The organism is Bacteroides sp. AF25-38AC (genome assembly GCF_003602995.1).
GTDB lineage: Bacteria > Bacteroidota > Bacteroidia > Bacteroidales > Bacteroidaceae > Bacteroides > Bacteroides uniformis.
This window is the reverse complement of sequence record NZ_QTMD01000005.1, coordinates 1-57,507: the sequence shown is the minus strand read 5'-3', so window position 1 is coordinate 57,507 and position 57,507 is coordinate 1. Positions and strand designations below refer to the sequence as shown.

Sequence of the window (57,507 nt, the reverse complement as noted above, 5' to 3'; positions counted from 1 at the left end):
TATTCTCTTTGACAATGCAGTGTATATTGGTTTGGATTATGATTAGTTGCTAATAAGATTAAATTTCATATAAGACGAGAATTTAAAGACTCTGAATATCAATTTTCTAAACCTTATTCAATATATCGTTAATATTTAAATAGATTATTATGAGACAATATAAAGTATTAGTGATTTATATCATAGCTAATGGTCAATTAGAAAAGTCTTTTGAAGAAGAACTGGAGAAATATGGATTAGAACGTGTGGGAGAACAAGGTATATTCGCCCTCCCTTTAGAGGAATATCGGACAAAGGTACAGGCATTCAAAGCCTACCTGCGAACCTACGTGCGCAAGCATTTGGACAGTCAGGACACCGTACTGTTCGTTGAATCACGCATGAACGAGGAACGGACTCTGACAACCATGCTGCAAACCAATCTGATGAGTGAAGAAGAATAAAAAAACATAAGGATATGAGTGCACAATCGTATATCAAGTTCTGGACCGCCGAACCCTCGGAGCATGAGGAAGTGCAGGCATACGACCTGCTAGGCTACGAGTATGACTTCCGGAAAGAAACCACTTCTAACGGAAAGGTAACCGGAAAGACCTACGGCGGTAAAATACGGGTAAGCATTGCCGGATTTCCTACAGAGGAACTCTTGGAATGGATGTTCAATTCAAGAATCCTGAAGGACGGAGAGGTGATGAACACTTCCGGCCTGCCCGGTACTCCCAAAGAGATCATCCGTTTCAAGGGAGCAAAATGCCTTGAGTTCAACGTACATTCAACAACCAAAGAGAGCCGTATATCACTATTCATCCACTTCCGGGAAATGGAGACCGGCGATTCGTGTCACTTAAACTTATAATCATGAACTGGTTCACTTCATTGTTCAAAAACAAAAAATCCTCAATGCCGGATGACCGCTACGTGATGCGGCTGTCCGTCTGCCATGAGGCATACAGCATTGAAGAGTTCGACCTGCAATTCAAGCGGAATACAGACCGTGACGGATTGCCTGAAGGTGAGGCATACGGCGGATTCATTACCTGTACCCTTATCGGTATGCCGGGTGACGAGCTGTTGAGATGGGCCGCATACAGCCACTCCCATGAAGACGGCGAAATACGGATCTACCAGAAGGAGCAACCCGACCAACAAGCGGCATTTGCCTTGCGCTTTGTGGATGGGAACTGCATCCGTCTGCAACGCAAGGTTGACCGTATATCCAATTCCAGCAGCATCGTCCTTCTGTTTGCCGCAAGAACACTGAAGTTCATAGACGAAGAATTTGAAAACGAATGGCACTGACAAGTATGGAAACAAAGTTTTGCAAATTGCCCCTGGATTTTGAAGCCTTGCTCAGCGAGGATGTGGAAAACAGCCGTCTTGCATCCTGCTCGGAAATCGAGTCCATCGATCAGTTTATCGAACTGCTGATCAGTACGGCTCCCGGCGAACATGCCTTTGACAAGGAGTTCGGCTGTGAGATCTTTTTTCTCGACTTTGAAAGCATTGTTTCACACACCCGTTGGGAAGGACAATTCTCGGAATATATAACCAAGGCAATTACTCGGCACGAGAAGCGGCTTACGGGTGTAAATGTACGTGTCATCATTGATGACACCACCCGACAGGACAATGTATTTGACGCTCCCGCCGTAAAGAAACGTGTACAAGTATATGTATATGGAACCCTGGTACATACCGGAGAAAAACGGTGTTTCTATTATGTAATCTATTTAGGACCGATTTCAACCCGATGAAAGGATTATGAGTACAGAAAAATACAATAAAGAGCAAATCAGAAACCGTATGCTGAAATACGCTGCGGCTTTCTGGGGAATAAAAAAGGCGGAAAACTTCGACCCGGTTGTCAAGCTCCTGCTGGAAGCATTGTCCAACGAGATATATATGCTGGGAGAGGATTTTACCGCCATCGAGACAAGGCTGCTGGAAAAGACCGCCCGAATCCTTACTCCGGACATCCTTACCTCACCCTTTCCCGCACACGGCATCGTACACGCCTATCCCATAGAACCGTGTTACCTGATAACCCGGGAATCGGGCATGTATTACGAGAGCGACTCGCTTACCCGGAAGCTATCGACCGGAAGTGTATCGTTTTATCCCGCCTGCGATACCCTGCTGCACAAAGCCGACGTGAAATATATGGTCTGCGACGACCTTCTCTACCGGATAGCCCCTACCTTGGAGAAGACCATGATTGCCCGTGCAGAAACAAGGATGCCTCCGCGTACCGTCTGGTTAGGAATGGCGGTGGATGAATCCATTTCCGACCTTGAAGACTTTTCCTTCTATCTGGATTTTCCCAACCTTACGGAAAGCTATGAATATCTGCTCCTGCTCCCCTGTACGGAATGGTCCGTAGAAGGGAAAACAGTCGTGATGGAAGGGGGAATCCATGAAAAGACAACCATACAGAAAGAACCAACCCGTGCCTTTTTCCAAGACTATGACGTGATGTCCGTCATAGACAAGGAAGTCATGGATATTTACAGCAAACATTTTCTGAAGGTATCGCAGTCCTTTCCACTCGACGGTTCCTGCAGGAAAAACCTTCCGGACACCCTGCGGTCCTGTTTCAAAGAGGCCGTTCTGGAGAAGATGCAGGACAAGCTGGTATGGGTGAAAATACAGTTCCCCGCCCATTTCACAGCGGAAGTCCTTGAAGAACTTCATGCCGGCATCAACATCGTGCCTGTAGAGAACAAGACGCTTCACGAACAGACGACCACCCTTGAGGAAACTTTCAGGGTGATACCCTTGCGCACGGGCAGCTACGAATCCCTTCTGTCCGTACACAGCGTGAAGGACTCTGACGGAAAGAACTACCATGAACTCCTCTATCCCGCAAAGGATTCCACGGAAAGCTATGGAACCTACTCCATCCGCAAAGGAGGATGCGAGCGTTTCGACTCCCGTTCCGCCAAGGAGCTGCTCGGCTATCTGTCCGACCTGCTGGATGACGAGACCCATGCCTTCAATGCCGTATCAAGCATCAAGCTACAGGCACTTACCATCCAGATGGAGCAACTGATGGCGCAAATGAAACAGACAGCGGACAACATGAACGAGTTCAGGGAAACACCTTATTATCTTATGATTGACGAACTGTCCGGCAAGGGGCAGATTACCGTCAAATACTGGACAACCAACTGTGAGGTAGGAAACCGGATACAGGCAGGCGTAAACCTGTCCCCCAATGCCACCACTTACCTGGACCCGAAGACACTGGCTCTGGTCAGTACCACCTACGGTGGGAAACAAGCCCCCCAAAACAGAGAACGGATTGACATCTACAAATACGCCTTCATTTCGCACGGCCGTGTCCTGACACAGAACGACATAGCCAGTTTCTGCAAAAAAGAACTCGGCGAACTGCTGGTGCGGACAGAAATCCGGAACGGGGTGGAAATCAGCCCGATGCCGCACGAAGGACTGATCCGAACCAAAGAAGTCCATCTGATTCTTGGAACGAAACTGGATGAGCCTTCGCAGGAAAAACAGATAAAAGACAACCTGCGTACCAAACTCTCGGCCTGTTCGCCGGACACATTCAATTACCGGATATTCATAGAATACAATAAAGCATAAATACCATACTTATGAACCCAGTTACCCAACATCTCATTTCATCGTACCTGCTGATGCCGCTGCTGACCGTGATTTTCGGAATCGCAGCCTATTTTATCGCACGCAAGAACAAGCTGCTCAACAACAAAAAACTGATTGCGTATCTGCTGCTGTGCGGCATAATCCTTGCCCTGCCCGGCCTGTCCGGATTCATGGACTATAACTTCATGCCTTATGCCTACATCCTGCTGGTCATCCTGTACTGGACTGCCGGATATTACAACCGGCTCGTCCTTCGCAAAGTGTTCGCATCAAGCAAGGAAATGCCTTCTTTCGGCATCCAATGCCTGCTGACGGTTACGGTCATGCTTCTGGGAGCCGGACTCTTTTCCGTAGTGTTCAACCTCTGCAACGAACTCCAGTACGGCATCTGGGCCTCCACCTGCCTGCTGCCCTTTGCATTTCCACTCCTGTATTCCCAAACGGTGAACAGCTATTTCGACATACCCATTGAAATTTATAAAGTATGGAAATATTCGGAGGAATATGACTCGGATACCTTGTACATCAACCGTGAACGGAGCATCGTAATGGATGTGGACATATTCCGCAGGGTGGATGACCCCGCATCGGAACGCATAACCGGCAAGGCATCCGAGGATATCATCTTCGGGCAGTGGTTCCAGCGCATGATTGACGACTGCAACCTCAAATCACCGTCTTCGCCCATCGTATATAAGAATGAAGGAGGAGCCTATTACGAATGGGTATTCTATACCAAACCGTCCTTTTTCAAGAGACGGCGCTATATAGACCCCGACGTTACACTTGCCGGCAACAAGCTGAAAAGACACGATGTAATCATAGCCAAGCGTGTGGCAAACGAACTTATAAAGTATAACGAATATTAAATAGAAACATTATGATAGGAAAACAGAGCCAAAAGAAAAAATATCCGCTGGTAAACTGGGCGGACGGAATGCCTGTCAACAAAGGGCATTTCACCCAACAGGAAGACCACTTTACGGACCGGTTGTGCGAATACCAGTCATTTCATCTGAACCGCAATACCTACGGACTCCTGCCATTCAAGAAAGGAGAACCGGTTTCCGGCGATTTCAGCATTACGGAACTCGTTACAGGCACCTTGGAAGTCCGTCTGAAACGTTGCCACGCCCTTACTTCCGGAGGTTACCTGATAGATTATGATGCCGGTGAGGATGACGAACTCACCGCCAGTTTCCATATCCCTACAGAAGAGGAAGAAGAAAAGGACAAACGGTGGGATGTCATACTGATGGCAGACCCTTTCGAACATCTTCCTTCGGGTATTCCGAACGAGAAGGAAATCAGTCCACGCCAGCCCAATGCCTTACCCAAATATGCGTTGAGCGTGCTGCCGAGCGGACAGACCGACGGAAGCGAGCTGGGAAGACACTTTCTGCTGATCGGACGCCTGCGCAAGAACGGAAACCGCTGTGAAGTGGACGGAAACTTCATCCCGCCATGCACAAGCATGTCCAGCCATCCGGACCTGAAAGGCTACTATACCAAATTCGGGCAACTTGTGGATTCCATAGAAAAAGCCTCGTTTGACATCCTTGCCAAAGTGGAGAATGCAGAAAAACAGACCAGCCTGGCCACCAACATCGGTATGCTGTGCCGCCATGTCATGCTGTTCATATCCGATATCTACTTCTCCTTCCGCAACGAGGGGCAATACTATTCACCGCTACACTTCCTGAATGTATTCTCCACATTGGCTCACCGCCTGTATGTATGCCTGAGTTTCATGGACAAGGAAGACAAGGAGGACCTGCTGAAATACTTCAACGAATGGAACGGCATCACTCCCGGTGCCTACGAAGGCCTGCTGAGGGAAAACTGCGGGCTGCTGTACAACCACCACAATATCCGCCAACTGATGGTTACGGCGGAACGTTTCCTATACCTGTTCAATGACCTGTGGACAACCCTCAGCCGTCTGGAATATATCGGCAAGCACAAGGAAAACATCGTTGTCGCCGAACGCTCCAGACAACCGAAAGAATCGAGCGAGTCACGCTGGAACATACTGGACTAATCCCCTATAAGCGAACGGACATGACGGAAGAACAAGATAAAATAGTACGGTTTGACGAACATTCCCATTCATTCAACCTGCCGGATACCGACTTCAAGGCGGAAGTGGTGGCCAGCGGACTGAAAGAAGCCGGGTATGATGCAGAGCGTACCCTCATATTCAGACGGGGAGACATCCGGCGCGGATTCTCGAAAGACATCCATGACATCCACCCGGAATATTCCCATTATGACCTGACGGACTATCTGTATCTTTATGTGAACAGGAGAAGCCTTTATGACGAGCTGCCCGAAGGCATATTCCACAAGAACCTTTACCAGTCCGAGAAAATATCGAAGGAACAGGTGCTGGACGAAATCCGCATCCACCGTGAAGAGGAATTTTTCGCCCGCCGTTTCTTCAAGCCTTTCGAAATCTCCCTGGACCATATGTTGGTAGCCTTCCAGAACAAGGAACGCCGCATTGACGAGATGAACGTACATCCGGATTTCGTAAGCATCTTTTCCGGTCAATGGCCCGTACTGGAATTGCTGCCGACCCATCTGGCGGTCATGCTTGTCCATATGCTGGCCTATATGGAACAGATTACAGCGAGCCTTTCCAAAACCGGCGAGTGCATGACCATTCTGACCGGTGTGCCCGTGCATATCAAGAGAGGAGACAAATGCGTGGTGGAAGTGGATCCCTGCCTTATTCCCAAATTGGGGAGCTGCATTCTGGGAGACGACATGGTTCTGGGAAACAGTTTTGCCGACGGCACCTACCAGATGCTGGTGGAAATCGGTCCCCTGTCCGCCCGACGGATGGAAAGCTTCTTTCCCGGCGCCGCCGACAGTAAAATACTGAATGCGCTGACAGAACTGTTCCTCCCCTCGGACAAGGAGATACAGATCCGCTACATCATCCAGCAGGAAGATGCCCGGTTCAGGCTGGGAACCCCAACCGAACAAGGCGCCTATCTGGGTATCAGCACCTATTTATGAATATAAAACATCATCCTATATGAAACCGAAAAACAACACAGAAGTAAGGAAAGCCTATCTGAGATTCGCGGGCTATCTGACATGCTGCACCATCCTTGCGGTAAGCATCTTTGCCTGTTTCCTGAAAACCTCCGGCATAGAAGTAAAGCGAATCACGGAGCAGGCACTGGAATATGACCATATCTATGCCAAAGAGCTGTCCCTGTCGAACAGCATGGATTCCATCTACCAGTACATGAAACTGATGAACACTTCACCGCAAATAAACGACAAGCTCCTGCAAAGCGTTGTCAGTACGCGCAAGATGAACCTGCTCAAATATGTCCAAGGCATGGACACCAAAGATTGCAGGCTTTACAGGCAGCTGCTGGAAAACCTCAACATCTTCCTCGGGGTAAAAGACTCCATCCGTCTGCTGAATATCCAGGAAGAGATGGTGAAGAAAGACCTGATGCAGTGCATCCAAGACAACTGGAAAACAAGGCGTAACCTGAATGTGGGTTCCGGCGGCAACAAACAATAAAACGGAAAGCCATGGACAACAACAGAAAGACAATGAACAAACGGGAAATATTCATGGGACATGCCTATGTATTCCTGTTCTTTTTCCTGACAACCGTAGCGTGTTGTCTGGTAATTTTCATGTGGAACTCAGATTTCAAGATGTTTGAGCAGAAAGAGTTCGTAAAGATCAAGATGAACCGCATCAAGGATTTCCAGCAGGAACAAGCGGAAAGCCAGTTGCCGGTGGACTCCCTGTTCCGTAAAATAGAAACATTTGAACCGGGCGTTTACGCCCAGTATGAAGAAGACGACATCCATTATCTGATAAACAACCTGCGGAACACATACGAAAGGAACAGCTGGGACAAGCGATACAAGCTGTTCATGCACATTGCCGACTTTTATGCCATGTGGCTGTCCGACAGGAAACAGCTATGGAGTATCGGACAAAACATAAGTCTGTTCAAAGCCAATCTGGAGGAGTGCGAGATAGGCTTGCAGAAAAAGGAGGAAGACTTGCGCTCAGGAACTAAAAACAAATGACATGGGAAAAATTTATACCAGAAAGATTCTGTTCGTAATCGCAGCCATGCTGCTGTGCATCCTTGTCGCCATACTGATCCGGCTGTTCTTTTCCAGCCGCACCGTGCGTATGACACTGACCCCCATAGAGGTGGAAACCGGAGAAACGGTCCATTATGCCGACAGCACCCGCAACGCACGCTCCTGGCTTTGGGAATTCGGCAACGGAGACATATCACACGAACGGAGCGGAGAATACGTGTTCAAGAAACCGGGACGCTACCAAGTACGCCTTCAAGTGGACGGAGGACTGGAAAGGAAACAGATCATCACAGTACACAGGAGCCGGGATGATTACGGAAGCGACGAGCTTGTCAGGATGAAAGCACCGGCAACCGCCTTTCAAGGAGAAATCGTATCTTTCAAAGGATACGGTCCGTCGAAAGAATGGCGCTGGCAGTTCGGAGAATCCGGAATTGTCGATTCGCGGGAGCAGAACCCACTCTACGCCTATACAGAACCCGGCATATACGAGGTTCTGCTGACTACGGAGAATACCCAATATCCGGTCCGGCACACCATTGAAATCCTTCCCCAATATACGGAGAACGACTCGACAGACGTGCTTGTCATCATCGGCAATGACATCCGTGAACACTTGCAAGCCATCGTGGACGGCAAGCCGTTCAATACCCATTACAATTATATCCTGAAGAAATACCTTTGCGGAAATCCGGACATAGCGGTAACCGTCAACAACAGCAAGAAGAATGATTTCTATTCCTATTGCCAAGGACTGAAAATCATAGCACGCAGGAAAACCCTTATAGACGAGGTGTTCGTCGATATGGGAGACAACCTGAACAACGAATGTGTGATGCAGCTGATGGTAACACAGCACGAACGCTTTTCCGAACAAAAAAACAAATGAGGCATGAAAAAGAATTGCATATCGACACTCATAAAAGGAGGATGGATTTGCGGATGCATCATCTGTATGGCATCCTGCGGACCGGTACACCGTTTTATGCGGATAAAGAATGTACCCCGTGAATATATGCGGAACTATTCCATAGAAGGGGTAAAGGCTCCCTGCAGCCAGACACTGCCCAAACATACCCCGTGGATTGTCTTCGCCAATGAAGCAGGAACATCCTATCTGAGCCCAAGCGGAAAGAACGAGATGCAGTCTGTGAAATATATGGACGCATTTCTCGTCATCAAGCGAAAAGGAGACTGGCTCAGGCTGATACGATACGACCCCACCATTCTGAAGAACGGAAAACTGAAAGAATGGAAACAGGCAAAATACTGCGGATGGATCAACCAAAACAACCTGTTGCTGACCCGGAGCGGCTTTACCGACATTGTTACCGGATTCAAAAACAAACAGGTGGTCATGCTGAACGACAGCGTGGCATTGGCCACCCCAAAAACGTATTTTGCCAATGACTCCGTAAAACTGTTCAAAAATACAGACCTGACACAAGAGGCTGGCAAGATTCCATTTTACAGTGTCGTATATCCTTATCAAATATCGGAAGACAAAGGATGCACCCTCGTGGCAGACAAACCGCAGCTTGACGCAGACAGCATAGGGCATGCTGTCATCGGATGGATAGACGGACGCCTGCTGACCGCCCCCGAACAACAGCTCCATATAGACCTAACCTCGCTGCCGGACAGCACGCTCGTCTTTAAAGACAGGGAACGGAAAGACACCTTGCCGCTATCATCCAACGACCTGAAGCGGAAATTGCAACTTTCGGCCAGCCAGCCTGCTATCCGCTACAGCCCGGTACTGTCCTACCGGAACAATGACACGAGCTTCTGCTTCAGGACCCGGCTTCCGATGCCGGTCATCGACAAACGGGAAAGCTATGTGCTGAATGTCAACGGCAATCCAATCTATTACGGGATTTTCAAAAACAAGATAGAGAAGGACCTGCAAAAAATAAACCTCATGTTTGTCCTGGAAGGAAAAGAGAACACCATCCAACGGTTTCCAGCCGTGGTGAATGCCATCCAGGGACTGCAATCGCAACTGGTGAATGACGACAGCTTTTCTTTCAGGTTCGGTGCCGTGCTTACCTTCAATGAACCGGACAACCGGAAAGACCCCATCTGCAAACTGACTCCCGACTACATGGAGCTGCTTGATTTCCTTTCCGCCAAAGCACGTAATGCCGAGCAACTGAAGCCTACATACGGACGATTCGGCAGCTGGTCCGGCCTTCGGATCGGAGTGGAGCAATTCAACAAATGTCCGGATGAAACCAATATCCTGGTTGTCATCGGCGATAAAGGGTTCAACAGCGAGTGGGCAGACTCCACCTTGGTGAACAAGCTGGTAAAAAACAACTGCCGCATGATCGGCTTCCAGCTCTACGGAGGAGAACCGGACAACTTCAACAACTTCGTGCTGCAAATCGGAAACATGATAGACTGCTCGGCACCACGCGTCAGCCGGAAAAAACGGGAACTGATTGTATATCCCGAACAGATCAGAAATGAAAACGAATATGCGGAGGTGAACCATAACACCTATTGTTTGGACTTTCCAAACCGGAGCATGACACAGGGATGGCTGGTATTTCCGCAAAAGAACGAATCGCTGGAACTGGAAGGACTGACCACCGCCGTGGATTCCATGCTGATACAAGTGAAGTTTGACAATACCCTGCTGAGCAACAGCCTGGCAAGGGCATTCGACGAAGTGGGTACACACCGATATAGGACAGATTCGACAATGACAGCTTATTACCATATCCGCCAGTCGGGGGTACAACCCATGCTATCCGTACTTCCGGATACCGAACCTGCCTGGAGCCTGCCTGCACAGCCAATCGTACTGCCGGACTCGCTGTCCTCCACACTGGACTATTATCTGCTTGTCAACGAAGAGGAGTTCAAACGGTTGAGAAAGTATGTGGAAGCACCCTCCAAGCTGATCGTTGACTATAAATACGAAGCGGTCAAAAAGAAAAAGCAAGCGAAGGTGGATATCTGCGACTGTCCAGACGACTACCTACAGGCAGATGCCGAAGAATCTACCGTACGTGTAAAGACGGACAGCCTGAACGCACCGGAATATGCCTCAACCCGCCGTGCAAGGAGAAAACTGGTCAGACATTTCCTTTCAGAGCGCAACAGGGACAGATTTTGCAAGGTAGGGAGAAAGACTTTCCTGAGAATGCCCCTGTCAGAGGCCTTGCAAAGGTTTACCTCCTGCCCGACCGACTATCCTTTCTTTGAAGTTTACCGTGTCAAGGACTTGCGGAAAAAGAAAATGATTACGGATGCGGAGCTGGACATGCTGATTGAATATTTCAAGGAAAAGAAAAAACTGCTGGACGAAGCCGCCGGCAAGCCGTTCCAGTCCAACGGGCAGACATACTATTGGATCAGCCGTGACCTATTACCATAGTCATTCACCTGAAACTGTATTATCATGATTTATGAAACTATTCTGAAAATAAGAGGAATGGAGGTGCCGATACTCTATTATAACTATCGGTGCCACATCCGGCACTATGATGACCCGAATCTGAGAAAAATCATACAACTCCACATCCAAGTATGCGAGGAAATCGGCAATCGGGAGTGTCTGCCGGTCGAGGGAGACCTGATTACGCTTGCGTTTGAGTGCAAGGGTGAAGAACAGTTCTTCTATGACTGGCTGAACGAAGGAGCCATGCACAACGGGGAAATCCATTTTATCTACAACGAAGTGGAAATAGTGGATATTTTCCGGTTCTGGGACTGCTTCTGTGTGAAAATAGAGGAGTATATGAGTGTAGGAAACTCTCCGATGATGATGGTGCTGTATTTGTCACCGGGGATTATCAAAAGGAATAATCTGGAGGTTAGGGAGAAGGTGTGGAAAGTGTCGGATATTTCGCAGCAACCATTTATTTCGATTGCGCCTGAATCGAAAGAGGAAAAGCAAGCGGAAATAGTGGAGGTGTATTGGATGGATGCAGAGGGTACTCGTAGAATTGAAGAATTGCCTGAAAGTGGAATAGCAACCTTATGTGCTAAGGTTAAAAATGCGAATGCTGGTGAAACTGTAAAGTTTGAAATAGAGTATGATGATGGTTCAATTATAAAATTGTTAGGTAAAGTTAATTTGCAGGGCGAAGTTAAAATTGAAAATGTAAAGTTAAACCAAAAACAAGAATCTAAATGATAAAAGTTAAAGGTTGTTTAGCAGGCTCTACAAAATATTCCATATTAAGACCTGTGTCTATGGAAGCTTATTGGGCCGATCAAGAAAATGGAAAGTTTGATAGTTTATATTGGGGAACAAAAGTAAGACTTTATATAAGTAGAAAATTTTTATATGATGCTATGGTGAAAATATATCTTAAATCTGTTCCCGATGAAAAAATTATCATAAATGAGGATTCTATAGTTAATTTGATTCCTTCTTTTTTTCAGAGTGAGGTGAACTATTATGAATTTTATTTGGAAAAATATGAACATTATAACACTCTAATAAAGAATATGGGAAATGTAAGGCTTTGTTGTGAAGTATCAAGTACTTTAGGCTTCTATTTTAATGATTGCATTGCTTCTATAAAAATAGAGTCTCAATTTTGTGATCCTTTGGTTGAAATGCAAATTAGACGAAACAGGGCGAGTAATCTATTTGGTAAAGTTCGAAATAATTCAACGAAGAATCATCAAGGATTTGATTATTATGCAAATCAAGGGACAAATATAATTGCAGTTGCTAACAGTATAGTAGATAGAATTGTGGATTCTGAAAAAGGAGATTATGGAAAGCAATTAGTTTTAAAATTAGACCGTTGTAATTATTATGCATTTTACGCTCATTTGTCAGAAATTACAGTAAAAGTAGGGGATATAGTTCATAAAGGAGATATTATTGGTAAAACAGGCATTACCGGAAATGCAAAATCCATGAAAGGAGCTGATCAACATCTTCATTTTGAATGTAGAACTTCATCGAATTTGGGAATAGGCTTGATAGGAAGAATAAGTCCTAATAATGTTGTTTTAACTAAGTTTTATTCTCAAGATGAATCAAAACCAAATCAAAGCAATCTTGGTGTAAAAAAAATAGACAATAATGGAAATGTAACTTTAATGAATATACAATGGTAGTTATAATATTATGTTTTTTCTTTGTATTTGGCAATTGTTTTGTAGCAAATTCCGCCTCTGAAGAAGTCATTTGTGAAAAAAATGATACTCTTATTATTGAAACAGAGATGCAAGAATACCAAGAAGTTTATGAGCTATATTTTAAATCTATGAATAAATGTTTTCTAATTTTTAAATTAGAGACACAAGATGGTAGTAGCATTGAATTTGGGAAAAAGATTAGCGATGGAAAAAGAAAAATAGATTGTTTTGTTATATATAATGGATCTGCTGATGGAAATCAATTTTTATTATTTGATTATCAAAGTAAAATAGCATATATTACGGATATTATATTTGCTAATTTTTATCCAATAATAAGTTCAATGGATGAGAGCAAATTGCAAATTTTATTGGTTAATCATGATATAGAACAAATGAATGCCACTGATACTTTAAGAATAACAGATGAATATAAATATATTCCATATAATATAAAATACGGGGTTGTTAAATGCCCTTTACGTATTTTACAAAGGGTGAATATAAACTAAGGTAATATAATAACATGGTAGATAATATTTATTCAAAACATAGTCATTTTTCATTATTGCTATCTATTGTTTTGTCTATTGATTGTAACTATGATTACACAATGGACTATATGGAAAACGTAGCCCGGAACTTTACCAAAAAATATCCGAGCTACCTTATCCATAAGAAAAGCGAAGACAAGATAAAAGCCTTTCTGACCGACAGGGTGAAGGCTAAAGTAGAAACCTTTGTGAATGCAGAGGCAAAGAACGTGGCAGTAACCGAGGTGCGGGAAATAGCAGACCTGATAGCGGAATATGAAGGTGCAGAAAGTTCTTCATCTTTTGGATCCCATCCTACGGATTCCCCCTCTTTAGGAAACACCGGAGTGGAGCTTGCCATGAGTGTGGACACAGGCGTATCGGACATCCGTCCTGTCAATGTTGCCAAACCCACGGGGGCAATAGGAAAACCCAAGATAATGAAACGAAGTGTCATCCGTGTAACTATGGAACTGGAAGTGCAGATGGAAACCAAACAATACTTGCAATTCCTGCAACAGATTCCGGACCTGTTCAGCCTGCATGAATTTCCCAATTTGAGATGCCGCGTGATATGCAACCAGAAAAAGGCAACAATCAACGAAGAGCCTGCACCAGTTGAAGTGAAGGTTTTGGATGACAGAAAATACCAGCGGTGGTTTGTTGCCTTTACCCTGTTGATGATATGCTGCATGGGCGGAATCATAGCCCTGTTCTTTTCCATTCCGAACCTGTACAAACAGGACATCCACTTCCTGCGGAACGATACGATTCATCAGGAGTTTTCCATCTCCAACAGCCGTATTGACTTGAAAGATGTAAGCCTGACGAATCATGGCGGGAAAGACACACTTGTCATCAAGGATAAAAAGATAATCATAGCCAAATAAAAAGTAATGGAAAATTCAATTCAGATACAAGGGATAAGAAACATGCTATCCCATAGCGGATGCCCGGAAGACCTGCTGGAAAGTTACCTGCAATTCCTACAAACCGAAGGCCAACAGGTGCAGATTGTCAGAGGAGAAGTCTTTATGATGTTTGAAAAGGAAGCGCAATACCGCAAGAGAAGGAATGAAAAGATGAAAGGAACCGTAACTTTCTGCAAAAACACGAAGAACGATACAGAGGAATACAATACAGGAGTGTTCATTGGAATGGAATTTATCCAATGCTGCTTCAACCATGGGATTCCTGCACGGGTGCTGAATGTGCGAAGAGTACATGGGGAAATGACGGAGATTGTCGTGGAGTTCGGGAAGTAGATGAAAGGAATACCCCTATTGCAGAGCTCCGACCTGATAATATGTGGGGGAAATTGATGGGAAAATCCCCCACACACACTTCATCTTGATATTTAATGAGAGGAAGGATTACTCCTTCTTGGATGTTTTTTCATTATCCAACCCCAATCGCTTGCATAACTCCGGATCGTTTTTGATACGGTCCATCTCTTCGTTGATGATGGCCTGTGCGTCCGACTTGATCTGGTCGTAGTTACGCTGAATCTGCTGCATCATGATGTCATTACCGTCCTTGTCCTTGAATTCGTTGATGAAAGGGATTTTCCTGTAGGCCTTTTCTTCCGCACTGACCGCTGCATGGTCCACAACAATTTCGGCATGGAATATTTTCTGTTCTATCTTCTCGCCAAAATTATCCGCCACAGCCCCGACAAATGTACCTTGCGACAGATTGGCAATCTTGGATGCCGGGATAAGCGAGTCAAGCTGCGTGTTGATGGAAGTGGAAACATCTTGACGGTTGATGGAAACGGACTGACGCTGCTGGAGCACCTTGCCGAAGCGTTCAGAAAGTGTCTTTGCGGTTTCTCCGACCACCTGCCCGCTGAATATATTTCCTACCGTGTTCTGAATAACCTTGGACTCCTTTTCACCATAATCGCGGGTCAGCTGGCTGAAATCCTGAAAACCCAAAAGTACGCCCACCTTGTTGCTTCGTGCCGTTGCAATCAGATTGTCAAGCCCCCGGAAATAAATGGTGGGAAGCTCATCGATGATTACGGCACATTTGAGCTGTCTTTTCTTGTTGATAAGTTTGACAATACGGGAATTATATAGTCCGAGTGCAGCCGAATAGATGTTCTGCCTGTCCGGATTGTTGCCGACACAAAGTAATTTGGGTTCTTTCGGATTATTGATATCCAACGAAAAATCATTTCCTGTCATCACCCAGTATAGTTGTGGGGAAATCATACGCGTAAGGGGGATTTTTGCCGAAGCAATCTGGCCCTGGAGCTGATCCTGCGCCCCTCCTTTCCATGCATCCATGAAAGGAGAAAGGTAGTTTTCCAACTCCGGATAGGAAGTCAGGACGGTGAACAGGTCCGAGTAAGGCTTGTTCAGTAATTCCACCGCATGCGGGAACGTACAATAAATCCCGTTCTTGTAAATCTTCAAATACCAGATTATTGCAGCAAGCAGAATGATGGGGGATTCTACAAAAAAGTCACCCTGCTTTTCAATCCAGGTGCGATTGAGGTTGAGCATTATCGTATAGCTCGCCTCGTACGCATCGGAAATGTCCGTCATAAATTCCGGATTGATAGGATTGCATCGGTGAGACCTGCGCGGATCGTCGAAATTTATGACATAGAACCGGGGCTTGACCTCGTACTTGTCCATATTCTTCAACAAAGAATTATAGGCTATGGTGGACAGGTCATCAAACTTGTAATCGTAGATGTAAATCGCAAAGCCCTTGGCTATAAGCTGGCGTATGTAACTGTTGACTATCGCATAGGACTTGCCGCTACCCGGTGTTCCGATAACCATGCAGGCACGGAAAATATTGACAATATTGACAAATCCGTTATTCCAGCGTTTTTTATAATAGAATCTCGTCGGGAGATTTACCGAATACTCATTCTCCATCAGTCGGGTTTCCTGCATGAAACTCTCATTTTCCATATTGAACACATCTTCCATGAGGTTGTGCCTGTAAAGGCGGCTCATCCATAGCCCCGACATCAGCAGGGCGAGATAGCCTGCCGTAAGAGTAAAAATATAGAATGCGGTATTTGCCGCGTGTGGCAATGGCAGCTCAAGCAACCACCAGTTCAGAAAGAACAGTGCGCATCCTGCCACCAGCGCCGCATAAATTTTAGGCCAGGTTATCTTTTCACCTTTGACCCCGTGCGTACCCAGACAGGAAACTGCCAGCAGAAGCACTGCCAACAGTTTGCTCCAGAGAATACAGTTGAAAATCCCGGTCGTATTATTGAAATTCACCAGAATCCTGTCCATCACCGCAAGGTTCAAGTTCCACGCGGTGATACTCGGATAACAATACACATAGACGTGTACCACCAAAAGAAAAATACTCACGGCCCTGCCAAATTCCATGATCTTGGCAAGCGCCCTCAAATCGTCTTCTTGCTGCATAAGAATTGTATATAAATGGGTTGATACTTGTTTTGTCTAAATGCCACGTTTGCGTCCGGTCTTCTTCTTTTTCTTCATGCGGCGTGCAAAGGCTTCCTCCTCATAGTCACGCGGGTTGGTTTCCATCGAAAGAATGCCCGCCGCCAGTTCGAGCGTGCTGCCGGATTCGTGGCGGTGATGCTGCCGAAGTTCTGTAGCGGAATGTCCGCCCCGTTCCTTTTCGGGTATGTTTTCCAACCATTGGAAATAGTCGTTGAACACATTGGCGGAAAACTCCTTGCCCATGCGTGAACCGTTGAATACCTCCCGTCGGTTGTGGTCAATGAAGGTGACACCGTAGATACGTCCCCGCTCATTCTCACGGAACACCACATCAATATTTTTTTGCCCCAGCAGTTCCACAAACCGTTTCCGTGAATCCGCCTGCCGCAAGGCACGAACGATGTCCGCCTGTATGGAGGGTGCCCATTTCCCGTCCTTGAGGTCTTTCAGGTTCATCAGCATCCGCTTTTCCAACTGTTCATTTCCGAAGCGTTTCCCAAATCGGGAACTCTTGAACGGCGGGCTGACCACCTTGCCGGTATCATCCGTGACCGAATAGACAATACCGGTATATGGTATACCGTTGTATTCTCCCCTGACCTGTTTCGCCTCGATGTTGAGCGTGGAAAGCAGCGCATTGTATTCCCCGAAAGTCTGGAAACGGTAGCTTTCCAGTACGGCTTTAAGGGTGTTGCCTACCTGATGGCGGACATCCCCCAAGGAAGCGTCCACCTTTTTTAGTTCCGCTTTCGGATTCCGCCTTTCCGTGTCCGCCCCGTTGCGCAGGCCGAAATCCGTTTCCAGTTCCCGACAGGCGGTCATGGAACGGCGGTGCTCGTAGGCATCACTGATCTTTTTCCCCTGTCCGTCCACACAGACACTGACGATATGAATGTGGGCATTATGGGTATCGGCATGTTTGTAGGCTATGTACGGCTGATTCCCATAGCCCATCTTCTGCATATACCGTTCCGCCAACTCTACCAATTGCCCATCAGTCAGCCGGTCTTCCGGTGCCGGAGAAAGGGAGATATGCAGGACGGGCTTCTCCGTATTGCGGTTTGCCAGCAGGTAGTTCTCAAAAGAGAGCAATGCCAGACGTATGTCCTCACTGGGCAATCCCAATCTGTCGGAAATCATGCGGTTGCCCGAAAGAATCTCGGCGGTACCTGCCGTTACCTTGTCGTAGTTATAGGCAAGTGCTCCGTAAAGGCTTGTTCCGTGACTTATTTTTGCAACCATTTCCGCTCGTATTCCTGGGTTAGCACCATGACTTTTTTACAGACAAGCATCAGTTCGATGCTCAGTTTCTCCAACCTGTAAAGCAGTGCCATCGCACGTTTTTCCCCGAAATTGTTCTTCAAGGTCCGGACAACCTGATTGTAGTTGTTTCCGACGGCCTGAAACTGCCTGTGGAATTCGGTCAGTTTGATGTAGTAGTCCATTGTCGCCTTGTCGATTTTCACCACCTTTATCTGTCCCGAGAAGATGGATTTCTTAATGAACAGCGTGAGATCTCTCGCTCCGGATTCCGCCAACAGCTGTTCAAATTTTGTGTTCTCTTCGGCATTCAGGCGGAAACTGTATTTGCGGTCTGCCGGATTGCTTTTGGACTTCCTGCCTGTTCTTGTTCCAGTTTTTTTCTCCATGTACATGAGATTTTGGGTTTGTACTTCTTTCTCTTCCGGAATCCGCGACTTTGGAGCGGATTCTCCCGGCTTTTAGCCGGGCTAGTTGTTTTTGTCGGACAAAAGACTTTTTGTCGGACGAAAACACAACTTGCTCTGTTCGCTTGAACAGAGAATCCTCCTTCGTCGGATTGCTGTGCGACGTTCACGACGCACTGTGGTCCGACGAAGTCAGTTCTTTTCCATCGTCTGATTCCGATTTTGCAAAATTAGACAGTGATAACCGATTGGTAAACAGCGCTTGATATGACATTTGATGACATCTGACGACATCTGATGTCAGGTAGGGGAAATGTTGGTGGAAGTTTCAAAAATAGCCGCTACTTTTGGCACAGTGCATGAGGGCATACATTGAAACATTGTCCTGTAAGGGGTATTGCTTGCCTGCCACAGGTGGTGCATGATGTGAATGCGGCATCATCCATATATGTGCAATGCCATATATGCTGCACGACAATCCTGCATGACGGAATACATTGCATCCGTGCAATGCAGTATGGGATACATTGAACCCCATATTGCATGAATGCAATGCACCTTATATGGCAATGCCCATCGGCAACCGGTATTACACTGGTGCAATATGGTATGCAATGTATTCATGCAAACCGGCAAACAATGCGTCATTGCCATATACCAACGGATGCATTGCCGTGTGATGAAACAAAAAAATCCTGACAGATATAAAACAAATTATACACTCTAAATTCAAGCCTATGAAGAAAGAACCTTTATTTGTCGCTTTGAGCAACCAGAAAGGCGGTGTGGGAAAATCCACGTTCACGGTATTGCTCGCCAGTTACTTCCATTACCTGAAGGGGTATAACGTACTGGTGGTGGATTGTGATTATCCACAGCACAGCATCAGTACCATGCGGAACTGGGAAGTGGGAAACATTGAAAAGAACGTGCATCTGCAAAACCAGCTGGTGGAACAGTTCGGAGCAAGCGGCAGGAAAGCCTACAGCATCCTGAACTCCACTCCGGAAGAAGCCCGGGAAACGGCCGGACGCTTTCTTGAAAAGTCGGAGCTGGATTATGACCTTGTCCTTTTTGACCTTCCGGGCACCGTAAATGTGCCCGGTGTATTCCAGTCCGTAATCAATATGGATTATGTATTCACTCCCATCACGCAGGAAAGAATGGCAATGCGGAGCAGCATGTCTTTTGTCCTTGCCATCCGGGAATACATGCACCGGCATAAGGATGTACCCTTGCGTGGTATCCATATGTTCTGGAACCGGATGGACAAACGTGTTTCCAAAGACCTGTATAACGGCTATACTGAAATTTTCCGTTCGCTGAAATTGCCGGTACTGGAAACCGTCATTCCCAGTGCAGAACGTTACAAAAAAGACTCCGGAATGAAAGGGCCTCTGTTCCGCAGCACTTTGTTCCCTCCATCTTCCTCCGCAATGAAAGGAAGCAGTCTGGACCTGCTGGCAGCGGAAATAGAAACCATACTGAAACTTCAATAAAAACAATTATGACCACCAAAAGAAGAACGGATTACCAAGTGGACGAGGAGGCATTGAAACGCATGATGGCAGGAGATGTGACCGCTTTGGAAAGAACGGTTCCTCCGGAAGAGGAGCCGGAAACAAAAAGTCAGGCTGGACCTTGTCCGGAGAAACAGGAGAAGAAAAGCGGTTCTTCCAGACAGCAAATAAAAAAAACACCGGATGGAGCGGCTGATTCAGATGAATACCGGAGCCGGTTTCTGAAAGTGAAACTGTCGGGAGCAAGAAGGCAGACCTATATTAACGATACATTGTACAGGACTGTTGCCAAAGTATTGCCGGTCATTGCACCGGAAATGTCTGTCCCCATGTTTTTAGGGAGTGTACTGTCAGACCATCTGGAAAGGTATCAGCATATCATCAATGAAATATATAATCAAGAAGCAACTCAAAAGCCAATAGAATGGAAGAAATAGTTTATTTATCAATACGGTTCGGCTGTACCGCTTATCTGTTATATAAGGTATGGAAACAAAAAGAGAGAATAGGTAAAATCTGTGATCTGCTTTATACTCCCCGCAATCGGCCACAAGCAGAAAAAGACAACGGTGAACCGGGAAATGCACAGGATGTGATGGGAGCTACCCGCTTTGTCTATCTGGACGAGAATGCCGGGAAGACCGTCGCCCCTTACATGAGCCAGCAACTGGAAACCGGAAGTGATTTTATCGGAGCGGATAAGGATATTCCGGAAGATGAAGTGGAATGCAAACTGCCTTTGGAGGAGATGAGAATGCTGAAAGAAGAACAGGAGGAACTGGACAGCCGCTCTCCCGAAACGGAAGCCATTGCTCCGATGGTTACTCCTGCTGACCTGCTCAATGTAGGCGATGTGCTGCTTAACCTGAATGGTGCCGGCTCGGACGAGAACAAATCATACAGGGCGGCCATGACACTGCATTCCATCCGGGAAACGGACATGTTTGAACTGTTCTCCTCCCAGGTGGAGAACAAGAAGCTGATTGAGGAACTGATGGGGAAGTATGTGGATAAGGAGGGGAATGCGTTGCCTTTGAAAAGAGAGAGAAAAGAAAATCCAGTTGATTACGAATGGAGGCAGTTTCTTTAAAGTGAAGTAATAGAATAGTGGATACTTTAAAATCATCCCCACCATAGAAAAATATATCTGCGATGGGGATGAATAATACTGATTTTATTATTATGTCATTGACAAAAAGGACATTTTATTAAATTATCAGGAGAATCTGGATGTGTTATATTTAATAACTTGCCCCTATCTCCTCCAAAGTCATGATAATTCTTGCATTCTTTAATATATGCTTCTATAGGAGTATCTGCATAGCTGAATTTAAACCATTCATAACGATATTTTGCAGGATTTTTTTTGTTGTCTATTAACCCAAGCATTATTTTAGTGTGTAAGTTTGTGTCCGAACGTCCTACATATCTTACGATAAACACTCCCTTATCATTTAAATACCCAAATGCATAATTACCAATTCTTCCGAATTCTACATTAGCATTTATTTCATGCTCTGTTAAGAGGTAGGGTCCGACCATGTTTAGTGATGCCATAGTTTTACCATTTTAAACTTGTTCTTAATTTGTCCTTCACTTGTATTGGAGTGATTTTATTTTCCTGCTTATATCTTTCAAGTAACTTTTTCACTTCACTTGCAGAACAAATTCTTCTATTATTTACATTTTTTGCAAGTTCTGTTAAATGGTCCGCCAGATATCCGAGTCTCCAATAGTCTAAATCTATTAGATCTCGGTGTTTAGTCAAAATTTGACTATCCAGCCCTGCAGCAACACCCACTTGCTCATCAGATATTTTAATATCCATTTTATCTAAATCTTCTTCTTTCAAAAGAAAATAGCTTAGTTTACTTACTGAATCCCGATTTAAGGCTAATGCTACAATGGCATCGTTTATATCTTCCTGAGTATCGGCTTTCCAAACACTCAATTTGTTATCAGTAGTACGTAAGTCACCAATAGCATCACCACAGATATAATAGTCTTTTCGGTTGACAGCTTTTGAACCATCCCACTTACTTATTCCAGAAATCATTCGTATTAGCATGGTCGCAATTCTTCATTTAATTCTGATTCAATTTGTTTTGCATAGTCACAAAGCCAAGAAGAGTTAAATGATGGAGCAGTTTCTATGGCTATTAAACAATTTCGAGTTCTCCATTGCTCTATTACCATTAATGCCGCTTCTTGCGTTTTAGAGTGAGAATCGGATAACCCCGCTTTTACCATTGTTAATAACATATCTGTATCTTCCTTTTCTACAGTCATTCCTATAATACGTAATAGCCCTGCTAAAACATCAATATCTTTCTGGTTATTTGAATAAATAGAATGTAACCATAAATAAGTTACAAATCTATTCGTTTTAATATAACCTTCTACCTCTTTAATTATATCATTTTCTACACCATCCTCAAAATCTATATGTTGCAGTGTCCATACAAATGTTTGAGTCCGTTTAGATAATGATGAATGAAATTCTTCATTCATTCTATTTAAATCAGCGCTACTTGTAGAATCTTTAGACGTTCTGCGTATTATTTGACCGCTTGAAATATTATCACTGTTTGCGCTAGAAGCACATTTTTCATTTATCCTATCTTCGGCATCCTGTGCTATATATTGAGAAGAACCTATTGGCAATTTGTTTAGCCAAAACATATCAGGAAGTGCAGGACACTTTATATCAAATGATTTTAAAGCACCTTTGGATATGTCACTTAAATAGTTTTCCCAAAAATCTGTTGGATATTCAAGGGCAGACTGAAATTGTAATTGTGGCTCTGTAAATCTTTTAGTATAATCATATAGTGAGGTTACTTCCATATCTATATCTATTATTCTCCAATATACCACAACAAGAATTCAGAGCAAAATCCTGCTCCTTTTTGAAAGAAATCACTAGTTGCATTAGTGTCAAAAGAATACTCAGGATTTACAAACGTGTTAATATCAAAATCTACCATATTTACCTCTTGGATAGTATTTATACCGTTAACAACTACGATAGGAGTAGCTACATAAAACTTAGATAAATAATTTACAATGAACTGTTTCCCGTTAATTTCCTCATCAACGCGAAAGACTTGTGAAAAATCACAATTATCCACTTTCGATTCTTTGAATGTGTTCTTTGCGTAGATTTTATTGACAAAATTCTTAAATAAAGTAGTATCACCTTTATATTCAAGAGTGGGGGCAATGGCTAAACGGCTTGCTCTCATCCCTGTAATTTCCATAATTCTCTTAAATATCTGATTACAATTATTTGCAAGTGTAGATACTATATCTTGAGTATATTCAATATTTGTATTAATAATATAGTCTACTTTTTGTGCTTGAAACACTATTCGTATATTATCATCAGGAGAAGACAAAATCCAATCCCCAGGAGAGAGTAGCATACCTTTTATTACTTGTGGGGTATCAGAAATAACGGAAGGGATATAATTAGGCAACATCGTTTGTATGGCTGAAATAAATTCCCAATTAAACGTTATCTGTGGCATAAACACACTTCCACGTAATCCTCTTATGATAAAATTCTGTTTCATAATATTCTATATATCAAATCTATATTAGTAAATCACTACCTGCGTATATTTATAATATCGTATTATATTATACAAATATACTCTTTTCCCCCAATTTACCATTATGTAATATTCTTGAAGCCTATTTTTTTTGATTTTTTATATTTAATAAATCATTCTTTCCACGATGTTGTAAACGCACAAGTCATAAAATTTCATTTTGAATAAATTGAAAATTTCACAAATGTGCAACATATTTGGAAAAAGGAAAGACAACAAAAAATTGAAGGTAAAACTACCTGTTTTATAAATATTTTGACTAAGCTCTTTTTAGAATAATAATTAGGGAGTTAGAAAAACATGTGAATTCATTTAAATAGTGAACTGAAAAAAACTGAAATAGGTGAACTCATTAACGGCAAACACATATAGTTAGATAGTAATATAATTAACGCAAATAACATATATGGCAGTCTATCAATACATACCGTTGAATTGGTAAATAAGTAAACATATACATACAATGACGCAATGAGACATCTGATGACATTTGATGACATCTGATGACACATCTGAATCATAGCGCATTATCCCCATTTATCTTTGTTGTCGAATTCAAATTTATGTCTTACCCAAACGATTCGACAATGAAAAGAAGAATCCTTTTTTCTGTGATGTGTGCGGTCATCGCCGCAAACACCTTTGCGCAGGGCCAGGGCCTTGCGGGTATCAACGAGGCAACCAGCCTCATGACCTCGTATTTCGATCCCGCCACCAAACTATGCTATGCCATCGGTGCGGTGCTTGGTCTGGTAGGCGGTATCAAGACCTATGGCAAATTTTCCAGCGGAGACCCCGACACTTCGAAAACCGCCGCTAGCTGGTTCTTTGCCTGTATCTTTCTGATCGTAGCCGCCACCATCTTACGTTCCTTCTTCCTCTAAAGCCTATGGAATATCCGGTAAACAAAGGTGCCGGCAACCCCGTCGAGTTCAAAGGACTCAAGTCGCAATACCTGTTCGTCTTTGCCGGAGGGCTTGCGATGGTGCTCCTTATGGTAGTCTTTCTTTACCTGACGGGGGTGGACCAATGGATATGCTTATCCTTCGGAATCCTGTCCGGCAGCCTGTTGGTGTGGGTGATATTCCGTTTGAATGCCCGTTACGGTGAACACGGGCTGATGAAGCTGCTGGCTGAAAAACGACATCCACGCTATCTGATTCACCGCAAGAGAGTTTTCAGATTATTCACAAGAAGAAGAAAAAAACAACAATCATGAGAAATGTATTAAAGGCGGAAACGCTGGAACGCAGATTCCCCCTGCTGTCGGTAGAAAACGGCTGTATCGTGAGCAAGGATGCCGACCTGACCGTGGCTTTCGAAGTGGAACTGCCCGAACTGTACACGGTAACGGCGGACGAGTATGAGGCCATGCACTCCTCCTGGATCAAAGCCGTGAAGGTATTGCCGGAACATAGTGTCGTCTGCAAACAGGACTGGTTCGTCAAGGAAACCTACCGTCCGAAGACCGATGACGGAGAACAGAGCTTCCTGACACGCAGCTATGAGCTGCATTTCAATGAAAGACCTTACCTGAATCACAAATGCTACCTGTTCCTGACGAAGACAACCCGCGAACGCAGCCGCCGGAAGAGTGACTTCAATACCCTTTGCCGGGGATTCCTGTTGCCCAAAGAGATAACCGACAAGGATGCTGCCGCCCGCTTTCTTGAGGCGGTGGAACAGTTCGAGCGTATTATGAATGATTCCGGACATATAAGGCTTCGCCGTCTGGAAACAGACGAAATCACCGGTACGAAGGAACATCCCGGACTGGTGGAAAAATACTTTTCCCTCTCGCTGGAGGATGAGACCGCCGTATTGCAGGACATCTGCCTCAAGCCCGGCAGGATGCGCATCGGTGACAAACGCCTCTGCCTGCATACCCTTTCCGATACGGAAGACCTGCCCGGCAGACTTTCCACGGACATGCGCTACGAGAGGATGTCCACGGACCGCAGCGACTGCCGCCTCTCCTTTGCCGCACCCGTAGGACTGCTGCTGTCATGCAACCACATCTATTCACAATACGTGTTCATCGACGATGCACAGGAAATCCTGCAGATGATGGAGAAAAACTCGCGCAATATGCTCTCGTTGTCAAAATACAGCCGGAGCAATGCCGTTAACCAGGAGTGGACGGAGATGTATCTTGATGAGGCACATACCAAAGGAGTGCTTCCCGTCAGATGCCACTGCAACGTCATCGCCTGGGCGGAGGATGCGGAAGAGTTCCGCCGCATCAGGAACGACACGGGCAGCCAGCTGGCCATGATGGAATGCACGCCAAGGTATAACACCATTGACACACCGGTCATCTATTGGGCGGGAATCCCCGGAAATGCAGGCGACTTTCCATCCGAAGAATCCTTTTATACCTTCCTGGAACAGGCCGTATGCCTCTTTGCCGGAGAGACCAATTACAGGAGCTCGCCCAGTCCGTTCGGAATCCGGCTGGCAGACCGCCAGAACGGGATACCGGTGCATGTGGATATTTCCGACCTGCCCATGAAGCGAGGAATCATCACCAACAGAAACAAGTTCATCCTCGGGCCTTCGGGCAGCGGAAAATCCTTTTTCACCAACCACCTTGTCCGCCAATACTACGAACAGGGAGCGCATATCCTGCTGGTGGACACAGGAAACAGCTACCAGGGGTTGTGCAGGATGATCCATGACCGTACCAACGGGAAGGACGGGATTTACATCACGTATGAAGAGGACAATCCGATATCCTTCAACCCGTTCTACACCGAATCCGGAAAATTCGATGTGGAGAAGCGTGACAGTATCAATACACTGATACTGACCTTGTGGAAACGGGAAGACGAGTCGCCGAAACGTTCGGAGGAGGTCGCTCTTTCCGGAGCAGTGAACGCCTATATCCGAAAGATTTCGGAGAACCGGAACATCAGACCGGACTTCAACGGTTTCTATGAGTTTGTCGCCGATGACTACAGAAGAATGATTGAAGAGAAAAAGGTGCGTGAGAAGGATTTTGACATTGACGGTTTTTTGAACGTTCTGGAACCGTTCTACCGGGGCGGAGACTATGACTTCCTGCTGAACTCCGACAAGGAACTGGACCTGACAGGCAAACGGTTCATCGTATTCGAACTGGACAATATCAGCAGCAACAAAGTGCTTCTTCCGGTGGTGACACTGATCATTATGGAAACTTTCATCGCCAAGATGCGCAGGCTCAAAGGTATCCGTAAGATGATATTGATAGAGGAATGCTGGAAAGCCCTGATGTCCGCCAATATGAGTGAATACATCAAGTACCTTTTTAAGACCGTCAGAAAATATTTCGGTGAGGCTGTGGTGGTGACACAGGAGGTGGACGACATCATCAGCTCCCCGATAGTGAAAGAGGCCATCATCAACAACTCTGACTGCAAGATACTGCTTGACCAGCGGAAATACATGAACAAGTTCGAGCACATCCAGCGGCTGCTCGGTCTGACCGAGAAAGAGAAAGGGCAGATTCTTTCCATCAACCAGGCGAACCATCCCGGGCGCTTCTACCGGGAAGTATGGATAGGGCTTGGAGGAACCTGCTCGGCAGTATATGCCACGGAAGTGAGCGAGGAAGAATACTTCACGTTCACGACCGAGGAGTCGGAGAAACTGGAAGTACAACGGATTGCCGGAGGACCGGAGGGCAGTCTGGAAGGAGCCATCCGCCGTCTGGCGGAGAAAAAGCGAGAGGAACAGAAACAGGTATCAAACCCGAAATGAAAACGATTATGAGAAACAGACCCCTTATGAGGCTGGCGGTATGTCTGATAAGCATGGCCGCCATGATATTGCAGAGCTGTTCGGAAAGCGGTATCGACCGCGACAAGATCTGCGGAACGTGGACCAGCGTGGAAGGCAGACCTGACGTGCTGGTATACAAGGAAGGAGAATGCTATAAAGTGACGGTGTTTTCCCATAGCGGGAGAACCCGAAGGCTGAAGCCGCAGACTTACCTGCTGGTGGAAGAAAACGGAAACCTGTTTGTCAATACGGGCTACCGTGTCGATGTGTCCTACAATGAGGCAGCCGACGTGCTGACATTCTCACCGGGCGGAGACTATGTAAGGAAGGAGGAACGGGCATGAAGGCAAGAACGCTTCTGATCGGAACGGCATTTGTACTGGGCGTTACCGGAGCACGCGCCCAATGGGTGGTGACAGATCCCGGCAATCTGGCCCAAAGCATCATAAACATGTCGGACAATATCGCCCATACCTCAAAGACGGCAGTCAATACGGCAGAAAGCTTTGCCGAGACAGTAAAGATCTATGAGCAGGCCAAGAAATATTACGACCAGCTGAAATCGGTCAACAACCTGATACAGGATGCCCGCAAGGTGCGTGACATCATCCTGATGGTGGGCGACGTGTCCGACATCTATGTAACCAACTTCGGCAAGATGATGAACGATGAAAACTTCTCACCGCGCGAACTGGACGCCATCGCCTTCGGTTACACCCGCCTGCTGGAAGAGAGCAACGGCGTGTTGCAGGACCTGAAACAGGTTATCAATGTCAGTACCCTGTCCATGACCGACAAGGACCGTATGGACGTGGTGGACAACTGCTATTACGAGATGCGCCGTTACCGCAACCTTGTGAGCTATTATACGAACAAGAACATAGCCGTAAGCTACCTCAGGGCCAGAAAGAAGAACGACCTGGAACGTGTGATGCGGCTCTATGGGAATGAAACCTCCAAATACTGGTAGCCATGATGCCGTTGTCGATAGATTTTGCCAACCTGCACACCATACTGGCAACCCTGTATGACGAGATGCTTCCCCTTTGCGAGGACATGATGGACGTGGGCAAGGGACTTGCCGGACTGGGTGCGTTGTTCTACGTTGCCGTCCGTGTATGGCAGTCGATGGCACGTGCCGAACCGATAGATGTCTATCCCCTGCTGCGTCCCTTTGCCATAGGCATCTGCATCCTGCTCTTTCCCACGCTAGTGCTCGGCACGCTGAACAATATTCTCAGTCCCATCGTGCAGGGCACACACAAGATGCTCGAAGGGCAGACGATGGATATGGAACAGTACCGGAACCAAAAGGAGGAACTGGAAAAGGAGGCCATGCTCCGCAATCCCGAAACAGCATATCTGGTAAGTGACGAGGAGTTTGACCGTCAGCTGGATGAACTGGGCTGGTCAACCATAGATACCGCCTCCCGGCTGGGCATGTATGTGGAAGTCGGGATGTATAATCTGGAAAAGAAGATCCGGGACGCATTCCGCAGCCTGCTGGAGCTGATATTCGCAGCGGCATCGCTGCTGATAGACACCGTGAGGACTTTTTTCCTGGTCGTACTCTCGATACTGGGACCGGTAGCGTTCGCCTTCAGTGTATGGGACGGATTCCAGTCCACGCTCGGACAGTGGTTCACGAGATATATTTCCGTTTACCTGTGGCTTCCGGTCAGCGACCTGTTCAGCACCCTGCTTGCCAAGCTTCAGGTACTGATGCTTCAGAATGACATTCAGGAACTGCAGAACAATCCGGACTACTCGATAGACAACTCGAACAGTGTCTACATCATCTTTATGCTGATTGGGATTATCGGATACTTCACCGTGCCTACGGTAGCAGGCTGGATAGTGCAGGCAGGCGGTGCCGGAAACTTCAGCCGTAACCTGAACCGTACAGCCACCAAGACAGGTGGCCTTGCAGCCGGAGCAGGCGGTGCCGTATTGGGGAATATCGGAGGCAGGCTGAGGGGCAAATAAACCCTGCGGAGCCTCCTTCCCATGAGTCGGGCAACCCAAGATGACGGGTCCGGTGACTTGTCGGAACGGGATGTCCCGTCATACCGGAAATATTTATTCATTCAAACCAGACATCAAAAAAAATGGAATTCAAGTCATTGACAAACATTGAGAGCAGCTTCAAGCGCATCCGCCTGATGTTGGCGGTCTTTGCCTGCTGCTGTGCGCTCGTTACCGGATATGCGCTGTGGAGCTCATACCGCTTTGCCGAGAAGCAACGCGAGAAAATCTATGTGCTTGACGGGGGTAAATCGCTGATGATGGCCCTTTCGCAGGACCTCTCACAGAACAGGCCTGCCGAGGCGCGGGAACATGTAAGGCGCTTTCACGAACTGTTTTTCTCGCTCTCACCCCAGAAGGATGCCATCGAGCACAATATCAACCGTGCCCTGCAACTGGCAGACAAGAGTGCCTATCACTACTATGTGGATTTTGCCGAAAGAGGGTATTACAACCGCCTGATTTCAGGCAACATCAACCAGGTGGTGCATGTGGACAGCGTGGTGTGCGACTTTGCCGCCTACCCTTACAAGGTGCGGACATATGCCCGGCAGCTGATTATCCGTGAAAGCAACGTGACCGAGCGCAGCCTCGTAACTTCCTGCTCGCTTCAAAACACAGGACGTTCGGATGACAATCCCAACGGATTCATTATCGAGCAGTTTACCGTGCTGGAGAATAAGGACATAAGAAGTGCGGAACGATGAGGGGAAAACGCGGATTCTTCGGCCATGCGGACAGCCGGGTACGGCTGTTCTGCCGGCGGCTGACAGGAAAGCAGCGCATCCTTCTGGCAGGCACGGCCTCGTTCCTGCTTGCTGCCTCCTGCCTGTACTCGATTCTCTCCTGTGTATCCCGTTTCGGGGAGCCGGGCCAAAGACCGGCAATGGGACATATCCGTTCCGTCGTGTTCCGGCCGGAAAGAACAAGAAACATTCATTCAAACATCCATAAACATGAAAATGGACTTTCAGAAAATCAGGGAATGGCTCGGAGTGTCAAATGACAAGCCGCTGACTCCCGAAGAGAAGCGCCGGCGCGCAAAGTATATTGTCTATCCGTTTTTCTGCCTGCTGTGCATGGGGTTCCTCCTGCTGGTATTCAGCCCGTCGGAAAAGGAGAAGGCGGAAATGGAAAAAGGCAGGGGTTTCAACGTGGAGATGCCTTCACCGGAAGATTCGGAAATGGAGGGCAACAAGGTAAGCGCCTACGAGCAGGAAGCACTGGCAAAAAAGGAAAAATGGCGCAGGGGAACCTTCCAGGAAATGTCCGAACTGCTCAACAAGGACGGTCAGGATACTGCCGGTCTTACCGCAGGAAAAGCAAACATGGAACTTCCGCCGGAACCGGAAAAGGGGAAAGCCCCCGGCTCCATCCGTTCCTCTGCAGAAGCCTACCGGAATATGAACCGTTCGCTGGGCACTGTATATACCCGGAATGAAAATCAGCCAAACGCCGATCTGCTCCGCCGTATTGAGGATCTGGAAAAAGAAAGGAAGCCGGCGGAAGAACAGGCGGAAGGCCAGACCCTGGAAGAAAAGATGGCTCTGCTGGAAAAGTCCTACGAGCTGGCTGCCCGCTACAACGGGAAAGAGCTGGATGCTTCCTCTACGACCAATGCCCCAAACAGCCGGAAAGAACGGACGGCTGTCCGGCCTGTAAAACGGGTACAGAACCGGATGGTGTCATCACTGGCCCAGCCTGCAGGCAATGAAGACATTGCTTCCGGATATGCAGGCGAGAGAAATACCGGCTTCCACACCCCGGTAGGCAAAATGCCATCTTCCGGCAGGAATACCATCGCCGCCTGTGTGCATGGCACGCAGACCGTATCTGACGGACAGGCACTGCGTATCCGCCTGCTTGAGCCGATGGCAGTGGACGATCTCCTTATCCCAAAAGGTACGGTACTGGTCGGCGGCACACGTGTCGAGGGGGAACGGATGGGAATCCTGATCGAGACAGTGGAGTACAGGGGCACGCTGTTTCCGGTGGAACTCGAAGTGTATGACGCTGACGGGCAGCAGGGAATCCTTGTACCGAACTCGATGGAGTATGATGCCGCACGTGAGATTGCCGCCGGCATGGGCACCTCTATAGGAAGCAGCATCAATATCTCAACGGATGCCGGAGCGCAGATTGCCTCGGATGTGGGCAAGGGGGTGATACGGGGTGTGTCACAATATGTGGGCAAGAAGATGCGCACGGTGAAAATCACCCTGAAGGCCGGGCATCGGCTGTTGCTGCATTCTCCTGAAAAATGAAGGAGGAAAGGAAATCAACCATTTATTCACCAATCAACCAAGAAACACACATGAAGAAGATTCTGATGATGCTTGCCCTGATTGCGGGCACAGTGGCTGCATACGCGCAGCAGAGCAACGGGGATTATTATGAAGGACTGAGCCGCAAGATCGGATTCAGCCGGATGATTCCCCCGCACGGTCTGGAAATCACATATGACAAGACCGTACATATTATTTTTCCCTCTCCCGTGAGATATGTGGACCTGGGTTCGCCCAATCTGATAGCGGGCAAGGCGGACGGTGCGGAAAATGTGATCCGTGTGAAGGCAACCCGGAAACATTTCCGGAGCGAGACAAACATGAGCGTAATTACCGAAGACGGCAACTTCTATACATTCAACGTCAAGTATGCCGACGAGCCTTTGCTGCTGAATGTGGAAATGTGCGACTTCATCCATGACGGAGAGGCCGTGAACCGTCCGAACAATGCGATGGAAATCTACTTGCAGGAACTCGCCGGGGAGTCTCCCCGTCTGGTACGGCTGATCATGAAATCCGTGTATGAACAGAACAAACGCAAGGTCAAGCACATCGGCTGCAAACGGTTCGGAGTGCAATATCTGCTTAAAGGACTTTATGCGCACGGCGAACTGATCTATTTCCATACCGAAGTGAAGAACGCCACGAACGTGCCTTTCGACGTGGACTTCGTGACCTTCAAGATCGTGGACAAGAAAATCATGAAACGTACCGCCATGCAGGAACAGGTCATCTATCCGCTTCGTGCCTTCAACTATGTGACCCGTGTGGACGGGAAGAAGAACGAGCGGACGGTGTTTGCCCTGCCCAAGTTCACCATTCCCGACGACAAGAAGCTGATAGTGGAAATGTATGAGAAGCAAGGCGGCCGGCATCAGTCCTTTGATGTGGAGAATGAGGACCTGGTACGCGCAGAAACCGTCAATGAACTGAAAGTCAGATGAACGCCATGAAAAGAAACTTCCTCTTTATTATCCTCCTGCTTGCCCTCTTTACGGGGCAGGCAGAAGCCCAACGCCGCCTGCCGGGAATGAAAGCCGTCCGCTTCACCACTGAAATGACCGACGGATTTTACAGCCGGGCAAACCGTCACGATGCAGGCTATGCCTTCTCGCTGGCTGTATCCACCTGTACCGGGAACGGAAACCAGTGGATGTTTGGCGGTGAGATGCTGAAACGTAACATCCCTTACCGGAGTACGCATATACCCTTGTCGCAATATACGGGGGAAGGCGGTTATTACCATACGTTTTTTTCCACCCCCGGCAAGTCCTTCTTCCTGAACCTCGGCGCTTCCGCCCTGTTGGGCTATGAGACCGTGAACGAAGGAGACCGGCTGCTGGATGACGGAGCCGTTTTGCAGCAATGCGAGTCTTTCATCTATGGCGGCGCGGTAACGCTGGAAGCGGAAGGCTACCTGTCCGACAGGGTTGTCCTGCTGGTGCGTCTGCGTGAGCGTTTCGTATGGGGCAGTGCCTCGGGGATCTGCCACTTCCAGTATGGAATCGGAGTAAAATACATTTTCTAACCTTAAAAGAATACATACCTATGAAAAGAAAAATCCTTGATTTTATGCTGACAGCCTGCTGTATGGCATTCTCCTTTCTTGGTCTTGTTGCTTGTGACAATGAGCTGGATATCAGACAGGAATACCCGTTTACGGTAGAAACCATGCCGGTAGCGGATGAGATTACCGATGGGGAGACTGTGGAAATCCGGCTGGAAATCAAGCCGGAAGGGAACTTTGCCGGAACCGTCTATACGCTAAGGTATTTCCAGCCGGACGGCAAGGGCAGTCTGAAGATGGAGGACGGAACGGTACTGAAGCCCAATGACCGTTATCTGCTGAACGAATGGAAATTCCGTCTTTACTATACTTCGCAAAGCGGCAAGGAATCCCAGACCATAGACCTCTATCTTGAAGATAATTGGGGGAATCTGCAACAATTGACATATGATTTTAATGGAAAGGATACGGATGAAGAAAATAACAAGGAGGCTGCATGAAAAGAATACCGGCTGTTATGATCTTTCTGTTACTTGTCTTGTACGGCAAGGCGGAAAATCCCCCGTCTGACAAAGATAAGGCGGTAGCCTGCATCAAGCGGTGGGAAGGCTGGCACCGGGGGAAAATGCCTTACATCGGTTACGGACACCGCCTGCTTCCCCACGAGACGCTGACCGAGAACCTGAGTGAGGCACAGGCAGACTCACTTTTGAGATGCGACCTTGAACGGTGTTTGAAGGTATTCCGAAAATATGGGAAAGACTCGCTCCTTTTAAGTCTGTTAGGCTTTAATGTAGGCTGTTACCGTCTGATCGGCAACGGCAAGATACCTAAAAGCAAACTGATTCAGAAACTGGACAGCGGCAACCGGGATATTTACAGGGAATATGTATCGTTCCGCTGTTATCGGGGGAAAGTCATTCCAAGCATAGAGAGAAGAAGAAAAGAGGAGTTTGAACTGTTCTATATACCGTAGATTGCTTACTGATAAAGGTTTGGTTGTTACGAGACAACCGAACCTTTTTTATTTGTCCGGCATGTTACATCCTGAACAGGTGTTGTATTTTAATGTAACCGAAAGACATAAAATGTGTTATTGAGCATATGGTGCATAAAAAATGCTCTGTGAACATTGTCTTTCTTGATTTTTTGCTAAGTTTGAGATGTAATGTCAAATGCATAAAACAAGTCGTCATGAATTCAGAAATAATATTGGAAATAAATGGCTACAAATGCAATCTACTAAAGTATAAATACTGTTTTTCCCGTAATATAGACCGTGAAGGAAGACCTGTAACAGGAGTGTTAGGAGGAAACATATATATAGAAATGGAATCTAATGGCAGCAATTGTATTTTGGATATGATGCTTGTTGATACGGACCGGCAGCGTCCCGCTTTCTTTTCTCATGTAGAACATTTTCCGGTTTGGGGGAAGATACTGCATAGCATAGATGACATGATGTTTCGTGAACTTGCTTTTGATGAAGCGTATCTTTATTATCATGAGGAGAGTATGAGTGCGGAGGGAAACGCTCCTATGATTACTCGTTTCCTCATATCTCCAACAAGACTGGATATCAATAGAACCATTCGACTGGATAGAAGGATGGATACGACAGACGGATTCTGGTGGGAGGAATATAAAGAGGATGAATTTGTTAAAACTGTTAGAATATGTGATAATACCCCACTCATTATTGATGCTTTTTGGATTGATAAATCAGGAAATAAATGTAGAGAATTTCCTATTGGTCAGTCTGTGAAACTACATATACAGCTTGCAGAGTTTACAGCAGGAGATTATTTAAAATTTGATTTTAAAGATGAAGCAGGTGAAGGAGTACACCACGCTTCTGTTTCCGGAACTGTAGATAAAGATGGTTTTGTAATTATAGAAAACTTTGAATTAAAGAAAAAATAACTATTATGGTACGTATTAAGATAACTTCTAAACAAACTAATGGTAGTGCTATAATTAATGCAGAGAAGAAAATTATAGTCTTTTTCATAGGTGGTGCAGGGGATAAAAATAGTTACTATGGTTATGGTCCTACGAAATTAGTAAAAAATAGTATTTTACATGTTTTTAAAGGAAGAATAGCAGCATATAGTTTAATATCACCCCATATCGAATATTTAGGCTATGAAGAGATAAGGGGCGAGGATGATATAAAAAAGAATGTGATAGATAAAATAGCAAGTAAAGATATTCCTATTTATATAGTAGGTCATAGTTTAGGGGGATGGAATTCTGCTCATTTATGTAAACATCTTGTTAATAATGGGTATAACATTAGGATGCTTGTTACATTAGATCCTGTGGGAGAAGGGGTAATTGTATATGTAGGTTCTGATATTTATAAAGAACCGGAAGCAAATCCAGGTGCTAAAATTTGGATTAATATCTCATGTAATCCAATTTATGAAGACCAATCAGATAAAGTTGCTGATTTTGGAGAACGTTGGTTTCCCAAGAACGGACCAACGATATATTATGAAAGTAAATGTTCTCATGCAGAAGTCCTTAGGATGTTTATGGAGAATATATTACAAGATAAGTCAGCATTAGATTTATTAATAGAGGACATTGTTAAATAAATGATATGGGCATTTTATATCTTATATTTAGCCTTTTGATTGTTAGTATTACTTCTATTTGTATTATTGGGTATGTAGTCAAAACAAGAAAATATCATTTCTTATGGATTATTGTTGCTTTGATAGTTTTATTGTATTCAGCAAATGGACTTTACAACTATTATCGAACATGTCAAATACCAAGTATTACCCTACTTTCATTTAGGCAAGTTAATGCCGATGAGATTCATAGCATAATACCATATAACAAAAATTATCCAGTATATGTATTAGAATTTAATTCAGACAAAAAATTGGAAGATTTTTCTCGTGCTCCAAAAATAGCTTTTTTATCTCCTTTTATAGAAAGAAAAGACTATCAGTCTATTTTAGAAATAGGAAAAGATTCTGTTTTTGAGAGTATTTATATATATCCAAGTAAAAAAACTAATAGATATGATTATATTGCTTTATTCCAAAATGATAATGAATCCATAGAGAGGCTACAACATTATAATACACTTTATTTTAGGCTATTTTTTCTTGGTTATTTAGCCCCTATTTATGGTACACTATCTGTTCCTGTTCCAATGTTTGATACACACAGCCGAGATTCAGACCAATTGTTTTTAGACAAATATATAATCCAATAATTGCTTAATGCCGAGTGAATTGTATATATTTAATAACAATAAATAGTATTATATACACTAATAATATTGTAGAGGATTTGTATGATGATTAATTGGGTAAACTTTTTGGAATATGGAGGTGATTAGAAAGATTAGCAATCAAAATGTATAGAAAACACTTAAAATTATTTGATATTTGCGAATATTTTATCAGATTCGTTTAAAATAATACACCATAATTTTAATTATATCCATCTATGAGCCAATACAATAATATTTTTATAAGCAGAGAAGATTTTCTGGATTATAAAACAAAAGGAATTCCGTATACCGGATTTGTAATAGGAGAAGGGTATGCTTATGTGCAATATCAGGATTATTACGAGGATACAGATGGAACAGTCATAGATATGAATGACAATATATTGCCATACCAAATATGCATACCTAACATTGTTCAAATCCAATGCATTGATACCTCAAAGGAAATGATAAAAAAAAGCCTCAGAGGGCTATTTAGCAAAAATGGATGCGCAAGATATGTAGTGTGTGAAGGAGATACCTTAGTATATATTGCAGAAATGTTTGATGTTACCGTTGAAGAATTAAAAAGATGGAATGACCTGTCAAGTGAGTATTCTATATCCACAGGACAAAGGTTATTAATAATTGACATAACGGAAAGAAGGATTATAGATATACCAAGACAGGTTTACCATGGTGAAATAAAAGAATTGAGGGGATTGGCAGCTTTTGAAATGGATATAAACTCTCCTTCTTCAAACATTCTAGGAGAAGGGCTAAGGTTATTCACAAAATTCTTTTATGATGGGGTTAATGCCCCTGTAATTTGGATTACAGGACATACACTTGGCGGTTTTTCTCAAACACCACAAGAAAGGGCACAAGCATTCATGGACTTTGCGCCCACAGCATTCATTGGAGGAACACTAAGAATTTTAGGACCTTGCAGTAAAATAAATAGTGGTCTTAATGGTTATAATGCTTATGTCAAATCTTCAATGTATAAACAAAATCTTTATAAGCCAAAAGGACAAGGATGGCAAAAAGAGGCTGGAAAAATGTTTCAACAGGCTAAACAACGTTTCAAAATGAGTGAAGAAGGTGTATCATTTATTGACATGATAGAAACTTTCAACTTTTGGAATGACACCTCGGAAGAACATTTTAATTGGTATAAAACTTCAACAGATACATTAAACAACAAAAACAATAAGTAATAATGAGTGCACCTGGTATATATTATCACGTTGGGAAATTCTTAGTTTGGATTTGGCATAATCATACACAGAAAAAAAAGATAAAATATGAAGATATTATATTTCAATATCCAATAAAACTATTCTGGATAGTTGGCATTATTGCAGGAATATTATTTATCATAATAGGATATGCGTTATTCAGACTGACAAAAGATCTCTAAGAGCAACGGAAAACTATAAATGGCAGTTTATTTCTAAAACGAACCATAGAATGAATATTCAAAAGACAATAATAATGATTGATATTGTAGGACTGGAAAGTATAGGCAAATATATTATTTGGCTATGGAGTAAATATGTAAAACGAAAACATATACCTTATATGGACCTTGAGTTTCATTATCCCAACTATCTCTTTATAGTACTGGGAAGTATTGTATGTGCCATTATATTGGGCATAGCAATTGCCTATTTTTCAATTAAATAAGGAAAAGACCCCAATTGCCATATTAGATGCAGATTCCCAAAGCGAGCAGAATCAAGAACCGGGAAGTGGCTAAAACGGAAACGCCACAGGTATGATGTGATATACATCACCTTGTGACGTTTCTGTTTTAAGATGTATTTGTCTGCTGTTCTTACTTTTGCAGCAAGTATTCCCCTATTGAATGATACCGGTCTTTGATTGTGGCATTTTCATTGAATCCATTCAGACAATGGAGCAAGGCTTTCTCCAAAGTGGTGTATCTGCGGTTAAAACATTGCGGATTGTCCAGGCAATAGGCATTCAAGGCATATCTGTATGGGGCATATTCAGAATTATCCTCTTTGGTGATTTTCACATGCCAAGGAAAGTGTATCCGCAGGGTGAATGAGCGTGTTTCCCCTTTTGTAGTCCGTTCCTCTTCCTCCAGCATTTTTTTCACGAGAGACCTGTCCAGCAACGGATATCCATATTCCCTGTAATGTTTGATATGGCAGCAATACTCCGTTGCGTATTGCTTCAATTCTTCCGGTCTTATACCATAGTGCTCCCCATAGAAAAGCAGCACTTCCCTGCCTGTTACGATAACGGGCTTTCCGTCCGCTTCATGTTTAAATACCTGCCGTTCCATCTTTTCCCTGTCTGTCAGCAAGGCAAAACCGAAACATTCCGTAAGGGTGAAACTTTCCCTGCCGGGAACGGACAGCCCAATAAGCCTTTCCAATGTGTGGCAGTAAAAGAAAATACCGTCATCGGCCATACCGGTGTCCGGTGAAAGCATAATTCTTACATCCTTGACCTGACCGCTGTCCCTTTGGACAATCCGGCAATTCGCGTAATGTGGCTCACAAGCATTCTCTTTCTTGAACCTGTGGTATTTCTCCAAAATTTCGTTCCGGATTTCCTCCTTGTCGGTCAGGGCAACTCCCAATCCGCAGTTTTCGCACCACCCGTAATAAAAAGCTTCGTCCGTGAAGTGGTCGAACCCTTTTGTGTTGGGGTTTACCATTGCCTCACACCTGACATTGGCCGATCCGCATCTGCTGCACACTATATTATTTCCCATTGTTCTTCTGCTTTACGGGCGACTCACGGCCGCCCTTGTCATACAATTCGGTTGTTATTCTCTTAATTTATCTTTACCCGGTTCATCAGCTGTCCCGAAATTTCATGCAGTTCCCGGCAGCGTTCCGGCTGCTGTTCCCTTGCAAAGGCGGTGATTCCCTGTGTCAGTTTCCATAGCGTGGCCCCACCTGTAACTCCGTCGTCAGGATTGTTGTTCATCAGCAGTTTCTCGACCTCACGTCCTTCGTTTTTCAACAAGGCTCCTTTCTGCACCAGATTCTTCAGTTCCTTGTCGAAATCCACGTCTATCTCCGATGCTCCTTGAATTTCGATGGCCTTCTGCATGATGGTGTCTTTGCTGTACAGTCCTTTGGTCAGGTCGGAAACAGCCGATACGGTGGTCTGCGTGTCCAGTTCGTAGGTCTTTTGGGAGAGGGACAGGGATTCCGGCAGTCGGCCTCCAAGGTGTATCTGCCGCATGACGGACTCCCTGACCATCCCGTTCAGGCACGCCCCGTTGAGCAGGAACGACCGCATATCGACCGATCCGTTGCCATAGTCGGATGTGGAGAAGCGTGCTCCTGCGAAGATGATGACCGTTCCGTTCTTACGGGTGGGTATCTCTATCGGAGTGGGCAGGATTGTCTCACACCATACTTTCGTGTCGTTCATATAGGCATCGGACACGACCGCTCCCTGTCCTCCCGCCTCACGGATGAAAGCGGTCAGGATATCCACCGAGTTCAGCCGACGGTAGGAGTCCGACAATACGCCCCGGACTTCCATTCCTACCGCCCGTATCAGTACCCGTGTACGCTCGGTCCATCCCGAATGCTCGTTCAGGATGGTGGCGCACAACTGTTTCTGCCAAACATCCCCGGCGGAAAGCTCGCGCAGGTATTTGGCGGGAATGCCCATCTTCTCCGAAATCTGGCTTATGGCGTTGCCGTGCAGGTTGAAGTTCCCTTCGGGCATTGCCATCTGTACCCTTCCTTCCGCTTTGAAAGAGATAACGGGGCGTTCCTTGCTACGTTGGCTTACCCCGATGGGAGCGATGAAATCCTGCGCGATCCGTCCCTCACTGAGCAGACGGTTGATGGTGTCCATGACACCGCCTTGCCTGCCTTCTATCATCCGCTGTACCTTGTTAATGACTACCTGGTTGAGGCCCTGCTGTTTCTGTACCGATGCAGTTGCCGGCATTACTGTTGTTTCCATAATACTATGTTTTTAATGTTGATGAATCAGAATTTATTCTTAGAACTTGTCTTGGTTGTTTTAGCATGTCCCATGTATGTTTCTTCTGACAAACGGATATAATCCTCTTCGCTATATCCGGTCAGCCCGAACAGTTCATAATATCCGGGGAAAGTTTTTTTTCCCGCTTCCGGTATATGCATGCTGGTTCCCTTGTGGCAGCAGATGATATGCCGGACAAAGCGGTAACACTTGCAAAGATCAGCCACGACGGTATATTCGTTGTCCGTATGAGGTTCGTAATATCCACAGGAAAGATTGATGCAGGATACTTCCAGACCATTTCTTTTCAAAGCCGCCACATCTGTATTCAGTCCCTGTGCCGGCTTGTAGCCGTACTTCCGGACATCTATAGCTGAAATGAACTCGTTGGAGCAGAGCTTCATCCCATTGATTTGTGTTACCATATCTCCGTTCCCTTTCCGGTCACACTGAATCACGAACCGGCAATCGGAAAAGAAGGACATATCGGCATGGCTGCTGCCTATGCATCCCACCTCCTCCTGTACGAAGAAGGCGCATTTCACCGTCTTGCAATCCTCAAGGCATTTCAGGCAGATCCAGATGCCGTTCTTGTCATCCGCACCGATTCCGGTCATCCGTTTACGCTTGTGATCATAGCCGACAATCATCGAGTCCGCCACAAGATGGGCTGCATAAGAGCCTGTCTTGCGCCGGTGTACCTCGTCCATGTGCGCCACGACACAGGGGTAGCTTTCCCGGTTGCCTTTGACCGCATAGATGTTTCCGTACCTGTCTTGCCGGAAAGGAATCTCCATCCTTTTGAGTTCCTCTATGATGAATTTAGCCATCTTCCCCTCTCTGCCAGAGGGGGAAGAAATGCCGTAAAGAGCCATTAGTTTTTCCATGATAATGATATTTTAGGAAATGAACAATTTTTCGATTTGCAGGTATCGTCTGAATTCCGGTACGGGACGCCCTTTACGAAAGAGGAAAGACGGATATTTCTTTCCTTTATATTCCACTGATAATCCTTTCAGGACTTTCCCAAACACGGTAGATACATAGTACATATCCTGACAGTTCTTGCAGAATGCCGCATCCGGGAAGGTATGTATCTTCCCACATTTGGGACATACATATTTTTTCCTGTTTGCACACCCTTCCGTGCTCCGGCAGGTGGCTATGCTCGTGTCGCCCTCCGTATTTCTCAGTTCCAGGTTACCGTCCGTCAGATGGAGGCTGTAGAACGTGTCGAGGTAAGGCACCCCTTTCTTGTGCCACCTGCAGGCGGGCACTTTCACCGTCAAAGAAACCTGTATATTATCTCCGGCCGCCCATTCCTGCCCCTCAATGGGATTCAGTACGGTGAAATCCGTTGTATGTGTATAATCGTTGTATCTGCGTCGCAACAGGATGCCTGCCTCCTGCGCCTGCTTGCGGATCAGTTCGACGACGAATGCGTGTGAGGAATAGATACGATCCAGCAGGGAGGCGGCAATCGGTGTGTTTATTGATTTCCACAATGTTATCTCGTTCCATACAATGGCCCGTCCGACCACATTGCTGCTGTCATCCTTTGCCACGAGTATTTTGGCTCCTGCGAAATTGGCATAGAAATCCGCTGCATTACGGGCCTTGTCTTCATATCTCATACAGGAGTTGTGCAGGCTGGATTCGCTACCGTCAGATATGGGACTATAGTTGCTTTCCAGATAAGCCTCCATAAAATCGTTCATACTGTCATGCAGTCTGATTGTGACCTTGCTGTCCAGCGAGATGGCGCTGCAGAAATAGTTGATTTCATCGGGCTGGTACGGTCCCAGATTTTTGAACAGCTCGATAAACGTGGACGGTTCCAGATCTGTCCGGTTCTCCGGAAACCAGGGTGCCTGCGGATTGTTCCGGTCCGGGAAATTGGGATGGGCCAAGTCTTTGTTGCATGCCGTGAACACGATCCGGATTTTCTTGAACGTGCCGGTTTCCGTCCGTTTGCGTTTGGTGGAGAAAAAATTGTAGGACCCCCGTATGACTTCTTCCACCGGTACATTCTTTTTTACTTCCGAAAGGATATCTTTGGCTATTACACTTCCGTTTTCCGCCGCATGGGTCAGGCGGGATTTCAATTCGTTGCTAACATTCAGTTTCATAATCATTCGGTTTATTGTTTATAAATTCTGTTGTTTATATGGCAATTGTTTCTTGCCAGGCTGCATTTGGCGCAATTTCTCTTTCCGCTTTCTGAGCAGGTCAACGGACATGTTCCTGCTTGTCCGATATTCCTCCTCACTCATCCGGCGAATGGAGGGAATGCCCGTCTGGGTCAGCGTATGGTTTACCATCCAGCCGTCCATGAAGTTTTCGGGGCAGAGGCTGTCATGGTGGATGACCTCACCTATGCAGCCATGTACGAGCATGTTGCAAACGGTCATCAGGCAACAGGTACGGCTGACATCCTCTGCAACCAGATAATTACCCAGGTGGCGTACATGATATGCCAGCAGCAGCCTTCCGCTTCCGCATGTCGGGTCACAGATACGTTTTCCTATCGCTGTCTCCCCCGAATCGGTACATAAAACCATCAGGTCGCAGATATCCGGCGGAGTGAAGAACTGTCCGTTCACCTGCCGACCGCTTTTGGAGGATATTGCCATGAAGAGGTCACCGAACGCATCAAACCATCCGCCGGATTGCAATTCCCGCTGCATGAGCCGTATCCATCCGGTAAGCATTTCCATAAAATGCCTGTTCTGCTGCCGTTTGTATTTCCAGTCCATAAGGGGCGGTGCGCCGGGAGAGAACCCGTGAATGACATAACGCAGGAAATCGTTGAAAACGGATATCGGATCGTAGCCGTTCGAATAGGCGAAATCACAGACCATTTTCTCAAGCGGACGTATCGCCTGCGGTGTGTTGTATGGTGCCATATTACTCTGATTTTTTATAGATTGTTACTATATGTCTTTTATGGTCAGTCTGTATCCTGACGGGAGAAATGCCAAGGAAAGAGAGATGGGTGTCCGCTTTCAGCATGTTCCATTCCCATGTGGGAAGTTCCTTCCATTCCATACGGTATGCCCAGAGTATGAACAGACCGGGACGGAATCCGTTGAAAAGCTTTCCGTGCAGAATCCCGACCAGCCGTTCCAGTTCTTCCCGCGAGTAAAGGGTGAATGCCTCATTCCGATAGACAAAGGCATCAGCCGGTTCAATATCCGGCTGACACTCGATGAGGTATCTCGTCCATTCTTTTGTGGTGTACTTTCCGTACAGAGGATCGGGTTCCGTGTATTTCCATGCCCTGACGAATGTGTGGAAGAGGACGGCACCGTTCCTGTGCCTTCCGGTATGCCCCCACATCCGGAACTGTTTGCTGCGTATGCCATCGGGAATCAGCAATTCCGGATCGGTTGTAACCCAAGGGCCTCCTTCCGTATTGTAACCGGTACACTTTTCATTTTCATGGCAAAAAGGTGTTTGTGGGAGAAGGCAGATATGAACTTCCCGGTCATCGCCCCTTTCAATGTGTGCCTGCGGATAATAGTCACCGCCACGGGTGATATAAGTGACAACGTCTCCTGCAGTCGGTAAACCGACTCTTTCCCTGTCCTCCCGCATCCTTGAAATCAGCCGGTTCACCTTCTCCACATCACATTCCTTTATGGAGCAGGCACACCCTTCATGCCTGTTGAGCAGAGTCAGACTTTCCAGGTCATAAAAATTACCGTACTTCATATTGAGATCGTTTTTGTTGATACAATTTGACCTGACGAGTAACCATGTCGCAGAACTTCTGTCCGTTCTTCTTCTCGCTTCTGAAATAGGCAATCATGTCCCAGAGATTCCGATTGAAGTAGCCGGTCCATTTTTCGTAATAGTGACTTCCATAGACCTTTCCGAACGTTTCCTCGAAAAGTGCAGGAGTCAGCCCTTCATCCCCGTGGTGGTTGTATTGCCACAGGGAGACAAGCAGCAGCTGGTTATAATCCAGTGTTTCCATATCTGTTCTTTTTTAAGTAAAACATCGGCCTACATGGGTAGGCATTTTTATTTCTTGATGTCTTTCCAGTCTGTTTTCCGGGGATTGCGGCAAGGCTTGGCGAAAGAAAATACCGCAGCGAAGCGAGGATGATTTTCTTTCAGCCAACCCAGCCCCTGAAAGGGGCCGCCTTGCACAATCAGCCCGGAAAACGGCTATCTTTACAGCAAGAAATGAAAAAGCAGACCTCGGATTCTCTGTTCTGAAGTCTGCTTTTCGGTCATTGTCAAGTTTCATGTTTTTCAGGTATGTATCTGCCATCCGTGGAACGGCTGCAATGTTACGGCAAATGATTTGTCCGGTATTCCGTGATAGAGCAGACCTCCTATGATACCTATTCTTCCATCAGCATAATGCTGGGTAAAGCCGAACGAGTATGGGGCATGGTCATAGTAGAGTGAAATCTCACTGGGATAGTCAGGATTCCCTTCCCAACTCTTCAACCGTTCCAAGCACTTTTGAAGTGAGGTGTCACCAATGGATTCGGCATAGCGCTTTACGTTCTCGAAATGTTCTTCATTCAGGATTTTCATAACTTTGGTGTTTTATCTGTTAAACAATGAAAAAGCGAACTCCGGCTTTTCAGCACTGGAGTCCGCTTTTCGGTCATACTTGAATTCCATGTCGTCAAATAAAGGGTAAGTCGGTATCTTCCAGCATGGGCGCGAGCATCCGGCACATTTCGTAAGACGCTTGATTTCGGCTGTCAATCCGGCACGACTCACGTTTTGCCATGGCGATGATACATACCTTTATTGTTTTGAAAAATGTCTGTTCCAAGGTCTTATGGAAAAACGGGAGTGTCTCTGCAAAACGTTCGGGACTGAATCCCGTATCATTCAGTGCCTGTTCCAGTGCCTTTGCCGCCTTATACTCCCGGCTTTGTTCCAACCGTTCCGGTAAACCTCCGGACTGCGCTATATGGAGCTGGCGTTCCAGTTCGGTAACGGCTGCCGAGAGCAACAGCTTGATGGCATCCGGATTTCCGATGCCGAATTTCCGGTTGTCGGTTGTGTGAAATTCGATCAGGTTTACAGAGCCGTTCTCCTGAAGATTTCTGTAGTGCGTCAGGTTCTCACCCAGCATCTTTGTTCTTTGATTATCCATAGTTTTATTCATTTTCAAGATGTGTAAAAGACTCGTCTGTTTTCAGTCAATCCAAAACGTGCCGCAATGCGGACATTTGGTACCGCATGGGAAGCTGTTTATATAATAGGTATCTCTGTGGCGTTTATGGTTCATGTCTCCAAAAGTACATCCGCCTTCCCGAAACCTTTTTTCATAAAGAGCTTCCTGCTTCTGATATTCATTTATGTGACTCTTCTGCAAAGTGACTTCCAGAGACATCATTCCGGTTTCCCAACGGGTGGAATCACACCAGCTGTTCAACAACCCGCAAATTTCATTCGCATAGGAATAATGTACCTGAGAATCCACAAAAAGATTGTCCCTGTAAAACGGAAGGGTGATGTCAGTCTGAAGACTTACATGATACCCCGCACCATTCCGGCTGTCTACAATAGCAACAATGACACCTCCATAGAATCGGATGCGCTTGAAATCATGTGAAGTATCTCCCGTAATCAGTCTGGAGAATATGGCATTGAAATAGATGAGGAGTTCGCCACCGTACGGAGCATTGAACAGAAGTTCATGGAGTTCATCGGTAAACAGCCCTTCCTTCAGTTGAAGCGCCCGTCTGATTTTATGAAGAGAGACCGTTTCGGATTCTCCGCGCCCACAGCCCCCATACACATAGCCCTCGATTTCGACTCCAAGGGAGTAGAACATATTGGTTACAGCGGAATTGTCTATCAGTTCTTCTGCCGGATCGGTATTGTTCCGTTCGTAAAGCAGGTCTTTTATCTTCTCCTCATGTCGGATATATTCGGCGGATTTCCCGTCCGCTTCCATCTCATTCCGTATCTCCGAGAGATACCCTTGCAGGTTGCCATGTTCCTGATCGGCATACCACTCCAGGATTTGTTCTTCCAACGGACTGAGACTGTTCCGACGGATGCACTGCTCCTGCAAATCATCATGGCTGTCCAAATTCTCCCGGTAGTCCACGTAATAGAGGCTGACCGAATGAGGAACATAGTCCGTCCAGGATTGTTTTTCCTTCTTCATACCGCTTCCTCCTCTGTCTTTAATGTTGTCACATCATCCACTCCGTTGACGGGCGGCAAACAATCTATGATATATGACAGATGTCCGGCAAAGGCTTCATCCGGCCGGAAGTTTACCTCATTCCCGTATTCATTCTCCACACCATAGAGGCGCAAGTTGCCGTTCTCAATGGTAACCCTGCAAATCAGCACATCAGCCGGAGCCAGTTGTACGCTGCCTGTATTGACAGCAATGACGGGGCATTCCCCATCATTGCTGTTCCATTCATAGGAAGCTCCATGCAGTTCTATGGCTGCATACAATTCCCTGTATTCCATTTCTTTGATAGCCCTTATCCGGGCGTAAAAGTCTGTATGGTTCATATTGCGTTTTTTTTGTTGGATTTCTGATACATGTGCAGGATGGAAACCCTGCCGGGAACCCATCCTGCATACTGATTCAAGCCTGCACTTCCTTCTTTTCCATTCTGATACTCCGCAGCTTGTACAGCAGGTAATGGAACAGTTCCAGGTCGTAGATGCGGTAAAAGAACTTTTCCCCTGTTTCTTTGACCGTTCCGGCGAAAGACACAGACTCTCGGTTGGTGGGATATTGCAGAAAATCCCCGTTTGCTGACAGGGTATGTCTGTTTTGCACCACTCTTTCCAGGAATCTGCCCATATCGTCGTTTCCCTCATAGCCGGAGAAGTAGAGGAAATGATGGCGGCGCAAGCTTTGGAGAACCCTGGCTGTTTCCTGTCTTGCATCCTTGCCGGAGGATTCGTCCGTACCTTTCACCAGGTTGCAGATGAATTTCTTCTCTCCATTTTTGTCAAGAAACAGATATGGGACTATAACTGTGAAACTATGCCGTGTATGGTCAAATATTCCCATTGGTTTTTCTTTGAGGATGCCGCCTTTGAATGTGACCTTCCGGTAATGTCTGTCCATTTGCTGTTCCAAATCCTTTCTTGGTGTGTTCACGGAACGCAGCCCCGTAAAATACCGTCCGTCTGTCCGGAAGCAGAACCGGTGAATGCCGGCATGATACGGCTCGCTCATGAAAAAGAAATTCCGGGTGTGCCGGATGGGTGGCTGGGTGTCCATATAGTCAAAATAGTCCTCTTCCGTAATTTCACAGAACGGGGCGCAGAGAGACTGCAGGTGGATCTGCATTTTTTTGCAGATGGCATTCCCGGGCACGGCAATGAGGCTGGGGTTATTTTCCCTTTCCCTCAATTCTTCCAGTGTTTCGTGACCATAATCACTATGTATCCCATCAGACATGACGGTCACGCAACTTCCGTCAAAGCAACGTGAATCAATGATGAATCTCAAATTGTCGTTTTTCATGGCTCAGATGTTTTGAAGGTCCAACAATCTTTTTGCGGCACCGAGGGCATTGGAGGTAAGCTGCCGTTGCCATGCCTTGTTTTTGGGTGACCAGCGGAATCCGGAGGATTTCAGTTCCTTTCGTCTGCTGTCTTCGGGAATCCTGTCAAACAGGATCTGAAGGCGGTCTTCCCCATAGTTCCATACAAGTGTCCCGCCCTCGAACGGCACTTCCTTGTTTTCCCGGCTTTGCATCGCTTTCAGCTTTTCGCGCATCCGTTCCGCCAGTTCCGGCAATTGGAAGAATTTGTTTCTCGGTGTGATTACGGGTTTCTTCACCCTTGCGTTATATTCGGAAATGAAGTCCACGGCCCTACGGACGATTTCCACTTCCCCGTGATTGGCCAGGGTGGATACCTTGTTCAGGATGCTGCTGACAAACAGGGCACGGCTATAGCCCCGGCATTGTCCGGTATCAATCCCATGGATGGTGTCGGCACTGCTCTTGATGTCGCGTTTGAGCGTCTGCCATGCCTTTTCCTGTTTCTCTTCCTCCGGTCGTGCGGCTTCCTTTTTCCGTCTGACGGTTTCAAGAACTTTTTTCCGCCAATTGCGGAATTCTTCGTAACGGTTCTGATAGCTTCTGTTCGCTTTTTCCTGCCTGTAGTAATCAAATCCGCTCCGTCCCGTCACCATCGGGTTGGCACAGCGGGAGAGGACCGAGAGCTGGGCGGACAACTTCTGCCGGTAGGCGGCGATGTATGTATCCCGTTCCTCTTCCGGCATGAGTTGCAGGTCGTTGTGCAGCTCCTCTCCGTAGATCATGATGTCCGTCTCGCCGCGAATCTCCGGATTGAAGGAACTCCAGGCGTATGCGTCGCAAGCCTGTTTCCACATATCATCCAAATAGGCAGGATGTTTGAATGCTACGGCTTGCCAGTCTTTGAAATCCCTGGAATGCAATTCATTCCGTTCTTCCGGATTCCCATACAGGTGTGTGTAATTGGACATTCCATGATGCTCCTTTCTGAAAAGGAACGGTACGGGGGGATAGTCCGTACCTTTTTTCCGGATCATCGTGACCCTGTGTGCATTCTCTATGGTTAGGTCTGCTACTTGTTCCTCGCAGATCTTTGCTGTTGTTTCATTCATAATCATTACTTTTTTAAATGTCAGCCGTAAATCATTTCTTCCAGTTCATCGTCCGTCAACAGGCGGATCTCTTCGTCCGAACAATAGTAAGCGATTTCTTCGTCCAAATCGAATGCTGCCGGATCAAGGCTTCTGATGCCATCCAGCAGTTCCTGTTCCAGTCTTTCTACGGAAACCAGATAGTTTCCATCTTTGCCTTGCACTTCCCGTGCAGGATAGCTCATTTCCCGATAAACCAACATCGTCATTTCCGGATTGGCTTCCTGCTGTCCTTTGCTTGTCGTCTTTCTGTTCATACCTTTATTTTTTTAAGTTTGACATGATCGGCTCCATGGAGCCGGATTTTCGTTTTCTTACTTGCCGGGCTGTCCTTTGTCGGGGATTGAGCAAGGCTTGGCAAAAGAAAATACCGCAGCGAAGCGAGGATGATTTTCTTTTAGCCAACCAGCCCCTGAAAGGGGCCGCCTTGCGCAATCAACCCGACAAATGGCTATATTTGCAGGTAAGAAATTGAAAGGACGGCAGGATATTGTGAATTATAGATTACAAAAAAAGCCATCCCTAGGGGGACGGCTTAATGACTGAATTTATATACTTATTGTGCAAGACGCTCCTTCACGCTGTTCATTGCTTCTTTCAGGCTGCTGTTCATGACCCGTGCATAATGCTGTGTCATACGTGTGGAGGCATGGCCGAGCATGACGGAAACATCTTGAAGAGGCACATTGTTGGCAAGCGTGACCGTAGTCCCGAAAGTGTGACGGGCAACGTGCGTGGTCAGATTCTTCTTAATGCTGCAGAAATCGGCTATTTCCTTGAGATAGCTGTTCATCTTCTGGTTGCACATGACGGGCAAACAGCATCCTTTCTTAATGCAGGTCGGATGTTCCTTGTATTTCTCCAATATGGCCAGGGGTACGGGCAGCAATGGAATATTGCTGATGGAAGAGGCCTTCCTACGGTGTTCCAATTTGACCCTTCCTTTTCTTATCCACCAGTCTCCGAGATTGTCCTGTACCAGATTCTCTTTGTTCAGACTGGCAACATCGGAGAATGCCAGACCGGTGAAGCACGCAAAGACAAAGACATCCCTGACCAGTTCAAGCCGTGGAATGGTGAATTTCTTTTTCATTACGGTCTGCAACTCGTCGTAGGTCAGGAATACCGGATCGGTCTCGTCCTGCTCCATCTTGTAACCGTAAAAGGGATTCTTGCGCATCCATTCCTTTGCCAATGCCATATTGGTAAATTTCTTGAAGCATTTCATATAACGGACTATCGTGTTCCGGCACAGTCCCGCCTCCGTTTTCAGGTAAATGTCAAACGCACGGATGAACTCCGGTGTCAGCTCATGGAAAGTGACATCCTCCTTTCCATAATAAGAGGGGATGAGCAGCTGTAATTTCTTCACCACGTTCTTATACCGGTTGATCGTGACGGGAGAGTAGTCTATACCCGCCAATGTTTCCATTTCCTTGATGCCTTCCCTCATGGTGCCGAGCAGTGTACGCATTTCGGTGTCTTTCCCGAAAACACGTTTAAGAATCAGTTTTGGGGTAATCAGGGCCTGTTCCAATACCAGTTCCTTGTGTTTTTCCAAGGCGCGTGCGTGCAGTTCGGCAATATAGGCGTTCAGTGCCACTGATGCCCTGTCCCTGCCTTTACTGCATCCTTTGGCGGCGTTCCATAAGTTCAGGGGTACGCTTCTTTGGATACGTACATCGTCATAGTCTCCATTGATGGTTATCCGCATCAATACCGGTGCCTCACCGTTTTTCAACAATTTCGTTTTAAGCACGAAAAACAGAATGTTCATTGTTCCTTGTTTCATCACTTTTGTTTTTTGAGGTGTTACATTCAATTGTTTCGTCAAAACCGGATGGCATGAGGACGTGGAGCGAAATGTTAAATTCGGTGGCTTTTTTGAGGGACTTGTGGAAAAGCCATAAAAATCCCATTTTTCTCAGGTTCGAATTGCCTTTTGTATCCCGGGTTCGATTCCTTTTTTTTATCCTGATGGGAAATACCGAATTTTTAAATTTCTTTCACTTTTTCGACTTCATCCGGTCATGTGTGCAAAATTACTTTTTCACACCGGAGATTGGAATTGTCAAACAGCTGAAAAACAATGAAGTATGGTGCATATTTATGGCTTTTTCAAAAGCCTTAAAAAAAGCCACTGAATTGGCAAAATCCAACTTCACAAATATGTAGCGGAATGCGTAGTGAGGGTAAAAAAAGAACCCTTGAACTATCTCTAATTCAAGGGTTTTCATGTGTGAAAAGCATTTATGTACTTTCTTTGGTGGTGCCACCAGGAATCGAACCGGGGACACAAGGATTTTCAGTCCTTTGCTCTACCAACTGAGCTATGGCACCATGTTTATCTCTTTTGCGGTTGCAAAGGTAGTGAAACTTTTGGACTATGCAATAGCTTTCATAATAAAAAACGCTGATAATTGGCTATATGGCTAATTATCAGCGTTTATGATTTGAGAAAAAATACTGAAAAAGTTTTATAGTTATGCTTTTTCCGCTTCTTCTTCCTTCAAAGGATTCCATCCTTGTGCTTTGAGTTCAAACTCTTGACCGTCACGGGTAATTAGGGCGCAGCCTAATTCCGGTTTGGTGATATGGCCAATCAGCTTGACGCCTTCCATTTCGGCAACCTTTTCATGGTCGGCAATGGGGACGGTGAACAATAACTCATAATCCTCGCCTCCGTTCAGTGCACAAGTGCTCAGGTTCATATTGAATTCTTCTGCCATTACAGCCGTCTGATAGTCGATAGGAATATGTTCTTCGTAAACTCGGCAACCCACTTTGCTTTGGGTACAAATATGCAGTAATTCCGAAGAAAGTCCGTCCGATATATCCATCATGGAGGTGGGTTGTATACCTTCTTCTGCCAGTTTCTGAATGATGTCACGGCGTGCTTCGGGCTTCAGTTGACGTTCCAGAAGATACTCCTTCCCCGAGAAGTCCGGTTGCAAGTCTTTGTCACCTCCTTTGAGCACCGCCTTTTCGCGTTCCAAAAGCTGTAGTCCCATGTAGGCGGCACCCAAGTCGCCGCTGACGCAAATCAGGTCGGTTTCGCGGGCACCATTGCGGTAGACCACTTTTCCTTTCTCACCCTCGCCTATGCAGGTGATGCTGATGGTAAGCCCAGTATAGGAAGCGGAGGTGTCTCCTCCCACGATGTCAACATCATATTCTTCGCAAGCCAAACGGATGCCGGCATAGAGTTCCTCCATGTCTTCTATACTGAAACGCTTGGATATACCCAAGGAAACGGTAATCTGCTTCGGTGTGCCGTTCATGGCATAGATATCGGAGAAATTGACTACGGCCGATTTATACCCCAAATGCTTGAGCGGTACATACACAAGGTCGAAGTGGACGCCTTCCATTAGCAAGTCGGTGGTAACGAGCACTTCCTTTTCGGCCGGGTAGGAGAGGACGGCGGCATCATCTCCGACACCATATCGGCTCGACTCATTCTTTAGTTCAATGCCTTCGGTGAGGTGACGGATGAGGCCGAATTCACCGAGGGTAGCTATTTCTGTTCTCATGCTTTCTTATGCTCTATTAATCAATTCACGCATAATCTCTGTCATTCTCGGTTGTGCCTCGTCTGCAGCTTTCTGCACTTCTTCGTGAGAAACTTCTACGATTTTACCTTCTACCCCCAAGTCTGTAATGACAGATACGCCGAACACTTTGATTCCGCAATGATTTGCCACGATGACTTCCGGCACGGTGGACATGCCCACTGCATCGGCACCCAGAATATGGAACATCTTGTATTCCGCAGGTGTTTCGAATGTGGGACCTTGCGTACCGATATAGACACCGTGCTGAACCTTGATGCCCTTTTCTGCTGCAATGGCGTCGGCCTTACGAATCAGCTCTTTGTCATAGGCCTCGCTCATATCCGGGAAACGAGGGCCGTAAGGTATGTTTTTGCCACGCAATGGATGTTCGGGGAAGTAGTTTATATGGTCGGTGATAATCATCAGGTCGCCGATCGCAAAATCCGGATTTGTGCCGCCACTGGCATTGGAAACGAACAAGGTCTTGATACCCAGTTCGCGCATTACACGTACCGGGAAGGTTACTTCCTTCATGGAATAGCCCTCGTAAAAATGGAAACGTCCCTGCATCGCCATGATGTCTTTATGGCCCAGTTTGCCGAAGATAAGTTTTCCGCTGTGTCCCTCTACGGTAGAGACGGGGAAGTTGGGGATTTCTTCGTACCTTATCTCATACTTTTCAGTGATTTCACCGGCAAGACTGCCGAGGCCGGTACCGAGGATGATTGCTGTCTCAGGCTGGGTGTGCATCTTTCCCTTCAGAAAGGCTGCTGTTTCTTGAATGCGCTCTAACATAGCCAATAATGTTTTGGTTAAATATATATTGTTGATTTTGTAAAATTTCTATTTCTATCGGCAGCACGTAGATGTACGGCTTTAGTGTTTCGTCCAGTGCGGGATGGAGTTTCAGCCTTGCCGCATCTTTCTCCGTGGTGATTATCAGTCTTTTCCACTCTTCCAGGTGCAGGAATTGTTCCTTTATTTGCAATAAATCCTTGGGAGTAAAGTCATGATGGTCATCAAATGACAGCAATTTGACGTGTGGCGTGTAAGATTCCACTTCTTTCTGTAAGGGGGCGGGGGAGGCGATGCCTGTCACCAGCAGTACTTGCTCGTCTCTGGTGAGGGAGGAGAGCACTTTCCGGCTGTTCGTTTTCTCGGGAAATAGCGGTGTCAACATTCCATAGCGGAATCTGGAGAAATACAGTTGTTGGTATGGATAGAGGTGGAGCCGTTTAGCTATGATGTTGAAGTCTATCGGCTTGATATCATCCGGACATTTGGTGACGATGACCATCTGTGCCCGGTTTTTACCGCTTGAAGGTTCGCGGAGTCTTCCGGCAGGGAGCAAGGCATCATCGCACAGTAACCGGTGAAAATCAGTTAGTAGAATGTTCAGCCCAGCTTTTACATGGCGATGTTGGAAGGCATCGTCCAGGATGATGGCTTCTACAGTGGGATTTTCCAGTTTCAGCAGTTGCTCAATGCCGTGGCAACGGTTTTCGTCTACCGCTACCCGTGCATTGGGGAATTTATTTTTAATTTGATACGGCTCGTCACCTATTTGGCGTACATTGCTCTTGTCATCGGCCAATACATAGCCTCGGCTTTTACGCTTGTAACCCCGACTGAGGGTGGCTACATTTACTCCGTTTTTTTGTAATAGCTTTATCAGATATTCGGTATGTGGCGTCTTGCCAGTTCCGCCCACAGCAAGATTGCCCACGCATATTACTGGAACGTCAAAACTCTTTGACCGGAGCCAGCCCCAGTCAAAGAGTTTATTTCGCAAGCATACCCCTATCCCATAAAGCCATGATAGGGGATATAGCCAATGATATATCTTGATAAAGTTTTCCTCCATTTATTGAATATTCAGTTCAAAGGGTACACGTGCTTGTATACGGTCACATTTGTCAAAATTCTCCAGGACGCTGAACTGCTGGTATATCTCGCCCATTGTGCCTTTCAGCATACGTGCTTTGATGTAGTTACCCGGATTGGTGTTCATCAGACTTTCAAAGAAACTTTCCTTTTTCGGATAGCTCATCACGGTATAGGCATCTACTCCGGCCTTTGCAATGGCAATGTCCAAAGCTTTGTCCAAACCACCCAATTCGTCGACTAGTCCTAGTTCCTTGGCCTTGCTTCCGGTCCATACACGGCCTTGGGCAATTTTATCCAGGTCTTCCTTGCTGATGCCTCGGCCATCGGAGCAGCGGGTGAGGAAGAGGTCATATCCGTTGTTCACATACATTTGCATCAGCCCTTTTTCTCCGTCATTCATCGGGCGTGTCAGCATGCCGAAGTCTGCGTATTTATTGGTTTTCACTACATCAAAATTTACCCCGATTTTATCAGTCAGCCCCTTTGCGTTGGGGAACATGCCGAAGATGCCGATAGAACCCGTCAGTGTGGTAGGCTCGGCCACGATGGTGTCTGCATTACAAGAAATGTAGTAACCTCCTGAAGCTGCATAGTCACCCATGGAAACAATGACTGGTTTCTCTTTCTTCAATTCGCTGACGGCATACCATATCTGTTCTGAACCATAGGCGCTTCCGCCCGGTGAGTTTACGCGTAATACTACAGCTTTTACATCTTCGTCATCTTTCAGCTTGCGCAGGTCTTTAATCACCTTTTTAGAGTCGATGCCTTCTTCGCTGGAGGCAGAAGATGAACCACCGTCAATTTCTCCATAGGCATAGTATACGGCAATCACATTTCCACTTTTGTCTTTGGGAACATTCTTCTTTACGTTAATCATGTCCTGCAAACCAAGTACGGGCATGCGGTCGTCTTTGTCGATGCCTACCATCGCTTTCAGGTAGTTGCGTACATCATTCTTATATATTAATGTATCGACCAGTCCGCATTGCACACTTTCTTCTGCGGGATAGAACATCAACATGCGGTCGGCAATGGCGTTCAGTGAGTCTACAGATATTTTGCGTGATTCTGCAACATCATTGGTCACTTGTCCCCAGATGGAGGTCAGGTAAGCGTCGATTTGTTCACGGTTGGCAGGGCTCATTTCGGTAGAGATGAAAGGCTCTACAGCCGATTTGTAGGTACCTACTTTGAATATCTGCATTTCTACTCCGATTTTGGCCAGCAAATCCTTGAAGAACATGGGGGTAGCGGCCAAGCCCCTCCACTCGACCATACCTTGCGGGTTCAGCAACACCTTGTCGGCTATACTTGACAGATAATAAAGACCTTGGGAATAGCTGTCACCATAAGCCACGATGAATTTTCCCGATTCCTTGAAATCCTTCAATGCATTGCGTATTTCTTCGCGTGAAGCAAATCCTGCACCCAGCGAAGTCGCTTCTATATAGATACCTTTAATGTCGTCATTCTCTTTTGCTTTTTTGATAGAAGAGAGGATATCATCCAGGCCATAAGTCTTATAATTGTCTCCCATAAGGGCATCGAACGGATTGTCTTGGCTGCGTTCAGCCAGTGCACCATTCAAATCCAGCATCATAATGGAGTTTTTGCGTACTTGCGTTTCTGACTCCGAAGATGATACCATGCTGAAAACCACCAAAATACTGATGAAAACTAAAACAACGACTGATACGATGATGCCGGTAATGGTGGCAAACGTAAATTTCAGAAAATCTTTCATTGCACTTTATTGTTTTTAGTATGCTAACTTTTAAAAGCTAACAAAGATAAATAATTAGGTTGATATTTACCCTATCTGTCGCTGAGTTTTTCGGTTTGTCACAGTATTGTGGGAGATTTCATTCTCTTTTCTTTTATCTTTGGAGTATTTCATTTCGTTCTTTATGGATAGTTAGTTTCTAAAATGCCAGATATAATTGCTATCTCTTTACTTTCTGAGTCTGTTTCTCTAAAAACTAGTCTTTCCACAGCAATGTTCTTTTCTTACCACAGCTGTGGAAAGAAAGAAACGCGGGTGTGGTAAGAAAGAAACATATCTGTAGTGAGAAAAGTTGTTCAGTAGTTCTCGTTTAGTATCCGGGCTTTCCGGATGTAGCCTTTCGCAGGTTTATTGTCAGTTCTCTTTGGGCTCCTCAAGCGTGGTGCCGGCCGTTCAGTGGTCTATGTCAAGGGGTGAACTTAGTATATTCCGATGCGCGCGCGTATATATATAATGTGTCCCCTTCCTTCCTGCCTTTCTTTCCCTTTAAAAAATATGCTTTAAAACATATCTATCAATCAGCTAGTTATGAAAAAGTTCACGTAAACCCTCAAAAAAAGCTTGTATATATTTTGCAGATGTCCGTAAAAGCCCTACTTTTGCATCCGCTTTCGGGAACGAAGGCGGCGATGTTTTGACATTCTGACAGTAAAACGGAGCGGTAAGCTTCCATTTTTCTCTTCTTTGCCATAGGTTTCTTTCGGAACTTCGGCCTTGGAAAAGAAAAGTGAAAAAAACTTCCGAAACATTTGGAAGTTATGCTTTAAAGTTCTTACCTTTGCACCCGCTTTTGAAAACGAAAGCAGCGCGAGTTGACATTCTTCTTTCAAGAAACGGTGCCTGGTCCTTCTTCCTTTTTCTTTTTGCCTCCCTTTCGACAAGAGAGACGACGAGGAAAGAGAAAAAAGAAAAATGAAAAAAAACTTCCGAAAATATTTGGAAGATATGCTTTAAAGTTCTTACCTTTGCATCCGCTTTCTGAAAAGAACAGCAATCGTGAAACGAGCGATCTTTGAACAGATTTACATAAACAATACAAGTAGTACAAGAGCAGGTGCTTCGCAAATTAATAATTGGAAACTAATGATTAAGGCGCGTCGTACCTGGGTAAAACAAAAGAACCGTCAATACCTATTCTATATAGATTAGGTAAAGATAAACTTTTTGAATTCGAGCGTCCTGAACAGATAATTAAGCTGTCGCACTTTAATTTTTAATTTG

General features: G+C 45.8%; 63 protein-coding genes and 1 tRNA gene. 37 read left to right on the top strand and 27 right to left on the bottom strand.

Annotated elements, in window-relative coordinates; all coding sequences use genetic code 11:
* Positions 1-149 precede the first annotated feature (149 nt).
* The 17 genes from DWY55_RS04925 (at position 150) to DWY55_RS04845 (ending at position 14,626) form a co-directional block, all read left to right on the top strand.
* Positions 150-443: a hypothetical protein gene (locus tag DWY55_RS04925; protein WP_004288723.1), complete on the top strand. Its 294-nt coding sequence runs from the start codon at positions 150-152 to the stop codon at positions 441-443.
* Between the two features lie 14 nt (positions 444-457).
* Positions 458-856 (top strand): type VI secretion system tube protein TssD, encoded by a 399-nt coding sequence (gene tssD, locus DWY55_RS04920; protein ID WP_004288724.1) that lies wholly within the window; start codon positions 458-460, stop codon positions 854-856.
* Positions 857-858: 2 nt separating this feature from the next.
* Positions 859-1,299, top strand: coding sequence for a type VI secretion system tube protein TssD (gene tssD / locus DWY55_RS04915; protein ID WP_004288725.1), 441 nt, complete (start codon positions 859-861; stop codon positions 1,297-1,299).
* A complete protein-coding gene (locus DWY55_RS04910; protein ID WP_004288726.1) occupies positions 1,290-1,754 on the top strand; it encodes a GPW/gp25 family protein in 465 nt (154 codons plus the stop codon). The genes tssD (DWY55_RS04915) and DWY55_RS04910 overlap by 10 nt, the downstream gene beginning before the upstream one ends.
* Before the next feature lie 7 nt (positions 1,755-1,761).
* Positions 1,762-3,606 carry a type VI secretion system baseplate subunit TssF gene (locus DWY55_RS04905; protein WP_004288727.1) on the top strand — a complete coding sequence of 615 codons (1,845 nt, stop codon included), beginning with the start codon at positions 1,762-1,764 and terminating at the stop codon, positions 3,604-3,606.
* 11 nt (positions 3,607-3,617) lie between these two features.
* Entirely contained in the window at positions 3,618-4,496 is an 879-nt protein-coding gene (locus DWY55_RS04900; RefSeq protein ID WP_039952939.1) for a TssN family type VI secretion system protein, read from the top strand.
* A gap of 11 nt (positions 4,497-4,507) precedes the next feature.
* Positions 4,508-5,668 (top strand): hypothetical protein, encoded by a 1,161-nt coding sequence (locus tag DWY55_RS04895; protein WP_004288729.1) that lies wholly within the window; start codon positions 4,508-4,510, stop codon positions 5,666-5,668.
* Between the two features lie 20 nt (positions 5,669-5,688).
* Positions 5,689-6,651, top strand: a complete 963-nt coding sequence (locus DWY55_RS04890; RefSeq protein ID WP_004288730.1) for a type VI secretion system baseplate subunit TssG — start codon at positions 5,689-5,691, stop codon at positions 6,649-6,651.
* Between the two features lie 19 nt (positions 6,652-6,670).
* Positions 6,671-7,174, top strand: coding sequence for a type VI secretion system TssO (locus DWY55_RS04885; RefSeq protein ID WP_004288731.1), 504 nt, complete (start codon positions 6,671-6,673; stop codon positions 7,172-7,174).
* Positions 7,175-7,185: 11 nt separating this feature from the next.
* Positions 7,186-7,698: a type VI secretion system transmembrane protein TssO gene (locus tag DWY55_RS04880; RefSeq protein ID WP_004288732.1), complete on the top strand. Its 513-nt coding sequence runs from the start codon at positions 7,186-7,188 to the stop codon at positions 7,696-7,698.
* Position 7,699: 1 nt separating this feature from the next.
* Positions 7,700-8,608: a PKD domain-containing protein gene (locus DWY55_RS04875; RefSeq protein WP_004288733.1), complete on the top strand. Its 909-nt coding sequence runs from the start codon at positions 7,700-7,702 to the stop codon at positions 8,606-8,608.
* A 3-nt stretch (positions 8,609-8,611) separates the two neighbouring features.
* The gene (tssR, locus tag DWY55_RS04870) at positions 8,612-11,104 is read left to right on the top strand and encodes a type VI secretion system protein TssR domain-containing protein (protein WP_039952941.1); all 2,493 of its coding nucleotides are present in this window, start codon (positions 8,612-8,614) and stop codon (positions 11,102-11,104) included.
* 24 nt (positions 11,105-11,128) lie between these two features.
* Positions 11,129-11,866 (top strand): type VI secretion system tube protein TssD, encoded by a 738-nt coding sequence (tssD, locus tag DWY55_RS04865; RefSeq protein WP_004288735.1) that lies wholly within the window; start codon positions 11,129-11,131, stop codon positions 11,864-11,866.
* Positions 11,863-12,807 carry a M23 family metallopeptidase gene (locus DWY55_RS04860; RefSeq protein ID WP_004288736.1) on the top strand — a complete coding sequence of 315 codons (945 nt, stop codon included), beginning with the start codon at positions 11,863-11,865 and terminating at the stop codon, positions 12,805-12,807. Before tssD (DWY55_RS04865) ends, DWY55_RS04860 begins: the two co-directional genes overlap by 4 nt.
* On the top strand, positions 12,801-13,340 hold the full coding sequence (locus DWY55_RS04855) for a hypothetical protein (RefSeq protein ID WP_004288737.1): 540 nt from the start codon (positions 12,801-12,803) through the stop codon (positions 13,338-13,340). The genes DWY55_RS04860 and DWY55_RS04855 overlap by 7 nt, the downstream gene beginning before the upstream one ends.
* Before the next feature lie 101 nt (positions 13,341-13,441).
* Entirely contained in the window at positions 13,442-14,251 is an 810-nt protein-coding gene (locus tag DWY55_RS04850; protein ID WP_004288738.1) for a hypothetical protein, read from the top strand.
* Positions 14,252-14,257: 6 nt separating this feature from the next.
* On the top strand, positions 14,258-14,626 hold the full coding sequence (locus DWY55_RS04845; RefSeq protein WP_004288740.1) for a hypothetical protein: 369 nt from the start codon (positions 14,258-14,260) through the stop codon (positions 14,624-14,626).
* A 108-nt stretch (positions 14,627-14,734) separates the two neighbouring features.
* Here DWY55_RS04845 and mobC read toward each other — a convergent pair whose 3' ends face one another.
* Genes mobC through mobA form a run of 3 tightly spaced genes read right to left on the bottom strand, consistent with a single transcriptional unit; the run spans position 14,735 to position 18,456 of the window.
* Entirely contained in the window at positions 14,735-16,765 is a 2,031-nt protein-coding gene (mobC, locus tag DWY55_RS04840) for a conjugal transfer protein MobC (protein WP_004288741.1), read from the bottom strand.
* Between the two features lie 36 nt (positions 16,766-16,801).
* Positions 16,802-18,049, bottom strand: a complete 1,248-nt coding sequence (gene mobB, locus DWY55_RS04835; protein ID WP_004288742.1) for a conjugal transfer protein MobB — start codon at positions 18,047-18,049, stop codon at positions 16,802-16,804.
* A complete protein-coding gene (gene mobA, locus DWY55_RS04830) occupies positions 18,034-18,456 on the bottom strand; it encodes a conjugal transfer protein MobA (RefSeq protein ID WP_005802627.1) in 423 nt (140 codons plus the stop codon). Before mobA ends, mobB begins: the two co-directional genes overlap by 16 nt.
* Positions 18,457-19,178: 722 nt before the next feature.
* On the opposite strand from mobA, the gene DWY55_RS04810 reads away from it, so the two are divergent.
* From DWY55_RS04810 to DWY55_RS04800, 3 genes are read left to right on the top strand one after another with little or no spacing between them, the layout of a single operon-like run.
* Entirely contained in the window at positions 19,179-19,973 is a 795-nt protein-coding gene (locus DWY55_RS04810) for a ParA family protein (RefSeq protein ID WP_005802628.1), read from the top strand.
* 8 nt (positions 19,974-19,981) lie between these two features.
* Positions 19,982-20,431, top strand: a complete 450-nt coding sequence (locus DWY55_RS04805; RefSeq protein WP_004288745.1) for a DUF3408 domain-containing protein — start codon at positions 19,982-19,984, stop codon at positions 20,429-20,431.
* Positions 20,419-21,084, top strand: a complete 666-nt coding sequence (locus DWY55_RS04800; protein ID WP_004288746.1) for a DUF4122 family protein — start codon at positions 20,419-20,421, stop codon at positions 21,082-21,084. The genes DWY55_RS04805 and DWY55_RS04800 overlap by 13 nt, the downstream gene beginning before the upstream one ends.
* 95 nt (positions 21,085-21,179) lie before the next feature.
* Here the strand turns inward: DWY55_RS04800 and DWY55_RS04795 are convergent, their stop codons facing one another.
* The 4 genes from DWY55_RS04795 to DWY55_RS04780 are packed head-to-tail and all read right to left on the bottom strand — an operon-like array spanning position 21,180 to position 23,569.
* A complete protein-coding gene (locus tag DWY55_RS04795) occupies positions 21,180-21,551 on the bottom strand; it encodes a hypothetical protein (RefSeq protein WP_004288747.1) in 372 nt (123 codons plus the stop codon).
* Between the two features lie 4 nt (positions 21,552-21,555).
* On the bottom strand, positions 21,556-22,050 hold the full coding sequence (locus DWY55_RS04790; protein WP_133303481.1) for a hypothetical protein: 495 nt from the start codon (positions 22,048-22,050) through the stop codon (positions 21,556-21,558).
* Positions 22,051-22,055: 5 nt separating this feature from the next.
* Positions 22,056-22,841, bottom strand: coding sequence for a hypothetical protein (locus DWY55_RS04785; RefSeq protein ID WP_115615976.1), 786 nt, complete (start codon positions 22,839-22,841; stop codon positions 22,056-22,058).
* 11 nt (positions 22,842-22,852) lie between these two features.
* Positions 22,853-23,569 carry a hypothetical protein gene (locus tag DWY55_RS04780; RefSeq protein ID WP_004288750.1) on the bottom strand — a complete coding sequence of 239 codons (717 nt, stop codon included), beginning with the start codon at positions 23,567-23,569 and terminating at the stop codon, positions 22,853-22,855.
* Positions 23,570-24,195: 626 nt separating this feature from the next.
* On the opposite strand from DWY55_RS04780, the gene DWY55_RS04775 reads away from it, so the two are divergent.
* The 17 genes from DWY55_RS04775 (at position 24,196) to DWY55_RS04695 (ending at position 37,639) form a co-directional block, all read left to right on the top strand.
* Complete coding sequence (locus DWY55_RS04775) at positions 24,196-24,492, top strand: DUF4134 domain-containing protein (protein WP_017142017.1); 297 nt, start codon at positions 24,196-24,198, stop codon at positions 24,490-24,492.
* Positions 24,493-24,497: 5 nt separating this feature from the next.
* Positions 24,498-24,827: a DUF4133 domain-containing protein gene (locus DWY55_RS04770; RefSeq protein ID WP_004288754.1), complete on the top strand. Its 330-nt coding sequence runs from the start codon at positions 24,498-24,500 to the stop codon at positions 24,825-24,827.
* Positions 24,824-27,349, top strand: a complete 2,526-nt coding sequence (locus DWY55_RS04765) for a TraG family conjugative transposon ATPase (RefSeq protein ID WP_039952950.1) — start codon at positions 24,824-24,826, stop codon at positions 27,347-27,349. The genes DWY55_RS04770 and DWY55_RS04765 overlap by 4 nt, the downstream gene beginning before the upstream one ends.
* An 8-nt stretch (positions 27,350-27,357) precedes the next feature.
* Positions 27,358-27,714, top strand: coding sequence for a DUF3876 domain-containing protein (locus DWY55_RS04760; protein ID WP_039953020.1), 357 nt, complete (start codon positions 27,358-27,360; stop codon positions 27,712-27,714).
* A complete protein-coding gene (locus DWY55_RS04755; RefSeq protein WP_004288758.1) occupies positions 27,711-28,340 on the top strand; it encodes a DUF4141 domain-containing protein in 630 nt (209 codons plus the stop codon). The genes DWY55_RS04760 and DWY55_RS04755 overlap by 4 nt, the downstream gene beginning before the upstream one ends.
* Positions 28,341-28,342: 2 nt before the next feature.
* A complete protein-coding gene (traJ, locus tag DWY55_RS04750) occupies positions 28,343-29,356 on the top strand; it encodes a conjugative transposon protein TraJ (RefSeq protein WP_004288759.1) in 1,014 nt (337 codons plus the stop codon).
* Positions 29,357-29,478: 122 nt separating this feature from the next.
* The gene (gene traK, locus DWY55_RS04745) at positions 29,479-30,102 is read left to right on the top strand and encodes a conjugative transposon protein TraK (RefSeq protein ID WP_004288760.1); all 624 of its coding nucleotides are present in this window, start codon (positions 29,479-29,481) and stop codon (positions 30,100-30,102) included.
* The gene (locus DWY55_RS04740; protein WP_004288761.1) at positions 30,099-30,401 is read left to right on the top strand and encodes a hypothetical protein; all 303 of its coding nucleotides are present in this window, start codon (positions 30,099-30,101) and stop codon (positions 30,399-30,401) included. The genes traK and DWY55_RS04740 overlap by 4 nt, the downstream gene beginning before the upstream one ends.
* Positions 30,352-31,659, top strand: a complete 1,308-nt coding sequence (gene traM / locus DWY55_RS04735) for a conjugative transposon protein TraM (RefSeq protein WP_004288762.1) — start codon at positions 30,352-30,354, stop codon at positions 31,657-31,659. Before DWY55_RS04740 ends, traM begins: the two co-directional genes overlap by 50 nt.
* A 50-nt stretch (positions 31,660-31,709) precedes the next feature.
* Positions 31,710-32,624 (top strand): conjugative transposon protein TraN, encoded by a 915-nt coding sequence (gene traN, locus DWY55_RS04730; RefSeq protein WP_039952952.1) that lies wholly within the window; start codon positions 31,710-31,712, stop codon positions 32,622-32,624.
* Positions 32,621-33,208, top strand: a complete 588-nt coding sequence (locus DWY55_RS04725) for a conjugal transfer protein TraO (protein WP_004288764.1) — start codon at positions 32,621-32,623, stop codon at positions 33,206-33,208. The genes traN and DWY55_RS04725 overlap by 4 nt, the downstream gene beginning before the upstream one ends.
* Before the next feature lie 20 nt (positions 33,209-33,228).
* Positions 33,229-33,687 carry a DUF3872 domain-containing protein gene (locus DWY55_RS04720; RefSeq protein ID WP_004288765.1) on the top strand — a complete coding sequence of 153 codons (459 nt, stop codon included), beginning with the start codon at positions 33,229-33,231 and terminating at the stop codon, positions 33,685-33,687.
* Positions 33,684-34,163, top strand: a complete 480-nt coding sequence (locus DWY55_RS04715; RefSeq protein WP_007838806.1) for a glycoside hydrolase family protein — start codon at positions 33,684-33,686, stop codon at positions 34,161-34,163. Before DWY55_RS04720 ends, DWY55_RS04715 begins: the two co-directional genes overlap by 4 nt.
* A 218-nt stretch (positions 34,164-34,381) precedes the next feature.
* Positions 34,382-35,110, top strand: coding sequence for a type VI secretion system tube protein TssD (gene tssD / locus DWY55_RS04710; RefSeq protein WP_115615990.1), 729 nt, complete (start codon positions 34,382-34,384; stop codon positions 35,108-35,110).
* 5 nt (positions 35,111-35,115) lie between these two features.
* Positions 35,116-35,787 (top strand): alpha/beta hydrolase, encoded by a 672-nt coding sequence (locus DWY55_RS04705; RefSeq protein ID WP_004288778.1) that lies wholly within the window; start codon positions 35,116-35,118, stop codon positions 35,785-35,787.
* A gap of 5 nt (positions 35,788-35,792) precedes the next feature.
* Positions 35,793-36,419, top strand: a complete 627-nt coding sequence (locus tag DWY55_RS04700; RefSeq protein WP_004288779.1) for a hypothetical protein — start codon at positions 35,793-35,795, stop codon at positions 36,417-36,419.
* 236 nt (positions 36,420-36,655) lie between these two features.
* On the top strand, positions 36,656-37,639 hold the full coding sequence (locus DWY55_RS04695) for a LysM peptidoglycan-binding domain-containing protein (RefSeq protein ID WP_004288780.1): 984 nt from the start codon (positions 36,656-36,658) through the stop codon (positions 37,637-37,639).
* A gap of 620 nt (positions 37,640-38,259) precedes the next feature.
* Here DWY55_RS04695 and DWY55_RS04680 read toward each other — a convergent pair.
* From DWY55_RS04680 to sppA, 20 genes are all read right to left on the bottom strand, one after another.
* Entirely contained in the window at positions 38,260-39,114 is an 855-nt protein-coding gene (locus tag DWY55_RS04680; protein WP_004288786.1) for a hypothetical protein, read from the bottom strand.
* A 119-nt stretch (positions 39,115-39,233) separates the two neighbouring features.
* The gene (locus tag DWY55_RS04675) at positions 39,234-40,388 is read right to left on the bottom strand and encodes a hypothetical protein (RefSeq protein WP_004288787.1); all 1,155 of its coding nucleotides are present in this window, start codon (positions 40,386-40,388) and stop codon (positions 39,234-39,236) included.
* Between the two features lie 26 nt (positions 40,389-40,414).
* Positions 40,415-41,296 (bottom strand): hypothetical protein, encoded by an 882-nt coding sequence (locus DWY55_RS04670; RefSeq protein ID WP_004288788.1) that lies wholly within the window; start codon positions 41,294-41,296, stop codon positions 40,415-40,417.
* 12 nt (positions 41,297-41,308) lie between these two features.
* Positions 41,309-42,544, bottom strand: coding sequence for a hypothetical protein (locus tag DWY55_RS04665; protein ID WP_004288789.1), 1,236 nt, complete (start codon positions 42,542-42,544; stop codon positions 41,309-41,311).
* A 12-nt stretch (positions 42,545-42,556) separates the two neighbouring features.
* The gene (locus DWY55_RS04660) at positions 42,557-43,315 is read right to left on the bottom strand and encodes an N-6 DNA methylase (protein WP_004288790.1); all 759 of its coding nucleotides are present in this window, start codon (positions 43,313-43,315) and stop codon (positions 42,557-42,559) included.
* A gap of 1 nt (position 43,316) precedes the next feature.
* The gene (locus DWY55_RS04655; protein ID WP_004288791.1) at positions 43,317-44,123 is read right to left on the bottom strand and encodes a DUF4121 family protein; all 807 of its coding nucleotides are present in this window, start codon (positions 44,121-44,123) and stop codon (positions 43,317-43,319) included.
* Positions 44,110-44,388 (bottom strand): hypothetical protein, encoded by a 279-nt coding sequence (locus tag DWY55_RS04650; RefSeq protein WP_039952961.1) that lies wholly within the window; start codon positions 44,386-44,388, stop codon positions 44,110-44,112. Before DWY55_RS04650 ends, DWY55_RS04655 begins: the two co-directional genes overlap by 14 nt.
* A gap of 281 nt (positions 44,389-44,669) precedes the next feature.
* Positions 44,670-44,960: a DUF4120 family protein gene (locus DWY55_RS04640; RefSeq protein ID WP_004288793.1), complete on the bottom strand. Its 291-nt coding sequence runs from the start codon at positions 44,958-44,960 to the stop codon at positions 44,670-44,672.
* Positions 44,961-45,054: 94 nt separating this feature from the next.
* Positions 45,055-45,534 (bottom strand): hypothetical protein, encoded by a 480-nt coding sequence (locus DWY55_RS04635; RefSeq protein ID WP_039953030.1) that lies wholly within the window; start codon positions 45,532-45,534, stop codon positions 45,055-45,057.
* A 42-nt stretch (positions 45,535-45,576) separates the two neighbouring features.
* Entirely contained in the window at positions 45,577-46,557 is a 981-nt protein-coding gene (locus DWY55_RS04630) for a hypothetical protein (RefSeq protein WP_117666663.1), read from the bottom strand.
* Entirely contained in the window at positions 46,554-46,919 is a 366-nt protein-coding gene (locus tag DWY55_RS04625) for a hypothetical protein (protein WP_234095700.1), read from the bottom strand. The genes DWY55_RS04630 and DWY55_RS04625 overlap by 4 nt, the downstream gene beginning before the upstream one ends.
* 76 nt (positions 46,920-46,995) lie before the next feature.
* Positions 46,996-47,889 (bottom strand): hypothetical protein, encoded by an 894-nt coding sequence (locus tag DWY55_RS21960; RefSeq protein ID WP_039952963.1) that lies wholly within the window; start codon positions 47,887-47,889, stop codon positions 46,996-46,998.
* Positions 47,890-47,892: 3 nt separating this feature from the next.
* Entirely contained in the window at positions 47,893-49,020 is a 1,128-nt protein-coding gene (locus DWY55_RS04610) for a hypothetical protein (protein WP_081446748.1), read from the bottom strand.
* Positions 49,021-49,040: 20 nt separating this feature from the next.
* Positions 49,041-49,316: a hypothetical protein gene (locus DWY55_RS04605; protein WP_007838828.1), complete on the bottom strand. Its 276-nt coding sequence runs from the start codon at positions 49,314-49,316 to the stop codon at positions 49,041-49,043.
* 299 nt (positions 49,317-49,615) lie between these two features.
* Complete coding sequence (locus tag DWY55_RS04595; RefSeq protein WP_004288802.1) at positions 49,616-50,851, bottom strand: site-specific integrase; 1,236 nt, start codon at positions 50,849-50,851, stop codon at positions 49,616-49,618.
* Positions 50,852-51,323: 472 nt separating this feature from the next.
* Positions 51,324-51,399, bottom strand: a tRNA-Phe gene (locus tag DWY55_RS04585).
* Between the two features lie 143 nt (positions 51,400-51,542).
* A complete protein-coding gene (thiL, locus tag DWY55_RS04580; RefSeq protein ID WP_005828671.1) occupies positions 51,543-52,592 on the bottom strand; it encodes a thiamine-phosphate kinase in 1,050 nt (349 codons plus the stop codon).
* Positions 52,593-52,598: 6 nt separating this feature from the next.
* On the bottom strand, positions 52,599-53,408 hold the full coding sequence (locus DWY55_RS04575; RefSeq protein ID WP_005835556.1) for a purine-nucleoside phosphorylase: 810 nt from the start codon (positions 53,406-53,408) through the stop codon (positions 52,599-52,601).
* A complete protein-coding gene (gene lpxK, locus DWY55_RS04570) occupies positions 53,347-54,477 on the bottom strand; it encodes a tetraacyldisaccharide 4'-kinase (protein ID WP_005828669.1) in 1,131 nt (376 codons plus the stop codon). The genes DWY55_RS04575 and lpxK overlap by 62 nt, the downstream gene beginning before the upstream one ends.
* The gene (sppA, locus tag DWY55_RS04565) at positions 54,478-56,247 is read right to left on the bottom strand and encodes a signal peptide peptidase SppA (RefSeq protein WP_005828668.1); all 1,770 of its coding nucleotides are present in this window, start codon (positions 56,245-56,247) and stop codon (positions 54,478-54,480) included.
* Positions 56,248-57,507 lie beyond the last annotated feature (1,260 nt).

Coding starts and splice junctions, on each gene's coding strand:
- DWY55_RS04700 (WP_004288779.1), top strand. CDS start 35,793: ATGGGCATTTTATATCTTATATTTAGCCTTTTGATTGTTAGTATTACT.
- DWY55_RS04875 (WP_004288733.1), top strand. CDS start 7,700: ATGGGAAAAATTTATACCAGAAAGATTCTGTTCGTAATCGCAGCCATG.
- DWY55_RS04895 (WP_004288729.1), top strand. CDS start 4,508: ATGATAGGAAAACAGAGCCAAAAGAAAAAATATCCGCTGGTAAACTGG.
- mobB (WP_004288742.1), bottom strand. CDS start 18,049: ATGGTTGCAAAAATAAGTCACGGAACAAGCCTTTACGGAGCACTTGCC.
- DWY55_RS04665 (WP_004288789.1), bottom strand. CDS start 42,544: ATGATTATGAAACTGAATGTTAGCAACGAATTGAAATCCCGCCTGACC.
- DWY55_RS04855 (WP_004288737.1), top strand. CDS start 12,801: ATGGTAGTTATAATATTATGTTTTTTCTTTGTATTTGGCAATTGTTTT.
- DWY55_RS04790 (WP_133303481.1), bottom strand. CDS start 22,050: ATGATTTCTGGAATAAGTAAGTGGGATGGTTCAAAAGCTGTCAACCGA.
- DWY55_RS04885 (WP_004288731.1), top strand. CDS start 6,671: ATGAAACCGAAAAACAACACAGAAGTAAGGAAAGCCTATCTGAGATTC.
- traK (WP_004288760.1), top strand. CDS start 29,479: ATGGAATTCAAGTCATTGACAAACATTGAGAGCAGCTTCAAGCGCATC.
- DWY55_RS04640 (WP_004288793.1), bottom strand. CDS start 44,960: ATGAAAATCCTGAATGAAGAACATTTCGAGAACGTAAAGCGCTATGCC.
- DWY55_RS04595 (WP_004288802.1), bottom strand. CDS start 50,851: ATGAAACAAGGAACAATGAACATTCTGTTTTTCGTGCTTAAAACGAAA.
- DWY55_RS04925 (WP_004288723.1), top strand. CDS start 150: ATGAGACAATATAAAGTATTAGTGATTTATATCATAGCTAATGGTCAA.
- traM (WP_004288762.1), top strand. CDS start 30,352: ATGAAAATGGACTTTCAGAAAATCAGGGAATGGCTCGGAGTGTCAAAT.
- DWY55_RS04675 (WP_004288787.1), bottom strand. CDS start 40,388: ATGGAAACAACAGTAATGCCGGCAACTGCATCGGTACAGAAACAGCAG.
- DWY55_RS04650 (WP_039952961.1), bottom strand. CDS start 44,388: ATGGAAACACTGGATTATAACCAGCTGCTGCTTGTCTCCCTGTGGCAA.
- DWY55_RS04785 (WP_115615976.1), bottom strand. CDS start 22,841: ATGGAAGTAACCTCACTATATGATTATACTAAAAGATTTACAGAGCCA.
- DWY55_RS04695 (WP_004288780.1), top strand. CDS start 36,656: ATGAGCCAATACAATAATATTTTTATAAGCAGAGAAGATTTTCTGGAT.
- traN (WP_039952952.1), top strand. CDS start 31,710: ATGAAGAAGATTCTGATGATGCTTGCCCTGATTGCGGGCACAGTGGCT.
- mobA (WP_005802627.1), bottom strand. CDS start 18,456: ATGGAGAAAAAAACTGGAACAAGAACAGGCAGGAAGTCCAAAAGCAAT.
- tssD (WP_004288735.1), top strand. CDS start 11,129: ATGATTTATGAAACTATTCTGAAAATAAGAGGAATGGAGGTGCCGATA.
- DWY55_RS04680 (WP_004288786.1), bottom strand. CDS start 39,114: ATGGTAAACCCCAACACAAAAGGGTTCGACCACTTCACGGACGAAGCT.
- DWY55_RS04725 (WP_004288764.1), top strand. CDS start 32,621: ATGAACGCCATGAAAAGAAACTTCCTCTTTATTATCCTCCTGCTTGCC.
- DWY55_RS04755 (WP_004288758.1), top strand. CDS start 27,711: ATGAAGGCAAGAACGCTTCTGATCGGAACGGCATTTGTACTGGGCGTT.
- sppA (WP_005828668.1), bottom strand. CDS start 56,247: ATGAAAGATTTTCTGAAATTTACGTTTGCCACCATTACCGGCATCATC.
- thiL (WP_005828671.1), bottom strand. CDS start 52,592: ATGAGAACAGAAATAGCTACCCTCGGTGAATTCGGCCTCATCCGTCAC.
- DWY55_RS04575 (WP_005835556.1), bottom strand. CDS start 53,408: ATGTTAGAGCGCATTCAAGAAACAGCAGCCTTTCTGAAGGGAAAGATG.
- DWY55_RS04800 (WP_004288746.1), top strand. CDS start 20,419: ATGGAAGAAATAGTTTATTTATCAATACGGTTCGGCTGTACCGCTTAT.
- DWY55_RS04655 (WP_004288791.1), bottom strand. CDS start 44,123: ATGAAGTACGGTAATTTTTATGACCTGGAAAGTCTGACTCTGCTCAAC.
- DWY55_RS04605 (WP_007838828.1), bottom strand. CDS start 49,316: ATGAACAGAAAGACGACAAGCAAAGGACAGCAGGAAGCCAATCCGGAA.
- DWY55_RS04775 (WP_017142017.1), top strand. CDS start 24,196: ATGAAAAGAAGAATCCTTTTTTCTGTGATGTGTGCGGTCATCGCCGCA.
- DWY55_RS04765 (WP_039952950.1), top strand. CDS start 24,824: ATGAGAAATGTATTAAAGGCGGAAACGCTGGAACGCAGATTCCCCCTG.
- DWY55_RS04670 (WP_004288788.1), bottom strand. CDS start 41,296: ATGGAAAAACTAATGGCTCTTTACGGCATTTCTTCCCCCTCTGGCAGA.
- DWY55_RS04760 (WP_039953020.1), top strand. CDS start 27,358: ATGAGAAACAGACCCCTTATGAGGCTGGCGGTATGTCTGATAAGCATG.
- DWY55_RS04890 (WP_004288730.1), top strand. CDS start 5,689: ATGACGGAAGAACAAGATAAAATAGTACGGTTTGACGAACATTCCCAT.
- DWY55_RS04795 (WP_004288747.1), bottom strand. CDS start 21,551: ATGGCATCACTAAACATGGTCGGACCCTACCTCTTAACAGAGCATGAA.
- DWY55_RS04860 (WP_004288736.1), top strand. CDS start 11,863: ATGATAAAAGTTAAAGGTTGTTTAGCAGGCTCTACAAAATATTCCATA.
- tssD (WP_115615990.1), top strand. CDS start 34,382: ATGAATTCAGAAATAATATTGGAAATAAATGGCTACAAATGCAATCTA.
- DWY55_RS04740 (WP_004288761.1), top strand. CDS start 30,099: ATGAGGGGAAAACGCGGATTCTTCGGCCATGCGGACAGCCGGGTACGG.
- lpxK (WP_005828669.1), bottom strand. CDS start 54,477: ATGGAGGAAAACTTTATCAAGATATATCATTGGCTATATCCCCTATCA.
- DWY55_RS04805 (WP_004288745.1), top strand. CDS start 19,982: ATGACCACCAAAAGAAGAACGGATTACCAAGTGGACGAGGAGGCATTG.
- DWY55_RS04845 (WP_004288740.1), top strand. CDS start 14,258: ATGGAAAATTCAATTCAGATACAAGGGATAAGAAACATGCTATCCCAT.
- DWY55_RS04625 (WP_234095700.1), bottom strand. CDS start 46,919: ATGAACCATACAGACTTTTACGCCCGGATAAGGGCTATCAAAGAAATG.
- DWY55_RS04905 (WP_004288727.1), top strand. CDS start 1,762: ATGAGTACAGAAAAATACAATAAAGAGCAAATCAGAAACCGTATGCTG.
- DWY55_RS04630 (WP_117666663.1), bottom strand. CDS start 46,557: ATGAAGAAGGAAAAACAATCCTGGACGGACTATGTTCCTCATTCGGTC.
- DWY55_RS04705 (WP_004288778.1), top strand. CDS start 35,116: ATGGTACGTATTAAGATAACTTCTAAACAAACTAATGGTAGTGCTATA.
- DWY55_RS04880 (WP_004288732.1), top strand. CDS start 7,186: ATGGACAACAACAGAAAGACAATGAACAAACGGGAAATATTCATGGGA.
- DWY55_RS04635 (WP_039953030.1), bottom strand. CDS start 45,534: ATGGATAATCAAAGAACAAAGATGCTGGGTGAGAACCTGACGCACTAC.
- DWY55_RS04720 (WP_004288765.1), top strand. CDS start 33,229: ATGAAAAGAAAAATCCTTGATTTTATGCTGACAGCCTGCTGTATGGCA.
- mobC (WP_004288741.1), bottom strand. CDS start 16,765: ATGCAGCAAGAAGACGATTTGAGGGCGCTTGCCAAGATCATGGAATTT.
- tssR (WP_039952941.1), top strand. CDS start 8,612: ATGAAAAAGAATTGCATATCGACACTCATAAAAGGAGGATGGATTTGC.
- DWY55_RS04780 (WP_004288750.1), bottom strand. CDS start 23,569: ATGAAACAGAATTTTATCATAAGAGGATTACGTGGAAGTGTGTTTATG.
- DWY55_RS04850 (WP_004288738.1), top strand. CDS start 13,442: ATGGACTATATGGAAAACGTAGCCCGGAACTTTACCAAAAAATATCCG.
- DWY55_RS04910 (WP_004288726.1), top strand. CDS start 1,290: ATGGCACTGACAAGTATGGAAACAAAGTTTTGCAAATTGCCCCTGGAT.
- DWY55_RS04770 (WP_004288754.1), top strand. CDS start 24,498: ATGGAATATCCGGTAAACAAAGGTGCCGGCAACCCCGTCGAGTTCAAA.
- DWY55_RS04900 (WP_039952939.1), top strand. CDS start 3,618: ATGAACCCAGTTACCCAACATCTCATTTCATCGTACCTGCTGATGCCG.
- DWY55_RS04715 (WP_007838806.1), top strand. CDS start 33,684: ATGAAAAGAATACCGGCTGTTATGATCTTTCTGTTACTTGTCTTGTAC.
- tssD (WP_004288725.1), top strand. CDS start 859: ATGAACTGGTTCACTTCATTGTTCAAAAACAAAAAATCCTCAATGCCG.
- traJ (WP_004288759.1), top strand. CDS start 28,343: ATGATGCCGTTGTCGATAGATTTTGCCAACCTGCACACCATACTGGCA.
- DWY55_RS04660 (WP_004288790.1), bottom strand. CDS start 43,315: ATGGCACCATACAACACACCGCAGGCGATACGTCCGCTTGAGAAAATG.
- DWY55_RS21960 (WP_039952963.1), bottom strand. CDS start 47,889: ATGAAAAACGACAATTTGAGATTCATCATTGATTCACGTTGCTTTGAC.
- DWY55_RS04610 (WP_081446748.1), bottom strand. CDS start 49,020: ATGAATGAAACAACAGCAAAGATCTGCGAGGAACAAGTAGCAGACCTA.
- tssD (WP_004288724.1), top strand. CDS start 458: ATGAGTGCACAATCGTATATCAAGTTCTGGACCGCCGAACCCTCGGAG.